At 63.1% G+C, this 56,602-nt stretch carries 52 protein-coding genes, 1 tRNA gene and 2 pseudogenes; 27 read left to right on the top strand and 28 right to left on the bottom strand.

The annotated features are described in order from the left end of the window. Positions 1-408 precede the first annotated feature (408 nt). A complete protein-coding gene (locus tag J5Y21_RS07090; RefSeq protein ID WP_210574008.1) occupies positions 409-1,098 on the top strand; it encodes an HTH domain-containing protein in 690 nt (229 codons plus the stop codon). Here J5Y21_RS07090 and J5Y21_RS07085 read toward each other — a convergent pair. Beyond that, the gene (locus J5Y21_RS07085) at positions 1,095-2,441 is read right to left on the bottom strand and encodes a sodium/glutamate symporter (protein WP_210574007.1); all 1,347 of its coding nucleotides are present in this window, start codon (positions 2,439-2,441) and stop codon (positions 1,095-1,097) included. The genes J5Y21_RS07090 and J5Y21_RS07085 overlap by 4 nt on opposite strands. Positions 2,442-2,513: 72 nt before the next feature. On the opposite strand from J5Y21_RS07085, the gene J5Y21_RS07080 reads away from it, so the two are divergent. Beyond that, a complete protein-coding gene (locus J5Y21_RS07080; protein WP_210574006.1) occupies positions 2,514-3,284 on the top strand; it encodes a hypothetical protein in 771 nt (256 codons plus the stop codon). Here the strand turns inward: J5Y21_RS07080 and J5Y21_RS07075 are convergent. Then, entirely contained in the window at positions 3,281-4,060 is a 780-nt protein-coding gene (locus J5Y21_RS07075) for a nitrilase-related carbon-nitrogen hydrolase (RefSeq protein ID WP_210574005.1), read from the bottom strand. The two genes, J5Y21_RS07080 and J5Y21_RS07075, sit on opposite strands and share 4 nt — an antisense overlap. Before the next feature lie 92 nt (positions 4,061-4,152). Between J5Y21_RS07075 and J5Y21_RS07070 the strand changes: the two genes are divergently transcribed. From J5Y21_RS07070 to J5Y21_RS07060, 3 genes are all read left to right on the top strand, one after another. After that, positions 4,153-4,410 (top strand): hypothetical protein, encoded by a 258-nt coding sequence (locus J5Y21_RS07070; protein WP_210574004.1) that lies wholly within the window; start codon positions 4,153-4,155, stop codon positions 4,408-4,410. Then, the gene (locus tag J5Y21_RS07065; protein WP_210574003.1) at positions 4,410-5,585 is read left to right on the top strand and encodes an alpha/beta hydrolase; all 1,176 of its coding nucleotides are present in this window, start codon (positions 4,410-4,412) and stop codon (positions 5,583-5,585) included. The genes J5Y21_RS07070 and J5Y21_RS07065 overlap by 1 nt, the downstream gene beginning before the upstream one ends. A 119-nt stretch (positions 5,586-5,704) precedes the next feature. Next, positions 5,705-7,462 (top strand): pyruvate dehydrogenase, encoded by a 1,758-nt coding sequence (locus tag J5Y21_RS07060; RefSeq protein ID WP_210574002.1) that lies wholly within the window; start codon positions 5,705-5,707, stop codon positions 7,460-7,462. Here J5Y21_RS07060 and J5Y21_RS07055 read toward each other — a convergent pair. From J5Y21_RS07055 to J5Y21_RS07020, 8 genes are all read right to left on the bottom strand, one after another. Continuing rightward, complete coding sequence (locus J5Y21_RS07055) at positions 7,459-9,819, bottom strand: hypothetical protein (protein WP_210574001.1); 2,361 nt, start codon at positions 9,817-9,819, stop codon at positions 7,459-7,461. The genes J5Y21_RS07060 and J5Y21_RS07055 overlap by 4 nt on opposite strands. Position 9,820: 1 nt before the next feature. Then, positions 9,821-11,317, bottom strand: coding sequence for a YPDG domain-containing protein (locus tag J5Y21_RS07050; RefSeq protein ID WP_210574000.1), 1,497 nt, complete (start codon positions 11,315-11,317; stop codon positions 9,821-9,823). Between the two features lie 99 nt (positions 11,318-11,416). Then, positions 11,417-11,806, bottom strand: a complete 390-nt coding sequence (locus tag J5Y21_RS07045; protein WP_210573998.1) for a helix-turn-helix transcriptional regulator — start codon at positions 11,804-11,806, stop codon at positions 11,417-11,419. Positions 11,807-11,821: 15 nt separating this feature from the next. Beyond that, positions 11,822-13,036 (bottom strand): molecular chaperone DnaJ, encoded by a 1,215-nt coding sequence (gene dnaJ, locus J5Y21_RS07040; protein WP_210573996.1) that lies wholly within the window; start codon positions 13,034-13,036, stop codon positions 11,822-11,824. Positions 13,037-13,191: 155 nt separating this feature from the next. Continuing rightward, complete coding sequence (gene grpE / locus J5Y21_RS07035; RefSeq protein WP_210573994.1) at positions 13,192-13,878, bottom strand: nucleotide exchange factor GrpE; 687 nt, start codon at positions 13,876-13,878, stop codon at positions 13,192-13,194. 14 nt (positions 13,879-13,892) lie between these two features. Next, positions 13,893-15,746 (bottom strand): molecular chaperone DnaK, encoded by a 1,854-nt coding sequence (gene dnaK / locus J5Y21_RS07030; RefSeq protein WP_210573993.1) that lies wholly within the window; start codon positions 15,744-15,746, stop codon positions 13,893-13,895. Positions 15,747-16,188: 442 nt separating this feature from the next. Then, entirely contained in the window at positions 16,189-17,019 is an 831-nt protein-coding gene (locus J5Y21_RS07025; RefSeq protein ID WP_210573992.1) for a hypothetical protein, read from the bottom strand. Between the two features lie 141 nt (positions 17,020-17,160). Then, entirely contained in the window at positions 17,161-18,006 is an 846-nt protein-coding gene (locus tag J5Y21_RS07020; protein WP_210573991.1) for a hypothetical protein, read from the bottom strand. Between the two features lie 286 nt (positions 18,007-18,292). Between J5Y21_RS07020 and J5Y21_RS07015 the strand changes: the two genes are divergently transcribed. The 3 genes from J5Y21_RS07015 (at position 18,293) to J5Y21_RS07005 (ending at position 21,339) form a co-directional block, all read left to right on the top strand. Next, positions 18,293-19,681, top strand: a complete 1,389-nt coding sequence (locus tag J5Y21_RS07015; protein WP_210574060.1) for an AI-2E family transporter — start codon at positions 18,293-18,295, stop codon at positions 19,679-19,681. A gap of 72 nt (positions 19,682-19,753) precedes the next feature. Further along, positions 19,754-20,284: a type 1 glutamine amidotransferase domain-containing protein gene (locus tag J5Y21_RS07010; RefSeq protein ID WP_210573990.1), complete on the top strand. Its 531-nt coding sequence runs from the start codon at positions 19,754-19,756 to the stop codon at positions 20,282-20,284. Then, a complete protein-coding gene (locus tag J5Y21_RS07005; RefSeq protein WP_210573989.1) occupies positions 20,281-21,339 on the top strand; it encodes a biotin/lipoate A/B protein ligase family protein in 1,059 nt (352 codons plus the stop codon). The genes J5Y21_RS07010 and J5Y21_RS07005 overlap by 4 nt, the downstream gene beginning before the upstream one ends. Before the next feature lie 187 nt (positions 21,340-21,526). Here J5Y21_RS07005 and J5Y21_RS07000 read toward each other — a convergent pair whose 3' ends face one another. The 8 genes from J5Y21_RS07000 to J5Y21_RS06965 all read right to left on the bottom strand — a co-directional run bounded on the left by J5Y21_RS07000 (position 21,527) and on the right by J5Y21_RS06965 (position 28,952). Continuing rightward, entirely contained in the window at positions 21,527-22,204 is a 678-nt protein-coding gene (locus J5Y21_RS07000; RefSeq protein ID WP_210573988.1) for a GPP34 family phosphoprotein, read from the bottom strand. Between the two features lie 71 nt (positions 22,205-22,275). Continuing rightward, positions 22,276-23,226 (bottom strand): sulfite exporter TauE/SafE family protein, encoded by a 951-nt coding sequence (locus J5Y21_RS06995; protein ID WP_210573986.1) that lies wholly within the window; start codon positions 23,224-23,226, stop codon positions 22,276-22,278. An 11-nt stretch (positions 23,227-23,237) separates the two neighbouring features. Then, complete coding sequence (locus tag J5Y21_RS06990; protein ID WP_210573984.1) at positions 23,238-23,933, bottom strand: CbiX/SirB N-terminal domain-containing protein; 696 nt, start codon at positions 23,931-23,933, stop codon at positions 23,238-23,240. Positions 23,934-23,937: 4 nt separating this feature from the next. Then, positions 23,938-25,263 (bottom strand): GTP-binding protein, encoded by a 1,326-nt coding sequence (locus tag J5Y21_RS06985; protein ID WP_210573982.1) that lies wholly within the window; start codon positions 25,261-25,263, stop codon positions 23,938-23,940. Beyond that, positions 25,263-26,177 (bottom strand): sulfate adenylyltransferase subunit CysD, encoded by a 915-nt coding sequence (gene cysD / locus J5Y21_RS06980; RefSeq protein ID WP_210573979.1) that lies wholly within the window; start codon positions 26,175-26,177, stop codon positions 25,263-25,265. Before cysD ends, J5Y21_RS06985 begins: the two co-directional genes overlap by 1 nt. Before the next feature lie 41 nt (positions 26,178-26,218). Next, positions 26,219-26,998, bottom strand: coding sequence for a phosphoadenylyl-sulfate reductase (locus J5Y21_RS06975; RefSeq protein WP_210573977.1), 780 nt, complete (start codon positions 26,996-26,998; stop codon positions 26,219-26,221). Further along, positions 26,998-27,255: a hypothetical protein gene (locus J5Y21_RS06970; protein ID WP_210573974.1), complete on the bottom strand. Its 258-nt coding sequence runs from the start codon at positions 27,253-27,255 to the stop codon at positions 26,998-27,000. The genes J5Y21_RS06975 and J5Y21_RS06970 overlap by 1 nt, the downstream gene beginning before the upstream one ends. Continuing rightward, positions 27,252-28,952: a nitrite/sulfite reductase gene (locus J5Y21_RS06965; protein WP_210573973.1), complete on the bottom strand. Its 1,701-nt coding sequence runs from the start codon at positions 28,950-28,952 to the stop codon at positions 27,252-27,254. The genes J5Y21_RS06970 and J5Y21_RS06965 overlap by 4 nt, the downstream gene beginning before the upstream one ends. A gap of 297 nt (positions 28,953-29,249) precedes the next feature. Here J5Y21_RS06965 and J5Y21_RS06960 point away from each other — a divergent pair, with 297 nt between their 5' ends. From J5Y21_RS06960 to J5Y21_RS06910, 11 genes are all read left to right on the top strand, one after another. Next, positions 29,250-29,852 (top strand): hypothetical protein, encoded by a 603-nt coding sequence (locus J5Y21_RS06960; RefSeq protein ID WP_210573972.1) that lies wholly within the window; start codon positions 29,250-29,252, stop codon positions 29,850-29,852. 140 nt (positions 29,853-29,992) lie between these two features. After that, positions 29,993-31,336 carry a Na/Pi symporter gene (locus tag J5Y21_RS06955; protein ID WP_210573971.1) on the top strand — a complete coding sequence of 448 codons (1,344 nt, stop codon included), beginning with the start codon at positions 29,993-29,995 and terminating at the stop codon, positions 31,334-31,336. 13 nt (positions 31,337-31,349) lie between these two features. Next, positions 31,350-31,775, top strand: a complete 426-nt coding sequence (locus J5Y21_RS06950) for a hypothetical protein (RefSeq protein WP_210573970.1) — start codon at positions 31,350-31,352, stop codon at positions 31,773-31,775. Then, a complete protein-coding gene (locus J5Y21_RS06945; RefSeq protein ID WP_210573969.1) occupies positions 31,768-32,700 on the top strand; it encodes a substrate-binding domain-containing protein in 933 nt (310 codons plus the stop codon). The genes J5Y21_RS06950 and J5Y21_RS06945 overlap by 8 nt, the downstream gene beginning before the upstream one ends. A gap of 325 nt (positions 32,701-33,025) precedes the next feature. Continuing rightward, complete coding sequence (locus J5Y21_RS11695) at positions 33,026-34,093, top strand: histidine kinase (RefSeq protein ID WP_210573968.1); 1,068 nt, start codon at positions 33,026-33,028, stop codon at positions 34,091-34,093. After that, positions 34,090-34,752: a response regulator transcription factor gene (locus J5Y21_RS06935; RefSeq protein WP_210573967.1), complete on the top strand. Its 663-nt coding sequence runs from the start codon at positions 34,090-34,092 to the stop codon at positions 34,750-34,752. The genes J5Y21_RS11695 and J5Y21_RS06935 overlap by 4 nt, the downstream gene beginning before the upstream one ends. An 87-nt stretch (positions 34,753-34,839) precedes the next feature. Continuing rightward, complete coding sequence (locus J5Y21_RS06930; RefSeq protein ID WP_210573966.1) at positions 34,840-35,715, top strand: ATP-binding cassette domain-containing protein; 876 nt, start codon at positions 34,840-34,842, stop codon at positions 35,713-35,715. Next, positions 35,712-36,407: a hypothetical protein gene (locus tag J5Y21_RS06925; protein WP_210573964.1), complete on the top strand. Its 696-nt coding sequence runs from the start codon at positions 35,712-35,714 to the stop codon at positions 36,405-36,407. The genes J5Y21_RS06930 and J5Y21_RS06925 overlap by 4 nt, the downstream gene beginning before the upstream one ends. Before the next feature lie 2 nt (positions 36,408-36,409). Then, positions 36,410-37,666: a DUF418 domain-containing protein gene (locus J5Y21_RS06920; RefSeq protein WP_210573962.1), complete on the top strand. Its 1,257-nt coding sequence runs from the start codon at positions 36,410-36,412 to the stop codon at positions 37,664-37,666. Between the two features lie 53 nt (positions 37,667-37,719). Then, positions 37,720-39,396: an ABC transporter ATP-binding protein gene (locus tag J5Y21_RS06915; protein ID WP_210573960.1), complete on the top strand. Its 1,677-nt coding sequence runs from the start codon at positions 37,720-37,722 to the stop codon at positions 39,394-39,396. Next, entirely contained in the window at positions 39,393-41,345 is a 1,953-nt protein-coding gene (locus J5Y21_RS06910) for an ABC transporter ATP-binding protein (protein ID WP_210573958.1), read from the top strand. The genes J5Y21_RS06915 and J5Y21_RS06910 overlap by 4 nt, the downstream gene beginning before the upstream one ends. A gap of 151 nt (positions 41,346-41,496) precedes the next feature. On the opposite strand, the pseudogene J5Y21_RS06905 reads toward J5Y21_RS06910, so the two are convergent. Both J5Y21_RS06905 and J5Y21_RS11790 read right to left on the bottom strand, forming a co-directional pair. Beyond that, positions 41,497-41,625, bottom strand: a pseudogene (locus tag J5Y21_RS06905) (IS3 family transposase); the annotation flags it as partial. A 140-nt stretch (positions 41,626-41,765) separates the two neighbouring features. Beyond that, complete coding sequence (locus J5Y21_RS11790) at positions 41,766-41,897, bottom strand: hypothetical protein (RefSeq protein WP_282597872.1); 132 nt, start codon at positions 41,895-41,897, stop codon at positions 41,766-41,768. 207 nt (positions 41,898-42,104) lie between these two features. On the opposite strand from J5Y21_RS11790, the gene J5Y21_RS06900 reads away from it, so the two are divergent. Continuing rightward, complete coding sequence (locus tag J5Y21_RS06900) at positions 42,105-43,175, top strand: HNH endonuclease signature motif containing protein (RefSeq protein ID WP_349236963.1); 1,071 nt, start codon at positions 42,105-42,107, stop codon at positions 43,173-43,175. 124 nt (positions 43,176-43,299) lie between these two features. On the opposite strand, the gene J5Y21_RS06895 is transcribed toward J5Y21_RS06900, so the two are convergent. After that, a complete protein-coding gene (locus J5Y21_RS06895) occupies positions 43,300-44,352 on the bottom strand; it encodes a hypothetical protein (RefSeq protein ID WP_210573954.1) in 1,053 nt (350 codons plus the stop codon). A 72-nt stretch (positions 44,353-44,424) separates the two neighbouring features. Between J5Y21_RS06895 and J5Y21_RS06890 the strand changes: the two genes are divergently transcribed. Further along, positions 44,425-45,036, top strand: a complete 612-nt coding sequence (locus J5Y21_RS06890) for a DUF1707 domain-containing protein (RefSeq protein WP_210573952.1) — start codon at positions 44,425-44,427, stop codon at positions 45,034-45,036. Between the two features lie 27 nt (positions 45,037-45,063). Further along, positions 45,064-46,344 (top strand): pyridoxal phosphate-dependent aminotransferase, encoded by a 1,281-nt coding sequence (locus J5Y21_RS06885; protein ID WP_210573950.1) that lies wholly within the window; start codon positions 45,064-45,066, stop codon positions 46,342-46,344. A 113-nt stretch (positions 46,345-46,457) separates the two neighbouring features. Here J5Y21_RS06885 and J5Y21_RS06880 read toward each other — a convergent pair whose 3' ends face one another. The 4 genes from J5Y21_RS06880 to dcd all read right to left on the bottom strand — a co-directional run bounded on the left by J5Y21_RS06880 (position 46,458) and on the right by dcd (position 50,036). Further along, on the bottom strand, positions 46,458-47,354 hold the full coding sequence (locus J5Y21_RS06880; RefSeq protein ID WP_210573948.1) for an NAD(P)/FAD-dependent oxidoreductase: 897 nt from the start codon (positions 47,352-47,354) through the stop codon (positions 46,458-46,460). 247 nt (positions 47,355-47,601) lie between these two features. Next, positions 47,602-48,930 (bottom strand): UDP-glucose/GDP-mannose dehydrogenase family protein, encoded by a 1,329-nt coding sequence (locus J5Y21_RS06875; protein WP_210573946.1) that lies wholly within the window; start codon positions 48,928-48,930, stop codon positions 47,602-47,604. 116 nt (positions 48,931-49,046) lie between these two features. Further along, complete coding sequence (locus J5Y21_RS06870) at positions 49,047-49,355, bottom strand: hypothetical protein (RefSeq protein WP_210573944.1); 309 nt, start codon at positions 49,353-49,355, stop codon at positions 49,047-49,049. A 117-nt stretch (positions 49,356-49,472) separates the two neighbouring features. Further along, on the bottom strand, positions 49,473-50,036 hold the full coding sequence (dcd, locus tag J5Y21_RS06865) for a dCTP deaminase (RefSeq protein WP_210573942.1): 564 nt from the start codon (positions 50,034-50,036) through the stop codon (positions 49,473-49,475). Between the two features lie 102 nt (positions 50,037-50,138). Between dcd and J5Y21_RS06860 the strand changes: the two genes are divergently transcribed. Further along, a tRNA-Gly gene (locus tag J5Y21_RS06860) sits at positions 50,139-50,212 on the top strand. Between the two features lie 97 nt (positions 50,213-50,309). On the opposite strand, the pseudogene J5Y21_RS11690 reads toward J5Y21_RS06860, so the two are convergent. Further along, a pseudogene (locus J5Y21_RS11690) lies at positions 50,310-50,501 on the bottom strand (IS481 family transposase); the annotation flags it as partial. 169 nt (positions 50,502-50,670) lie between these two features. Here J5Y21_RS11690 and J5Y21_RS06855 point away from each other — a divergent pair. Then, entirely contained in the window at positions 50,671-51,762 is a 1,092-nt protein-coding gene (locus J5Y21_RS06855) for an alpha/beta fold hydrolase (protein ID WP_349236962.1), read from the top strand. Positions 51,763-51,772: 10 nt separating this feature from the next. Continuing rightward, positions 51,773-52,507, top strand: coding sequence for an alpha/beta fold hydrolase (locus tag J5Y21_RS06850; protein ID WP_349236961.1), 735 nt, complete (start codon positions 51,773-51,775; stop codon positions 52,505-52,507). Here the strand turns inward: J5Y21_RS06850 and J5Y21_RS06845 are convergent. Next, positions 52,504-54,189 (bottom strand): VanW family protein, encoded by a 1,686-nt coding sequence (locus J5Y21_RS06845; RefSeq protein WP_349236964.1) that lies wholly within the window; start codon positions 54,187-54,189, stop codon positions 52,504-52,506. The genes J5Y21_RS06850 and J5Y21_RS06845 overlap by 4 nt on opposite strands. Before the next feature lie 54 nt (positions 54,190-54,243). Continuing rightward, positions 54,244-55,371, bottom strand: coding sequence for a glycoside hydrolase family 3 protein (locus J5Y21_RS06840; protein WP_210573936.1), 1,128 nt, complete (start codon positions 55,369-55,371; stop codon positions 54,244-54,246). A 73-nt stretch (positions 55,372-55,444) separates the two neighbouring features. Between J5Y21_RS06840 and J5Y21_RS06835 the strand changes: the two genes are divergently transcribed. Beyond that, positions 55,445-55,660, top strand: coding sequence for a DUF2613 domain-containing protein (locus J5Y21_RS06835; RefSeq protein ID WP_210573934.1), 216 nt, complete (start codon positions 55,445-55,447; stop codon positions 55,658-55,660). After that, on the top strand, positions 55,661-56,602 hold a 942-nt coding region (locus tag J5Y21_RS06830), incomplete at its 3' end, for an alpha-(1->3)-arabinofuranosyltransferase family protein (RefSeq protein WP_210573931.1).

The raw sequence follows: 56,602 nt of genomic DNA, 5'->3' as shown, positions 1-56,602 counted from the left end.
CTCCACGAATAACAGCTGGCACTCGAGGGACCTCCATATATATTGCTCCCGACGATTGCGGGCACTGCCGCCCTCAATAGCACTTACAGGGCCATTGCCCTGCGAAAAGGAAGCTCTCAATTGCGGACAACTTCCTGGCATCGCAAGACAATATCCGTCACCCCGGCATCTCGGCGGCGAGACTGTCCTCAATGCACACAATCAAAACTGCACGTCATATGCGCCACGACACGCAACGCGGGCGTTTGTGTCCGCAATAGCCTTCAGCGCATCTTCCACCTACAGAGTCCCCAACTGGAAAAGAGTGCCCACTGGAAAAGAGCGCCCACTGGCAGAGACTGACCGTCTAGTCGACGGGGAGTCGCAATATAAGTCGCGGACGGAATAGCTGGTGGCTAGCCGTGGGCATTGCTCACTGAAGTAGACACTCGCGCCGAGCGCACATGGCCTGTTCTTCCTAAATTCAGAATCGCACCAGAAAAACACGGTGCGCAGCTGATTGTCGGCGAGCTACGTCAACCGCATCGGCGGGAATCAGTACCAAAAAGCGACGAGGAGAAAAACAGCATGCACGGCGATCTCATTCCGGAACTACCTCCCCATCCATCTGAGGCCGCGATTGAGGAAACGGAAAAATACCAGCGCAAAGAGAAAGTCGCTCATTTCTTACGCGGAGCGGAACTGATTCGGCTGTTGCAGATTGGGCGGCCGATGGAGGGAGGGGAGTTGGCGGGAAGGGTTGGCGTCGATAAGCGGACGCTGCGGAGGTATATCGCGCATTTGCGTGACCTCGGCTTCAACATCACCTCGAAGCCCGGCGCCAACGGCGGCTACACCATGGAGCATTGCGACACGGTTCCTCCGCTGACGTTCACCGACGACGAATTGGAGGTGATCATGCTGGCGCTAAGCTCCACCGGCTACCCGGGGGACGAGCTGACGGAGCGTTCGGGACAGTTGACGCAGCGAATCAGACGGCTGCTGCCTCCGCATCAAAGCGCAACACTGTCATCTGCGGGAGACCAGCGCTTCTTTCAGCTGATGAAGTTCTGGGGAGCGTACAACAGGGAGCAGAAAGCCGAGGCAACCGGCAGCTAGCTGCTCGTGGCTCCGGCGGATTTCTTGACGGGAACCCACTTGAGGGCGAAGCTCATCACCAGAATGCCGACGGCGACGACGGTGGCGACCCAGCCGAATGGGCCGGTGAAGGAGGCGAGGACGGCAATGGGCCCGAGGATGTTCATGCCGATCTCGAAGGGGCCGAAACCGACATACGCCACGCCGTATTCGTTGAGGGTGCCGGACTTGAGCTTGGGGTCGACCATCTTGAGCAGGGCGATACCGGTGGCGACGGCGGCGGTGGCCCAACCCCAGCCGAAGATACCGCGCTCAATCCACTGTTCACCGAAGTAAAGCGGCGCCATGACGAGCAGATAGAAGAGACAGAAGATGATGCCGAGAACGAAGAGCAGGATGAGCGCCTGCCAGTAGGCGGCCAGCGCGGCGGGCGCGATGGAGGCGATGCCGAAGGCGATCATGTAGTCGGTGGCGGCACCGGAGATGGCGGTGACGGTGTCCTTGTCCAGGTAGTTCGGCTTCTTGAACAGTCGCAGCAGGCCACGGCCGATGAAGCCGATGACGAAGGACAGGGCGAACAGCGGGATGGAAACGTTCTCCCACCTGTTGGAGATCAGCGTGTTCACCATGTAGGCGAGGAGCACGGTGAACACAATGAAACCGCTGTGGAGAGCAAGGGGCTCAATCGACGACGGGTTGGTCGTGGCTTTACCAATGGAGGGACGCTCAGCCTCGTCCTCGATATAGCCAGATCGCAGCTCCTTCGGCAGATCTCCCTGCAGCTCGGTGGTCTTGCCCTTTCGGATGCCCCAGTTGGAGACGATGACACCGCCGATGATGGCTACGAGGGTGCCCACGGTCGCGGCGGTGAAGCCGAGGGCGGAAGCGGCGGCGGCGCCGGCGGTGTCCTTGAGGGCGGAACCGGCGGCGGCGGCGGTACCGAAGCCGCCGACGAAGCCGACGGGCAGCATCATGCCGAACCAGTCCTCGGTACCGAATACCGGCTTGAACAGGTAGACCCCGGCAAGCACGAACAGGCCCCACTGGAACATGAACATCGTGGTGGAAAAGGCCCACATATTGCGCGCGCCCTTGGCCACGGACCCGCCGAGGTCCATGGAATACGCCATGGAGGCAAACACCACGGCGATGAGAATAGTGGTGTAGTCGCCGATCTGGTCGGAGAACGACGCGACTTTCAACACCTCAGGCCCGAGGATCAACCCGATGAGACCAGCGGTAATGGGTGCTGGGAGCAGGAGTTGCTGCAGCACACGGACACGCTGGCGGAGAATGTTGCCGATGATGAGGAGGACGGAGATCCACCCAACGTCGACAAGCAAGTCATAGACTGTGAATTCCATGAGCCGAACCTTTCGCGTGGGAGCTATCGCGGTTAGCTTAGCGTGCAGGCGCGACACATTACCCTTTGAAGCATGGACGAGCTTGTGAGTTTTTCGGAGACCGAGCGCAGTGAGCTGGAGTTACAGCTTTCAAGGAGCACAGAGGAAGCAGGCACGCTTATCGACGCCCTGCTCAACCCCTCCCTGTCCTCCACCACGGCTTTAGACCGCCGCCGTTTGGGCCTGCCGCCGGAGTCCTACGAGGAGCTGGTGAACCCGCTGGGTGAGGCGCTACTCAAGGCACTGTGGGACCGTCCGCACGACATCGAGCCGATCTGGGAGAAGATGACGCGCGGGCTATACGCGATGGCGGATGCCGCACGCGAGGCCGACCTGCAGGGCATTCCCGCGGCAACAGCGGCGCAGGTCATTGGGGTGGAGGAGCTGCGCGGGAACGGGACGGACATGCTCGCCATCTACCTGGAGGCGCCGATGCAGGTGGAATACCTTCCGGGCCAGTCGCTTCCGGTGCTGGTGCCCGGCGCATACGGGGAGCGTGGCGAGTGGCACGACCTTGCACCGGCACTGCCGTCCAATCAGTTCGGTCAACTGGTGTTCTATGTGCCCAACTGGTGGCGGCGGCCGGCGATCGGCGAGTACTGGACGTGCGGGAACGCGCGGGGCGAGCAGATGGTGCTGCCCGGACACAGCGTCATCAATGCGACGGGAAGCCGGCTGGCGGAGGTGAGGGCGGCGGTGTTTGGGGGCGTCGATAAGCGAATTGAGCTTGTTGTCGATGTCCGTGATCCTGCCCTGGAATCCTTGGCGAGCGCGGTGGATTGGCTGGCGTTGCGGCGCGTTTAAAGGATCGGGACGGCGGCGCGGCGGCGGCGTGCCTCGGCAGGGTCGATGTCGACGACGATGACCTCCTCGTCGAATCCGCCCTGCGCGAGGACGGTCCCATTGGGCGCGACGGCGAGGGAATGACCGACGCCGAGCGGGTCTGAATTATTTCGGGCCCCGGCGGAACCTTCCGGATTCGCCTGATCCGGAGCGATGATGAACACCCCTGCATCGAGCGCGCGGGCACGCGAAAGCGCGATCCATTCTTCGACCTTATTTTCACCTCCCGCCCAGCTCGTGGGCACGACGACGATCTCGGCCCCACGGCGCGCGAGCTGTTGGAAATGGTCGGGAAAACGGATGTCGAAGCAGATCGCGGCACCCACCGTCGCGCCCTCGTGGGTGAAGGTGACGAGCTCGGTTCCGGGCTCGACGTTGTCCGACTCGCGGTAGTTGGCGGTGTCGAAAGTGTGAATCTTGTCGTAGCCTTCGTGCAGCTCAGGACCAGTGATCAACGCGGTATTGCGCACGCGCCCGTCGCTTGCGGGCCGGAACATGCCCGCGACGATGGTGACGCCCAGCCCCTCCGCGAGCGTGCGCAGCCCGGTCGCGAATGCGCCGTTGAAGTCCTCGGCCTGCTTGTGAAGCGGGCCGGATTCGAATGCTTGCGAAGACGCCTCGGGGCACACGATGAGCGTCGCTCCTTTGTTCGCGGCGTCGCGGATACGTTCGCTCAGCGCGGCGAGGTTGTCAGCGACGCGTTCTGAAGCGGTGAATTGCACGAGTCCAATACGCATGGGAACCAAGGGTATGTGGATAAGTTTTCAAATTCCACAGGTTCATTTGGCCACCGTTGTGCATCAGTGCTGGTTGTCGTTGTGTTAAGGGCATGAACCACACAACGAATTTCGTTCAAGCACCGACCACCGACCTCCCGACGCTGCCCACCTGGACCGACCCTGAGCTCACCGATTTAGCAACCCCTAGCCTGACCAGCGCCGCGCTCGCCGCCGCTCACAGCGCGTTAACCGACGGCGTGGACACCCGCACCGAGAGCGTGCGCACCCACGTCGAGGATTTAGCCGCATTCGTCACTGCCATCCGCGGGGTCGACGCCGATCACGCCTGCGCATTCAAGGCGGAATAATGCTGGTCACATCAGAACTTTCGGCCAGCTCAGACGCGTTGCGGCGGGCAGCGGGAACCGTGCGTTCGCGTATCGACGACACCGCTGCCACCCGCACCTCCATCTCCAACGCCGGTCTCGCCGGCGAGGCCGCGGACGCGGGCTTGGACAAGCTCGCCGACCTCGGACGCGCGTTGAGCAATCCCGCCGACACAATGGAGAAAATCGCGGAAATTCTCGAAGAAGCCGCTGTCGCCCAGCACATGGTCGACGTGAGCAAAGAGTCCCTGGCCGCGACATTCGTGCCGCCGCATCTTCGCGTCGCCCACGAAAGCACGCTGGCCGCGTTGTCCGTATTGGAGCGCCTCCTCGATAAATCCTGCTCCGCCTCGATCTCCCAAGAATGCAAGCTCGAACACGAACAGGACTTAGACCGCCTCGTATTCCACCCGGACGAACCGTTGTCCCAGATCAGCGCACGGCTTCTGGAAACCGCGCCCGCCTCAGTGCAAGACGTAGTCGCAAATGCCGACGGGATCGTTCTCGAGGGCGGGCCCGATGGGTACAGCGTCATGATCGGCGTGGAGTACGACGAAAACGGCGAACCGATCCCGCCGCAGTCGGTGACCACGGTGGTCTCCGGCGTGGGTTCGGGCGAGCCCGAGAAATTCGCCCTGGCCATGGAAGAGGCCCAAGCCGTCGCGGAAGCCACCGGCGGTGCCGTGGTGGTCTGGCAAGGCTACTCCGCTCCCCCGACACTGATTGAAGGCATGTCGCGCATTCCCGCCAGCGCCGGCGCGGACGATCTGGCGGCGTTTCAGTACGCCATGGAGGAGCGCTTCCCGGACTCACGGAAAGTCGTGGTGGGCCACTCCTACGGTTCGGTGGTGGCCGCCCGCGCCGCCGAAGAATACGGGCTGTTCGCCGACGAGCTCTATATCGTCGGCTCGCCCGGCGTCAGTGCCTCCCACGTCGACGACCTCACCTTATTCACCGATGACCCGAAGGTCACCGTCGCGGATTCGCCGACCGACCCGATCCTTTTGCTGCGCTCCCCGTTCAGTGCCCTGCACGGCACCGACCCGGGCACCGCACGCTTCGGCGCCGAACGCGTACCCGGGATCCGCGGCGGCCACACCGACTACTACGAAGACGAAGCATTCCTGCGGGCGCTCGGGGAATCGGCGCGGGGATAACACGCGTTTCAGGACGCGAAGCCGGAGCATTCTACAGCACACAACAGCCGTCGGGGCGGAAAATGGAAAAAGCGTACACTAGGGTGCCGTAAATCTAAACGCATAAATGGAGGAAAAAATTGGCTAAGGATTTCGCGCACCAGATCGTGGAAACGCTAGAGCGCAACGGCGTCAAGCGCATTTACGGCCTCGTCGGCGACTCCCTGAACCCGGTGTCCGACGCAGTGGCTGATTCGAATATCGAGTGGGTTCACGTCCGCAACGAGGAGGCCGCCGCCTTCGCCGCCGGCGCCGAGTCCCTCGTGACGGGTGAGCTCGCTGTCTGCGCCGCATCGTGCGGCCCGGGCAACACCCACTTGATTCAGGGTCTTTATGATTCGCACCGCAACGGCGGGAAGGTGCTGGCCATCGCCTCGCACATCCCGAGCCAGGAAATCGGCTCCAACTTCTTCCAGGAGACGCACCCGGAGCAGATCTTCGCTGAGTGCTCCGGCTACTGCGAGATGGCTAACTCGGCGGAGCAGGGTGCACGCATCCTGCACCACGCTATCCAGTCGACGATGGCGGGCAAGGGCGTGTCCGTCTTCGTCATGCCGGGCGATATTGCCAGCCAGGATGCCGCTGATGTGCCGCTGCTCGAGTCCACCATCGCGCGTGGCGACGACAAGCGCGTTTTCCCGGATGCCGGTGAGGCTGCTCGTCTGGTTCAGGCAATCAACGAGGCAGATACCGTCACGCTGTTCTGCGGCGTGGGTGCAGCTAATGCGCGCGAGGAAATCCTGCAGCTCGCTGAGAAGATCAAGTCCCCGATCGGCCACTCCTTCGGCGGCAAGATGCACATCCAGTACGACAACCCCTTCGACGTGGGCATGAACGGCCTGCTCGGCTACGGTGCCTGCTACGAGGCATCGCACGAGGCCGACCTGCTCATCTTGTTGGGCACGGACTTCCCGTACAACGATTGGCTGCCCACCGACAATGTCGCGCAGGTGGATATCAAGGGCGAGAACATCGGCCGCCGCGCCAAGGTCAAATACCCGGTCGTCGGCGATGTCAAGAGCGTCATCGAGAACATCCTTCCGCACGTCGACGAGAAGAAGGACCGCTCGTTCCTGGACAAGATGCTCAAGGAGCACGCGCACCTGCTCGAGACGGTGATCGAGAACTTCGGCACCAGGACGAAGACGAAGGCCACCCCGATCCACCCGGAGTACGCCGCAGAGCTTATCGACGAGCTGGCCGACGACGACGCCATCTTCACCGTCGACACCGGCATGTGCAATGTCTGGGCTGCCCGCTACATCACCCCGAACGGCAAGAAGGACGAGCTGGCGTCCTTCCGCCATGGCACCATGGCTAATGCCGTCCCGCAGGCAATCGGTGCGCAGGCGGCGGACCGTGACCGCCAGGTGATCACCTTCTCCGGCGACGGCGGCGTGTCCATGCTGCTCAGCGAGCTGATCACCGTGCAGCAGCACAATCTTCCGGTGAAGATGATGGTGTTCAACAACTCCAGCCTCGGCATGGTCAAGCTGGAGATGATGGTCGCCGGCCTGAAGGAATTCCAGACGGACCACGCCCAGGTGAACTACGCCAATATCGCCGAGGCAGTGGGTATCAAGTCCTTCCGCGTGGAAAAGCCGACGGATCTGGAAAAGACCATCAAGGAGGCCTTCGCCTACGACGGCCCCGTCTTGGTCGAGATGGTCACTGACCCGGACGCTCTGTCCCTGCCGCCGAACTTCGACTGGACCATGATCAAGGGCTTCACCGAGTCCGCGGTCAAGACGGTGCTCGACGGTGGCATCGGCAACATGGTCGAGCTGGCCCGCTCGAACCTCCGCAACATCAAGGGCGCCGCGGCGATCGAGTTCTAGCGTCGCGCGCCCGGCATCGCGGGCAGGGCCACGATTCCGACCAGGCCCGCGATCGCCGCGATCAGAGCGAGGACCGCGAAGACGATACCGGCGGTACTCGACCCCTCTGAGATATTCGCTCCCGGGGTCGTGCCAGCACGCCCGCTGGTATTGTCACCGTTGTTTCCGTCCTCCAGATCAGTACCCTTGCTCGTCGGCGTGAGCACGCTGCGGGCGAGGGTTTTCTGCTGCGCGGATGCCTTCGGGTCAGCGAGCACCTGCTTGAGCACCTCTTCGGCCTCAGCGGCGGTGTAGTCGAGAACGGGCACGGTGAGGGTCTCGCTGTACTGCTGCTCCCCCGACTCATTGACCACACGGAACGACACCGGCAGGGAGGAACCGCGGAAATCCGCGGGCAGGTTCACGGGGATGGAGACGGTGCGCTTGGGGGACGCAGACGCGGCGTCGTCAAGCGGAATGCCTTTGACCGTGAATTTCTTGCGCCATGTCTTGCCGCCGGCGTAGCTGACTTCGAGCGTGAACGTGTGGTCCTCCCGGCCGAGGTTGCTGATCTCGCCGGTCAGGACGTTATTGTCGCGGTAGGTGGCCACGCCGTTGATGTGGTCGCGGCTGTCCACGAGGCGGAAACCGGCCTTGCCGTTGTTCTTGTTGGCGGCCAGCGCCTGGAGCTCGCGAATCGTTGGCACGTGCTCCGTATGCTTCGACTCAGGAGCCACCGCCCCTGTCGCGCGCCCGATCACTCCGTCGTAGAACTGCAGGTTATCCCAGTCGGGCGGGACGGTGTAGTCGCCGAGGTAGCACGGCTGGCCGGTGCATGCGGCGGGCAGCTCGTCGCTCGAGTGCGACTCTTCGAAGGAGTACCCGAAATGGGAGAACTGGTAGAGGTAGTTCATCGTGGACACGTAATTGGGCAAGTAATTCTGCCCCTCCGGGTCCGCGATCGACGCCACGCCGGTGTGGCTGAGCCCGAGATTGTGACCGAGCTCGTGGAGGATCGTGTTGCGCAGATGCTCGTCGTTGGTCATGTCCTTCGGTTTGGACACGAAGAACGCGCCGCCAGGTGTGGAACCGGCGCCCGAAGAATCGTCGCCAGGCATGATCTGATCGCCGATGATGCCGAGACGGAACACGGACTTTCGGCCGCCGAGCAGGCGGGTGCGGTCCGCCGCGAGTGCGCTTCCCACGTCGCCGTTTTCCGCGTAGTACTGCGAATATGACTCCGTCGGGCCGCCCTTGAGCTGCGTCGGGTCCGTGGTGAAGTTGTTGTACCAGGTACCTGCGTCGATGTGAAGGTTGTAGCCGCGCGCCTTGAAGAGCTCCACCAAATCATTCAGCGACTTGCGCGAGGGCCGGTACTCGTTCTTATTCGCCGTCGCGCACCCGACGAATTCGTTGAAACCACGCACGGAGCGTGCATACGCATCATCCGAGCATCCGGCCGTCGCAGCTTCCGGTTGCATCCAGTTGAGCTGCAGGAATAGATCCGGCTTCTCAGGGGTCGCACCCCAGCGAGCGAGCTCGAGCTGCTCTGCGGAGCCGGCGGGGGTGAACGCGCTGCGCTCCCACTCATCGGGAATGCCGTCGCGGTCGCGGTCGATGGCCTTCGGCGCAGCTTGCGCGCTCACCGTGATCGAGCCTGTGAACGTCTCGCCCGGTTTCAGCGGACGGAACCAGCGACCTCCCTGCAAGCGCGCGCTTCCCTCGCCGGCTTTCGCTTTCGTGCCCTGTTCGCCGTACTTCGCGTCGGACCACGTGCCATTTCCGCCGGAGAATCCGGTGGCTTGCGGGTCGCCGCCGAAGTCGACGGTGACGTCGTACTGCGGGTTCGTCGTCCGCGCGACGATCGGCTGCACGCCAGCGGTCGCGTCGAATGTCGTCGACGAGTACATTCCGGCGTGCGTCAGATCGACCTGCATCGCCTGGATCTGCGACGTCGTATTTTTCATCGTCGCTTCGAGCGTCGCCCGCGCACCATCGAAACGGTAGGTGCGCACGAGCTCGATGCCAGTTCGCTTATCGACGTTACGCAGCTCCACCACTTCCGCATTTCCCTCCCTGCGGGTCGTGGCCGTCGATGCGTCGGTAAACGATGGCTCATCGCCGAGGTAAATGCGGCTATCCAGGCGCGTCCGCAGAATTCCGCCGTCTGCGAGCGGGTCTTGGAACGTCAACGTCGCGCGTCCTGTGCCCGATTTATCCACCTTCGCGCTCAGAACTTCCGGGCTACCTGCCTGCACATTCTGCCCTGAATCCTGGGTGCCCGCCGCTGGTTCAGCGGATGCGGAATGAGGCACCACGACTGCCTGCGTGATCAAACTAGCGCTGGTCGCAAGCGCTACTGCGGTAATTCGACGCATGTCACCACCCCTTCGGCAGGTAGGGGCGCAGCTGCTCCGGCAGGTAATCCTGCAGGACGCGTGCCGCTCCGGTGAACATTCCAATGATGCCGGTCACCACGGCGAGAATCCCGATGATGGCCGCCGTGCATTCCTTCGCGGAGCTGGTGCTCGATGCTTTCACCGCGCACATGCGGTCGCCGTCGTTGCCGGTCACATCGAGCGGAATCTTCACGGTGCTCACCGATCCGTCCGGGTAGGTCACCTGCACCACCGGGTCGACTGGTTCGGTGCCGCCGGTCGCACCCGTGAAGGTGAGCTCGCCTGTCTGCTCGTTCACCTCTGCATCCTTGAGAGAGCCGGCTTCAACCAGCGTGAAGCGCGTTCCTTCGGGGAGTTCCCCCGGGATGCTCGGGGTCACCGAGAGCATGTCGCCGTCTCCGGTCGCAGCGCTGACCTCCGGGAAGCTCACGCGGCGTTCGCCCGATTCCGCCTTGCCGTCTTTCAGGCTCACCTCGGCCGTGAATTTGGACTGGGAGCCGTCGGCGTACAACGCGGCCGTCGTGAAGCTAAGCGGCTGGTGCTCGCCCTCCTTCGGCGCAGTGACCGACAGATCGCCGGACGCCGCGTCGACCGACACAGTCCACCCGTTCAAATCTTCCGCAGGCGTGTGTGGGTAGAACAGCACGTCCTTCGGAAGATCACCTGCAACCTGGCGCACCGTGATGGTGCCGCCGGGCACGACCTCGCGGCCCGCCTCGTAGTGCGGCGTGAACATGTCTTCCTGCAGCTTATTCTTCAGCTGGAAGGTCGCGGTGAACGTGCCCTTGCTGCCGTCTGGGTAGGTGGCTATGACACCCACCGAGACCGTCTCCCCCGGCTTCGCCGTCGCCGGGGAAGTCAGCGTGACGCGGCCGAGTTCATCGACTTCCGCCACATCTGCGCTTTTCTCGTCCACGGCGAACGTGGTGCCCTTCGGCAACGGCTGGTTTTCGTAGCGGACACCGTCGACCACACGCGTGGCTGTCGGCGCCAAGGACGTGCCTTTGTCGCCGATCCGCGCGAAGCTCTTCGGGTACTTGATCGAGTACTCGCCCGAAATGAACTCCTCATTGACCAGCGGAGCATCCTCGGACTGGCCGACTGGGTCACGCTCCACCACCGTCACCGGGACCGTCGACGTGTGGGTCGGGTAGGTGTACACCACGTTCACGACTGTGCCCGGCTCGAAATCGAATTGGTACACACAATTATTGATGCTGGCCTGGTCAGTGCAGCGGTGGAGGGAGGTGCCGGCGGGGGCAGACGTGCCGTCGATAAGCGTTGCGTCTGTGGCGAGGACGAACTCGATGCCCGTCGGATCGTATTCACTCGTTGCCTGCGCTAAGCCCCCCTGCGGGACCTTGTCCGAACTCTTCGGCAGCGCCTCCTGCGCCGCGACCGTACTTGGAAGGCTAAGAGCGAGGGCCGCGGCGGTGGCGATCAGCCCGCGGCGGCGGAAGGAAACGTGACTCGGCACAGCGCGGGCCCTTTCGATGCGGCATTCAATTCAAGCGGTGGATATCCCACCGAGGAATTGTGCCAGAAACCCACGCTGCGCGGGTAATTCGCTCCTGATTCAACCGCGTTCGCGGCGCGCGGTGCGCGACCACGTCACCACCGCCGTCGAACGCGGCACATGGACGAGCTCCCCGCCGCGCCGCGGTGCGCGAGCGACCCGTTCACGGAGCCGCGCATTCTCGTCTTCGAGATCGTCGATGCGTTCGGCCATCTCAATGATCGTCTTGATGCCGGCCAAATTCACGCCTTCTTCCTGCGAAAGGCGCTGAATCGTGCGCAACCGCGAGATATCGCGCTGCGAATAGCGGCGCCCGCCTCCCGACGTGCGCATCGGGCTGACCAAGCCCATCCGGTCGTATGTGCGCAGGGTCTGCGCGTGCATGCCGGTGAGCTCAGCGGCGACAGAGATGACGTAGTACTCGTCGACAGCGTCGTCTTTCTTATTCATCTACGCATCACCTCCCTACTGGGACCCAGACCAGCCGGCGCGCGGGTTGAAACCGGAGTCCTTCTCCGCCTGGGCGTAGGTGCGCAGCGCGCTCGTCGCCGTGGCGTCCAGGTTCTTCGGCACCTCCACCTCGACGGTGACCATGAGGTCGCCCGCAGTGCCCGACTTGCGCGACACACCGCGTCCCTTCACGCGCAAAGTCCGGCCGTTCGGCGTGCCCGCGGGGACCTTCACCTTCACCGGGCTGTCCAACGTCGGCACCGTGACAGCGCCGCCGAGGGCCAGCTCCGCGAAGCTCACCGGCACCGTCACTTCCAGGTCATCGCCGTTGCGGGTGAACACCTTGTCCGGCGTCACCGTCACATTCACGAACAGATCGCCCGCCGGCGTGCCGTTCGGGCCCGCCTCACCCTGGCCGGCCAGGCGCACCTTCTGCCCGTCAATCACGCCGGCGGGAATCCGCACAGTGATCGACCGGGTGCGCCGGACCGTGCCGCTGCCCGAGCAGGTCTGGCACGGATCCTCAATGATCTGGCCGGTGCCGCCGCAGCGGGTGCACGGCCGGGACATTCCGAACGCGCCCTTCTGCTCGCTGACAAAGCCGGAGCCACCGCAATCCGGGCACGTCGTGGTCTTGCCCGTCGCCGAACCAGAGCCGTGGCAATCGGTGCACGGTGCCTCGCCGGTCAACTCGACCGGGATCGTCGTGCCCTTGACCGCTTCACGGAAGTCGAGCGTTATTTGCGTTTCGACGTCGGCCCCCCGCGTCGGCCGAGCACTCCTGCTAGTGCCGCCGCCGCGGTTAAAGAGGCCACCGAAGATGTCACCAAGACCGCCTTCCGCAGAAAATCCTCCGCCTTGTCCAAACGACTGTCCGAATCCTGCGTCGCCGAATCCGCCGGTCCCGAAGTCCGACGTGGTCGTCGTCGTGCGAAACCCGCCCGGAAACCCGGAACCTCCTTTCCCCCCGAAGCGCATGAAGCCTCCGGAGTTCATCATCGACTTGAATTCGTCGTATTCCTTGCGCTTCGTCTCGTCGCCGAGGACGTCGTACGCCTCCGCCACCTTCTTGAAACGCTCTTCGGCCTGCTTATCGCCCGGGTGGGAATCCGGGTGATTCTCGCGCGCCAGCTTGCGGTACGCCTTCTTGATCTCAGCCGCGCTTGCCGACGACGACAGCCCCAGGTCGCCGTAATAGTCCTTATTCGCCCATTCCTGCTGCATAGCCATGTGCGCCTCCTCCTTCCATTCCTATTCTGTTGTGTTCTGCGTCTATTTTCACTGCTAAAAACGTTTATCTATGTAAAACGCGGCCGAGGCGGGAATCGTCGACGTCGCTGATGTCTAAGCTTCCCTCCCCGGCCGCGGTAATGCGCTACTGAGTTTTACTCAGCGCTACCTTCCGGTGCGTCCCCGCCATCTTCCGGGTCCGCGATGATCACCATCGCGTTGCGAATCAGACGGTCACCAACGCGGTAGCCCTTCCGCAGGACAGTGCCGATCACCTTCTCGTCGCCCTGCGACAGGTCCTGCACCGCCTCGTGGATCTCCGGGTCGAAAGCCTCGCCCTCCTCGCCGAAGGCCTGGGTCTTCTGACGCTGCAAGACTGCCTGCAGATTGTCGGAAAACGCCTTCAGCGGGCCGTCGGCCAGGTCGCCGTGCTGGCGGGCGAGCTCCAAATCGTCGATAAGCGGGAGCAGCTCCGTGATCACCTTGGCCTTGGCGTCATTGGCGATCTGCGTGCGTTCGCGCTCCGTGCGACGACGGTAATTCGCGTACTCGGCCGAGACACGCTGGAGGTCCTCCGTGCGCTCAGCGAGCTGAAGCTCCACATCGGAGACCGCCCCGTTGCCATCGGCGTCCGGGTTGACCTCGCGCTCCACGTCATCCAACGCGTCGGCGAGCTCAGCGTCGAGCACCTCTTCGTTCGACAACGGGTCATCCCCAGCCAGCGCCTCAGATTCCGCAGCCTCCTGGGCCAAGGTCTCCGACTGGTCCGGGCTGATGTACTCGTCGTCCGTGGCCTCGGGCGCGCCCGGGTTATCGGGCATCTGCTCGTTCGGGTTGGTCATCGGTGTGCCGCTCCTTACTTGTTGTCGGAGTCGTTGGAGTCGTTCTCGTCTTCCTCGACGACCTCTGCGTCCACGACATTGTCGTCAGCCTCAGCCGTTGCGTCAGCCTGCGTTGCGCCGGCGTTCGCATCAGCCTCGTAGATGGCCTTGCCCATCTCCTGCGACTCAGTGGTCAGCTTCTCGACGGCAGCCTTGATCGCATCTAGATCGTCGCCCTTCAGAGCCTCGTCGACCTCGTCGGCAGCAGCGGTGACCTTGGTCTTGATGTCCTCGGAGACCTTGTCGGAGTTCTCGTCCAGGAACTTACGGGTCTGGTATGCCATGGACTCCGCATTGTTGCGGGTCTCCTGCTCCTCGCGGCGAGCCTTGTCCTCGTCAGCGTGAGCCTCGGCGTCCTTGACCATGCGGTCGATCTCCTCCTGGGAGAGGCCGGAGCCCTCCTGGATCTTGATCGTGTTCTCCTTGCCGGTGCCCTTGTCCTTCGCGGTCACGTGAACGATGCCGTTGGCGTCGATGTCGAAGGTGACCTCGATCTGCGGGACACCGCGCGGTGCCGGAGCAATGCCGCCGAGCTCGAAGGAGCCGAGCAGCTTATTCGCTGTTGCCATCTCGCGCTCGCCCTGGAAGACCTGGATCTGCACGCTCGGCTGGTTGTCCTCAGCCGTGGTGAAGGTCTCCGAACGCTTCGTCGGGATCGTGGTGTTGCGCTCGATCAGCTTGGTCATCACACCACCCTTGGTCTCAATACCCAGGGACAGCGGAGTGACATCGAGCAGCAGGACGTCCTTGACATCACCGCGCAGAACACCAGCCTGCAGAGCAGCACCCAGAGCCACGACCTCGTCCGGGTTCACGGACTTGTTCGGGTCCTTGCCAGTGAGCTCCTTCACCAGGTCGGAGACAGCCGGCATACGAGTGGAACCACCGACGAGCACAACCTGGTCGATATCGCCGACGGACATGCCAGCATCCTTGATGACCTGGTTGAACGGCTCCTTGGTGCGGTCCAGCAGATCAGAGGTGATCTTCTGGAACTCGGTGCGGGTCAGGTTTTCGTCCAAGAACAGCGGGTTCTTCTCGGAGTCCACCGTGATGTACGGCAGGTTGATGGACGCCTGCTGTGCGGACGACAGCTCAATCTTGGCCTTCTCCGCGGACTCGCGCAGACGCTGGAGCGCCATCTTGTCCTTGGTCAGGTCAATGCCGTGCTGGGACTTGAACTTATCTGCCAGCCAGTCGACGATGCGCTGATCCCAATCGTCGCCGCCCAGCTCGTTGTCACCGGCGGTGGCCAGCACCTCGACGACACCGTCGCCGATCTCGAGCAGGGACACATCGAAAGTGCCGCCACCCAAGTCGAAGACGAGAATGGTCTGCTCCTTATCGGCCTTCTCCAGACCGTAAGCCAGTGCAGCCGCCGTCGGCTCGTTGACGATACGCAGGACGTTCAGACCTGCGATCTGGCCGGCCTCCTTCGTGGCCTGGCGCTGCGCGTCCTCGAAGTACGCCGGAACAGTAATGACTGCATCGGTGACCTCATCGCCGAGGTACGCCTCCGCGTCGCGCTTCAGCTTCATCAGCGTGCGCGCGGAAATCTCCTGCGGGGTGTACTTCTTATCGTCGATATCAACATTCCAGTCGTTCTCGCCCATGTGGCGCTTGACAGAGCGGATCGTGCGGTCAACGTTGGTCACCGCCTGGTTCTTAGCGGACTGGCCGACCAGGATCTCGCCGTTCTTGGCGAAAGCCACGACCGACGGAGTGGTGCGCGCACCCTCCGCGTTAGCGATGACGACCGGCTCGCCGCCCTCGAGCACGGAAACAACAGAGTTCGTGGTGCCAAGGTCAATACCTACTGCGCGTCCCATTGTGTGAATGTCCTCCTGAGAATTCGGTTTATCGAGTGTTTTCGCTTCGTTGAGTCGAGCCCGTTTCGCAGGTTGACTGCCATTCGCTCAACTTCTGGTAGCAACTGTACCACCGACGGGCGACATACTGTCACAAGGTTGAGCTTGGCTCACTCAATCCTTACAACTCACGCACATTCAAAGTTGTTCCACCTTCACTCAACTTTCTTTATTTGCGCTGGTGGAGAGCACGTGGCCGGGCCTCATTCTCGTTGTTAACCCCAAATGCGAGTTACCCCAGGACAGCACTTTGGCACCGAAAACACCGACCTGGGGAAGCTAAGTTTTGGGGTTCACATCCTGCCCGGGCCCCCACCCCAAGCACACCGAAACAGCAGAAAACCCCGGGACCAAGGCTTCCGCGATGCGGAGCCCGGAACCGGGGTGAAGCAGAATCAGCCGATTATTTAGCGAAGTACTGGTCCACGATCGGACGCAGCGAGAAGCCAAGGAAACCGGTCAGCAGGAGAAGGCCAGCGAAGGCTGCACCAATGGCGATGCCCAGACCCTTCAGGGACATGGAGGAACCCGCCGGGACGGAGCTGGACTCACTCTTGCCGTCGGTGCAGGCCTTGAGGGACTTGTTGTACGCGGCAACCGGGGCGGCGACCTTCAGGACGTCATCCTGCACAACCTGCTTGGCGGTTTCAGCAATCTGGTCCGTGCCGCCCTGCAGGATCAAGGCCCAGACTGTGGCACCGGCGACGTTCTTGAGGTCCAGGCCGAAGACCGCCGCACGGTCCTCCGCCTCTTCCTGGGGGAGAGTGAGCGTGGTGTCGGTGATCTTGTCGGTCTTCGACGCCTTCATCAGTCCGACATACAGCCAGTAAGAGTCACCTTCGTAGGTAGCGAGACGACGCTGGGCCTGCGCGACAGTACCCTTCGTGAACAGTCCGCCCTCAGCCTTGGCGTCCGGATCCTCTACCTCGGCGGCGTACTCGCGGACGAGCTTGATGTCCGCGTTGCGCTCTTCCTGGGTGTACGGCTCGATTCTGGTGCCGGTCGTCTCAGTCTTCTTCTCCAGGTCAGTGAAAACCTGGTCAGCCATTTCGGTGTAGAGGTTCTTGTACGCCTCGTTGATGCGCGACTTGTCGTTCTCCGTGTAGGAGATGGTGCACTTTTCAGTCTCAGCGTTGTAGTCGACGGTATAAGCATCAGCGGTGGGGACGGAGACAGCGCCGGCGGTGACGGCAGCAGTGGTGGCAACGGTCAGCGCAATGCGACGGAACTTCATGGCGGGGCGGCCTTTCGGTAAAGGGCTGGAAGTGTTGTTTTTAAAATTACAACACGCGCTAAGCGGTTACCCACCTAGTGCACATATTTCATCCAGCTTTTATTCAGCCACCCCCGATGGCAGCCCCACCCCGGGCACGAACTAGCGGATCACGCCGGCGTTCTTCCAGAAGTTAGTGAAGAAGTCGTTGACCAGGGGGCCGACAGCGACGGCGATCAGGCCGAGCAGGGCCAGACCACCAAGCACACCGCCGGCGACGACACCGACGAACTGGTCGGTATCCAGGCTGGAACCTTCCTTGATCTTGCCGGTCGAAGACTGCCTCTTCTCGCAGGACTCGAGGGCCTTTTCGTAGCTCTTAATGGTCGGCTGAATACGGGGACCGAGCTTGTTCAGGGCCTCGCCAGCCATGTCAGCTGCGTCGCTGATCTTGAGGCTGCCACTGATGATGCCCCACAGACCCGGCGCGACAAGGTCACCAGTCTTGACCGCGCCAGCCCCCTTCATCTCGCCGGCTTCCGCAGGAGTGATCTTCAGGGTCCGATCCTCGAGAATCGGCTTGCGCGACTGGCGCAGGTAGGTGCCGGCCATGTGGTACGGGCCAGAGTTCTTGCTGATATCCAACGTCGCGAGCTTGCGCTGCGCATCACCGACGTCTTTTCCGTTGTACTTCGTGCCCAGGTGCCAGGCCAGCGGGTCCTTGTCCGGGTTTTCCTTCGCCCACGGGTACCAGACATCCGCGGAGGCACGGTCCTTCAGACGGTCAGCAGAAAGGTCCGCCATCGTTTCAAAAAGCAACTGGTATGCACCGTTGATGTTCTCCTGCTCCTTGGCAGTGAATTCAAGCGTGCACATCCCTTCGCTGCTCCCGGCTTCTTCGTGGGTCTGGTAGGTGTTCTCCCACGCATTCGCGGGCACGGCGACGCTCGCGCTGACCGCGGCGGTAAGGGCAACAGTGACAGTTGCACGACGCAGGAAACGAGACATGGCGGACAGTTCCTTTCGGTAGCAAACCTTTATTTGAAAAGCATGCTACGCAACGGACATTGTTTTTTCAGGGAAATCAAAAATTTCTGCCCAGAATCTTCAACCTGGCCTCCCGCAGCCGCACTGCGCGCAACCCGTGCTCCCCGCGGAACCGCATAATGGCTGCTTAGCAGTGTTGTGTTTCGCGCCATCTCTGGCAGAATGCTTGTTCGTGACTGAACATAAATCAGCGCGCAACGCGCAGACAGACGGGACGAGCGACTTCGCCAACACTCTCCTCGATTCAGTGGAGACGCCCGCGACGGAGCCGACGACAGCGCAAGTAGCGCAGGAGCTTTCCGACGAGCCCATCGACCGCGGCCGCGTCCTAGCCTCCGACGGGCGAGCTGCAGCCGCCTGGGCGCTGCGCTTCATCGTGGTCGTCATCGCCACGGCGATCCTGTTCAAGCTGATCGGCTCAGTCTGGGTGGGTGTCCTGCCGACCCTGCTGGCGCTGATCTTCTGCACTGTCCTGTGGCCGCCGGTGCGTTGGCTACGCAACCACAAAGTGCCTTCGGCACTAGCGGTCTTTTTGGTGCTGTTCGGCTTCTTCGGCATCATCGGCGGCATCTTCGCCGCGATGGCCCCGACTATCAAGACCCAGTCGGTGGAGCTCTACCACCAGGCTGAGCAGGGCATCAGGCAGATCTTGGATTGGTTGGAAAATTCCGCGCCGTTCGACGTGGACACCACTCAGATCGAGCAAGCGATCAACCAGGCGGGCGAATTCGTCCGCGGCCAGGCCTCCAATATCGCTTCTGGTGTGGTGACGGGCATCGGCGCGGCGGCGTCGATCGGTACGACGCTCGCACTGATGCTGGTCCTGTCCTTCTTCTTCCTCAAGGACGGCGACAGCTTCCTGCCGTGGCTGCGCAAGTACACCGGCGTGAAGGTCGGCTGGCATCTGACTGAGGTGCTCATGCGCTCCTGGAACACCCTGGCAGGCTTCATCCGCACGCAGGCGATCGTGTCCCTGGTGGACGCCGTCTTCATCGGTCTCGGCCTGCTCATTCTCGGTGTGCCGCTCGCACCCGTGCTGGCTGTGATCACGTTCTTCGGCGGCTTCATCCCGATTATCGGTGCATTCACCGCTGGCGCCCTCGCCGTGATCATCGCGCTGGTGTCCGGCGGCCTGACCAAGGCGCTGCTGGTGCTCGGCCTGGTCATCCTGGTCCAGCAGATCGAGGGCAATGTTCTCCAGCCGATCCTGCAGTCCCGTTCGATGGGCCTGCACGCCGCGATCGTCCTGCTCGCCGTTGCCGTCGGTGGCACCCTCTTCGGCATTGTCGGTGCTTTCCTCGCGGTTCCGGTCGCTGCGGTCGCCGCTGTGTGGCTGCGCTACTGGGCAGAGATGGTCTCCCTGCGCACCGGCGAGATCACGGCCGACGATATTCAGATCGCCACGCAGCAGAGTCAGACTTTGGATTCACGCGAGGCGTACCTCGCCGTGCGCGACCGCATGCGCTCCCTCGGCCGCCGCAAGGGCCAGGCCCAGCTCGACGAGGAAGCAGGCAAGCTCGGCTCCACGAAGGTCCCGCGTGTCACGCGCGTGGGCAAGGACAGCCAGGAGGACACGTCCGCGCCGGGCGAGTCCCGCGCTATCGACGAGGAAGACCTCGAGAAGAAGCAGGATTGACCCACCAGGACCAGTTAGCCCTGAGCGAACGCCAGCCCCCCGGCTGGCGTTTTTTCTTTACCCTGGGGCGTCATGAGCAACCAAGCACTTGAGAACAAGAAGATCGCGATCCTGGCCACCGACGGTTTCGAGGATTCTGAGCTGACGAGCCCGCGCGACGCCGTCGCCGAGGCAGGCGCCACCACCGTCGTCATCTCCACGGAAAGCGGCGAGATCGAGGGCAAGAAGGGCGAGAAGGTCACCGTCGACCAGGCGACGGCGGAGGCCAACGCCGCAGATTTCGACGCTCTGATTCTCCCCGGCGGCACCAGCAACGCCGACCACATCCGCACCGACGAGGCGGCAGTCGCGTTCGTGCGCGAGCTCACCCAGGCAGGCAAGCCGGTCGGCGTGATCTGCCACGGCGGCTGGATCCTCACCGACGCAGATGCCCTCAAGGGTGTCACCATGACGTCCTACCCCTCCCTCAAGACTGACCTGTCCAATGCGGGTGCGACGTGGGTGGACGAAGAGGTGCGCGTCGATAAGCGAATTGTTTCTTCGCGCACCCCGGACGACCTGCCGGCATTCAACGCCGCGATCGTCGAGGAGTTCGCGAAGTGAAGCACCATTTTGAAGTAAAGGTCTCCGGCGGAAAGCTCGTCGTCGCGGATATCACCGACGACGGCGCGACGATCACCGACGCCAAGATTTCGGGCGATTTCTTCCTCGAGCCGGAGGAGGCGTACGACGCGATCAACGGCGCACTCGTCGGCGCGTCCGTCACGGAATCAGCCGACGACCTGCAGAAGCGTATCGACGACGCGTTAGCACCCCTCCCCGATGTCTCCCTCCACGGATTCTCCACCCGGGATGTCGCTATCACCTCGCGACGCGCGCTTCTCGACGCCAAAGACCTCACCGACTACGACTGGACCGTCATCCACTCCCCCGTCCTGCCGACCCCGGTGAATGTCGCTTTGGACCAGTACCTCCTCGACGAAGTCGCCGCCGGCCGCAAGGGCCCGATCCTGCGCTTCTGGGAGTGGGAGGACAAAGCCGTCGTCTTCGGCTCCTACCAGTCCTTCCAGAATGAGCTGGACCCGGAGGGCATTGAGAAGCACGGCATCGTGCCCGTGCGCCGCATCTCCGGCGGCGGCGCCATGTTCATGGAGGGCGGCAACTGCGTCACCTACTCCATGTACCTGCCCGACGATGTCGTCGCCGGCCTGAGCTACGTGGACAGCTACCAGTACCTGGACACCTGGGTGCTCGCCGGCCTGCAGTCACTCGGCGTGAATGCCTGGTACGTGCCCATCAACGACATCACTTCCGACGGCGGCAAGATCGGCGGTGCCGCCCAGAAGCGCGTCCAGGGCGCGATCCTGCACCACACGACCATGAGCTACGACATCAACGCCGACAAGATGATGGAAGTCCTGCGCGTGGGCAAGGTCAAGCTCGCCGACAAGGGCGTACGCTCCGCCAAGAAGCGCGTCGACCCGCTCCGCCGCCAGACCGGCGTCTCCCGCCAGGAGGTCATCGAGGCGCTGATGAACACCTTCGTCTCCCGCTACCCGGCCGAAGTCGGCGAGCTGTCCGACGCGGACATCGCCGCCGCCGAGAAGCTTGTCGACGAGAAGTTCAGCACCGACGCCTGGACCCACCGCGTGCCGTAGCAGGCGCCGCCCCCGGTCCCAGTCCCGGCGGCTCCCCCCTCCAAAACCACGAACGGTAACAATCAAACGGTAACAATGCTCCAAACACGCTACGTATGACCGCCAAAACGGACATACCGGAGAAAGTTACCTTTGGATTGTTACCGTTCGCGTTTCAAGCGCAGGGCCCCAGCTCCGATCCCGGCCGCTAGCTGGACGCAGCCTCTTCCTCGACGGCCGCGGCCCGCGCGACCGCGGCGAGGACAATATTGATCTCCTTGGCGTGGTCGAAGGTCGCGCCCTCGAGCACTGCCCGGTCGATATCGCGCACGCGGACGCGCACGTCGTTGAAGGGCACGCCCTGGATCTCGTCGAGGAAGATGCGGCGCAGCTCACCGGTGTTCTTCAGCAGCAGGATCACCATGGCTTCTTCGGGGCGCGGCTCCGCATGGCCGTGGAAGATATCGCGGTAACGGTCGCGCATGGCTGCCTCGATGGTCTCGTCCTTTTCCGGGAAGCGGGTCCACTTCAGGCCGAGGAAGCTAGCACGCTCCTGGTCGAGCACGCCTTCCTCGATGAGGCGCTGCGCAAGAGCCTCCTTGTCGGCGAACTTACGGGAATTCAGCGCCGAGTAGACGGTCTGGCCACCCTTGGCCTCCAGTCGGGACACGCCGTGAGCCAAAGCCGGGTGAGATGCCGCCCGCTTCACTGCGCCAGCCGCGGCGACCGCGGTGGGAGATTTGCCGTCCTCGATCGTGGCCAAACCAGTGGCGACAAGATCACACAGCAGCGCACCGTTGAGGGCGACGCGCTGGTGGCTCACTCCGATCTCAAAACGGTCAGACTTGTTCGAGAGCAGGAGAAACAGTGCTTCACTAACGAGCATGGCGAGTGTCTTTCAGCTAGCGGATGAATGTGGCCTAGTTTAGCCCCCACCCGCTGGCTTCCGCGCTTCAGCTAGCGCCGGGCAGTGACCGAGGTGGACTGTGGCGCAGTCGCTGTGCCGCCGGATGGACTGGCCCCCTCCTTTTCGGCGGCGGCACGGGAATTTTCCCGGGCGCGCTTCCAGCCGCGGATGGCCAAGGCGACACCGACCACGATGACGACGACACGGACGGCAATCAGAACGGAGGCGCCGGCGCCGAGGGCCTTGAACACGACCGGCAGGTTGAGCGTGACGATCAAGGTGCCCACGACGCCGCCGAGCAGGATCGGGTTGAGGCGGGTGACCAGCCATGCGGCCAGCGGTGCGGCGATGACTCCACCGATGAGCAGGGCGACAACTGCAGCTAGGTTGGCCACGAGGTCTTCCCACATCCCGATGGCAAAGCCGGCGGTCGCGGCGGTGGTGACGAAGAACTCGGCGGTGGTCACGGTACCGACAATGCGACGCGGCTCGCTACGGCCGGCGGACAGCAGGGTCGAGGTCGTCACCGGACCCCAACCGCCACCGCCAGTGGCGTCGACGAAGCCGCCGAAGATACCCAGCACCCCGAGGAACGGCTTCGAGTGCGGTTTTTCAGCGACTTTGCGGCGCACAATGCCGCGGGAGAAACGCCACACCAGGTTGATGCCGATCGCGGCGAGAATGAGGGACATGATCGGCTTGGCGGCTTCCGTCGACAGGTTCGACAGGACGGTCGCGCCGGCGAACGCACCGATTGCACCCGGTATGCCGATCGCGGCGACCACCCGCCAATCCACGTTGCCGAACCGCCAGTGGCTGAAGCCCGACACCAGCGTCGTTCCCAGCTCAGCGGTGTGCACCACGGCGGACGCCTGCGCAGGGCCGAGGCTGGCGAGCATGATCAGCATGGTGGTGGAGGTGACGCCGAATCCCATGCCGAGGCCGCCGTCGACAAGCTGGCCCGCGAGACCAGCGACTGCGATGAGAATGAGTGTGACCATGCGATTCATGCTTAGACCTTTGCGTGCGAGAGGGATTGCGCCGCCAGGTAGCGCGCGGCGACGATGTGCGCGAGATCCGCGCCTAGCGGTGCGGAGATGGTCCCGGGCCACATTCGGCACACCCGGTCCAGCAGCAACCCCCTCGTGACAAATAGCGGTAATACATGGGCGTTTTCATCCGCGACGGCCGCAATTCCGTCCGCGCCGACGAGCTCGCCGTGACCAGTCGCAGGAACGGTAGTCACAGAAATGCCAGTGAGCTTTTCGACGTCCCGTCCCAGCTCAATCGTCTTCCCCGCCGCCTTTTCATTGGAGGTGCCGACGGGGTAGAGGATGATGTGGGAGGCGCGGGGGGCGTCGATAAGCGCGCGTGCCGCGAGCACAGCCGCGACGTCGCGTCCTTGGCCGAGCCCCTCGGCGACGGTGAGGTCGAGGCCCGTGTCCGCGGTGGCGTGAGCGATCGCCTCGGGCACGTCGTGGGTCGCGTGGAATGCCGTGGTGAACAGCGTGGGCACGACCACGGCGCGGGTGTGTCCGCGCTCGGCGAGCGAGCGTGCGGCCGCGGTGAGGTCGGGGGTGTCGAACTCGAGGTGAGCGTCGATTCCCGTCACCCCCAGCTGGCGCGCCGCCGCCTGAGTGAGCTCGCCGACTCCCGGCTTGGCGCCTGGGTGGCGCGAGCCGTGCGAGAGCGTGATCAGTGCCGTCATGCTGTTACCTCAATCGCGTTCCTACGAGTCCCGCGGCGAGCGTGTTTCCGCTGGCCTGGTCGATGAGCAGGAAATTGCCCACGGCTCCGCGCGCGGCGTACTCCTCGACGGGCAGCTCCTGCGCCGTCTGGACGGTCACGTGCGCGATGTCGTTGAGGCCGAAGGATTCCGGCGCCGTCTCGTCGGAGTTGGTCTCCGGAGTGCCGTCGATGTCCAGGACGCGATCGACGCTGGCCACGCGTGCGCGCACGAGCGAGGTGCCGTAGCGCAGCTTCACAGCCTTGCCTGCCGTGACGTCCTTATCCGTGAGTCCCACGACCGTGCCGTGGAATTCGCGGACGAACTCCGGGTACGCGTTTTCCCCTTGTGCGGCACCGCACAGCAGGTCGCCGCGCGCGAGGTCGATGTCGTCGGCGAGACGCAGCGCGATCGAGTCACCCGCGTCCGCGGTGGTCGTGCCGTCGAGACCGTCAGCGTTATCGATGTGCGTGACCGTGGTGGCTTTACCGTTCGGCGCGGTGACGGTGTCACCGACGCTGATCGCACCGGCATTGACGGTCCCCGCGTACGCGCGGTAGTCGGTGGCGTGTTCGCGCAGGACGTACTGGATATTGAAGCGGAACGGCAGGTCCAGCGCGCGGCCGGAGTGCACCGGGATGGTCTCCAGCAACTCCAGCACGCTCGGGCCTTCGTACCACGGAGTCTCGCTGGAGCGCTCCGCGACGTTGTCGCCCTTCAGCGCCGAGATCGGCACAGCGTGCGGCTCAGCGATGCCGAGTGCGGCGGCGCGCTCCTCGAATTCGGTGCGGATGCCCTCGAAGACATCCTCCGAGTAGTCCACCAGGTCGATCTTGTTCACGGCCAGAATCACCGTTTTCACGCCGAGCAGGCTCGCCACGGTGAGGTGGCGGACGGTCTGGGGCTTGATGCCGTTGCGGGCGTCGACAAGCAAAACCACGACCTGCGAGGTCGACATGCCCGTGACCGTGTTGCGCGTGTACTGCTCGTGGCCCGGGGTGTCCGCGAGGATGAACGTGCGCTTGTCGGTGGCGAAGTAGCGGTAGGCGACGTCGATGGTGATGCCCTGCTCGCGCTCGGCGCGCAGGCCGTCGACCAGCAGCGACAGGTCGAGGCCCTCGAAACCGCGGTCGGCAGACGTGCGCTCGACGCTGGCCATCTGGTCAGCCAGCACCGACTTCGTGTCGTGCAGCAGGCGACCGACGAAAGTGGACTTGCCGTCGTCGACGGAGCCGGCGGTGCACAGGCGCAGCGTGGCGCGGTCCGCGAGCACGTCGCTCGCGGCGGGAGAAGAGATCGTGGGTGCGCTCATCAGAAGTAGCCCTCCTTCTTGCGGTCCTCCATGGCGGACTCGGACAGACGGTCGTCGGCGCGGGTGGCACCGCGCTCGGTCAAGGTGGAGGTGGCCAGCTCGGCGAGCACCTCGTCGATGGTGGTGGCGTCGGATTCGACAGCGCCGGTGCAGGACATGTCGCCCACGGTGCGGTAGCGCACGCGGCGGGTCTCGATCTTTTCGCCCTCGCGCGGACCGCCCCAGTCACCGGCGGTCAGCCACATGCCGTCGCGGTTGAATACCTCGCGGTCGTGCGCGAAGTAGATGGCGGGCAGTTCGATATTGCGGGCGCCGATGTACTCCCACACATCCGACTCAGTCCAGTTTGAGATGGGGAACACGCGGACATTCTCGCCCGGTAGCTTCTCGCCGTTGTACAGGTCCCACAGCTCGGGGCGCTGGCGGCGCGGGTCCCAGCCGCCGAAAGAATCGCGGACAGAGAAGACACGCTCCTTGGCGCGGGCACGCTCCTCGTCGCGGCGGGCGCCGCCCAAAACGGCGTCGTAGCCGACCTCAGCGATGGTCTCCACCAGCGGGACGGTCTGCAGCGGGTTGCGGGTACCGTCGGGGCGCTCCACAAGGTCACCGCGGTCAATCCAGTCCTGGACGTGGGCGACGCGCAGGCGTGCGCCAGTCTTTTCCACCAGGTCATCGCGGAAGGAGATGACCTCCGGGAAATTGTGCCCCGTGTCCACGTGCAAAAGCTCGATCGGCGGCGTGGCCGGCGCAAAAGCGCGGCGGACCAGCTCGTAGACCACACACGAGTCCTTGCCGGAGGAGAAAAGCAGGCCGATCTTGTCGAACTGGCCCGCTACCTCGCGGATGATGTGAATGGACTCGTTCTCTAAGTCCCGCAGGTGCGGGGAGAGTACCTGTTCCTTGGTCGTCGTCATGTCAGTCGTAGCCTCTGTCTTTTTCTTTAGCTCTGTCTCGCTCATTCGTGGAGCCCGCATTCCGTCTTGGAGCTGAACGCCCACCGCCCGGCGCGGGGGTCTTCGCCCTCGGCGACCGGCATCGTGCAGGTGGAGCAGCCGATCGACGGGTAGCCCTGCTTAGTCAGGGGGTGAATGATGAGCTCCTTGCGGTCGATATAGTCGTCGGTGTCATCCAGCGACCACGTGATCAGCGGGGAGATCTTCAGCCGTCCCGTCGCATCGAGCGACAGCGCGGGGGCTTCAGCGCGCGTCGGGCCGTCGGCACGGCGCAGGCCAGTCACCCAACCGGCGTACGGCGACAAACTCACAGCCAGCGGCTCGACCTTGCGCATGCGGCAGCACGCCGTCGGGTTCGTGCGGTACAGCGCGCGGCCATAAATACGGTTCTGCTCCTCGCGCGACAGGATCGCTTTCGCGCGCACGAGCTTCTGGTCCGGGTAGCGCTCCTCCACCTTGTCGGCCACCTCGAGGGTCTCGTCGAAGTGGTACTCGGTGTCGAGGAAGAGGAAATCAGCCTCGGGCAGAAAATCCTTCGCAAGTTCCGCTAGCACCGTGTTCTCCATGCTCAGCGTCACTGCGAGCTTCCCTGGGGCGTATGTGTGGGCCCATTCGAGAATCTCTTGCGCGGAGGCGTTGTAGAGGTCGTCGGCCCAGTCGTCGACAAGCTTCGCGTTGGTGGCCGCAATGTCCGCATCCAGCGGCTCCGTCTCCTTCGGCCCCTCCGGACTGATCTCGGGGTCGCGCACATTCGCGCTCGGCCGATTCAAAAAGTCGACCATTATTTCTCCTTCCTCAACACCGCATCGTGCCCGTGGTGCGCGAGCGAAACCTGGAGGGCTTCCTCCGTGGATTTCGTCGGCGCAGGGGCGTGTTCCGGGGCGTCTTGCCCGTAGAACTTCACCTCGAAGATACGGAGGCATTCGGTGCATTTCCACGCGAAATCACTCGTTTCGTCAGGAAACAGCCCCTCGCCCGCGCAATACGGGCAGTGTGCTGGAAAATTACGGTTCGCGTTCGGTTCGCGCCGAAATCTCACTTCAGGTCCTCCTCGTCGGCGCGCAGCACCCAGTCGCGGAAAATCTCGCCCTCATTTCGCTTATCGACGAAATTTCCCACCACCCTGCTCACGTATTCCCCCAATTCGGACGAGAGCACCTTGTGACCGCGGATCTTGCGGCCGAAATTAGCCTCCTGGTTGCCGTCGGGAGTCTCGCGCGTCACCGTTCCGCCCAGGTGAACCTGGAAACCTTCGACCTTATTGCCGTTGCCGTCATCGACCATCTGGCCCTTGAAGCCCATGTCGGAGACCTGCGTTCGCGCGCACGAATTCGGGCAGCCGTTCAGCGTGATGGTGATGGGGGAATCGATGTCGCCGAAGCGGTCCTCGAGCTCGTCGACAAGCTCAATGCCCCTCGCCTTCGTGGTGGTATGCGCGAGCTTGCAGTACTCCAGGCCCGTGCACGTGAGCATGCCGCGGCGGAATTCACTGGGCTTCGAGTACAGCCCCATCTCCTGCAGGTCATCCGCTAGTTCTTCTGCTTTTTCTGGATCAACATCCAGAAAAAGGATCTCCTTGAACGGCGTCAGCCGCAGACGCGACAGCCCGTACGATTCCGCCAGGTCGGCGATCGCGATGAGCTGCTCGCCGGTGAGGTGCCCCATCGTCGGCTTCACACCCAGGTAGACCTTTCCGTCCCTTTGCTCGTGCACGCCCACGTGATCGCGGTCGATGACATTCATCGGCGCGCGCGGGCCGTCGGGAAGCTTGTAGCCCAAGTACTCGTCCTCGAGCACCTGACGGAACTTATCGACGCCCCACTGCGCCACCAAGAACTTGAGCCTCGCCCGATTCCGCAGCCGGCGATAACCGTAATCCCTGAAGATGCGCACCACCGCAGCCCAGACTTCCGGCACCTCATCCAACGTGACGAACACGCCGAGGGACTTCGCCAGCATCGGGTTCGTCGATAAGCCGCCCCCGACGAAAAGCTCGAAACCGGGCCCCAACTCCGGGTGCTCCACGCCGATGAACGCGACGTCGTTGATCTCGTGGATCACGTCCTGACGCGCGTTGCCCGAGATCGCCGACTTGAATTTGCGCGGCAGATTCTGGAATTCCTCGCGCAGCACATACTCGTTCTTGATCTTTTCGATCGCCGGCGTCGCGTCGATGATCTCGTCCTTTGCCACGCCCGCCACCGGCGAACCCATGATCACGCGCGGCACATCGCCGCATGCGTCCCACGTGTTCAGCCCAACGGACTCGAGCTTCTCCCAGATCGCCGGCACATCCTCGATGCCGACCCAGTGCAGCTGGATATTCTGGCGGTCCGTCAAGTCCGCCGTGGAGCGGCAGTAATCGCGGGAGATCTCCCCCACCGCGCGCGCCTGTTCCGTGGAGCACTGGCCGCCGTCGAAACGCACGCGCGCCATGAAGAACTCGTCCTGCAGTTCAAGATTGTCCTTGCCCGTGTGCTCGCCACCCAGGTTCTGCTTGCGCTGCGTGTACAGACCCAGCCACTTGAAACGCGGGTACAGATCCTCGTTCGGAATCGACGCGAACCCCTCCTTCGAGTACGTGTCGATCACCCGCTGCTTCACCTCCAACACCGGCTCAACCTGCTTCAACTCCTCGTCGTGGTTGAGCGGAGCTGTTCCATCGACCTTCCACTGCCCTTCCGGCTTCGGCTTTCGGGCCGGGCGCTTGCGCGCAGTCGTCGTAGCGGCTGTCATGCTGCCTCCTCCTGGTCGTTCTCACGGCACCGCATAAAGCCCCTTGGACGGAGCTTGCCCGCGAACCGCTCTGTCTACCCGGCACCGTGGCCGTGATCGCTGTGATGAACGCTACACATACCACTCGGTCTAAACCAGTGGTTCTTTATATTTTTTGGCCCTAGGCTGCGCGTTGCCCTGAATGTAAATCTCTTTTCAGCCTTGACTCGCAGCTGGTCGTGATTAGTGTTACAGACTAATTGGTCTGCTTCTTTCGGACCGCTTCGAACCAACCGAACTTGCTTGAAGGAGAGCGCGATGACGCATGATCACGCTGCTGGCCCCGCCGCTCACCGTGTCGCCGTCATCGGCCACGGCCCCGCAGCCACCTCGACCTCGGACCTTCTCATCTGCATGGGCGACTATTTCGTCGACCTCTTCAGCCCGGCCCCCGCCCCGACATGCCTGATCCGTTTCGGCTCCACGCACCGCGCCCCGGCCGAAGGCACCACCCTTGTCCCCCGCCTTCGCCTTTTTGGAAACGTCCAGGTCGGCTCGGCTGACACCGCCGTCACCGTCGGCGAACTGACTCAGTATTACGACACCGTGGTCGTTGCCGCCGACACCGCCAGCCTCGTCATTGTGGGAAACAGCCCGGAAGCGACATCCTCCTATGAATTCCTGCGAGCTCACAGCAGCTTGCCGCTCAGCCGCACTCCAGTGGTGACCGAACCGGCCGCCGTGGACGCACCCGGCGCAATCGTCACGCTTCTCGAGTCCCGCTCCATCCCCTTCACCACCTGGACCGGCTGGCACCGTCCAGCATGGGCGTCCCGCGCCTTCGCGGCCGACACAGTGGTCACCGTCGCGCGGTGGCGGACCCTCATTGCGTGCGGGCGCGCGGTCCCGGCCGTTCCGTGACTTTTGCCCACAAACAGCGGGCAACAACGGCGTCCATCAATTCTTTCGTGGCCCGTTAAACGTCCGTTAACCCACTGGCAACAACCTGTGAGTAACCTTCGACGCGCCTATGTTTCCCGAGACATAAGAAGAGAGAACTCATGAGCGATAAGGGACTTCCACGCAATATCGCCGGTGAGCACGACCTGTCCGATGAGGCAGATGTGCGCGTTGTCGACCGTGAAGTGGTCGATTCTGAACCGATCGATGTTGAGAACAAGGCCGGCAAGGCCGGCAAGAATGACTCCGACGTAGACCTCGACGATGATGCCCAAGAGAGTGACCCCCTGAGCTTCCTCCCCTTGGAGGGCACCGCGAAGCAGGTCGTCAACTGGATCGCCGTTTTCCTCGGCATCTGGCTGCTGCTCAACGGTGTGGGCATGATCGGCGACGGCTTCAAGATGGCTGCTGGCGATCAGGCCAAGGAACTGTTCTCCTTCGCCGAGAACCCGTTTGTGGGCCTGGCCATCGGTATCGTCACCACGGCGATCATCCAGTCGTCTTCCACCACGACTTCTATCGTGGTGGGCATGATCGCCGGCGGCCTGCCGCTGGATATCGCCATTCCGATGCTCTTCGGCGCCAATATGGGCACCTCGGTCACCTCGACCCTGGTGGCCTTGGGCTTGGCGGGCAACCGGAAGCAGTTCCACAACGGTTTCTCCATGGCGACGGTCCACGACTTCTTCAACCTGATCGCCATCTGCATCTTCTTCACGCTGGAGATGCTCACCGGCTTCCTGGGCAAGACCGCTACGACCATTGCGCCGTCCCTGTCGGGCTCGGGTTCCGGTGTCATCTCGGGTGTCTTCGAATCGCTCGGCGACTTCATCGACATGATCACCGAGCCGCTCGTCGAGCTGGCTAGCAGCCTCGTCGAGCCGCTTGGCGACGTCTGGGGCGGCATCATCCTCGCCATCGTCGGCGTCGCTTTGGTCCTGCTGTCCATCAGCTTCATCGGCAAGATCCTCAACGCCCTGCTGGTGGGCAAGGCGCAGGACATCCTCTACGCCGCCCTGGGCAAAAACGCTTTCTTCGGCGTTCTTTCCGGTGCGCTGATCACCACCCTGGTCCAGTCCTCGTCCACCACCACCGCCCTGACGGTTCCGCTTGCCGCGTCCGGCAAGTTCAAGGTCCGCACTCTGTTCCCGTTCGTGGTCGGTGCGAATATCGGTACCACCGTCACCGGCCTGATCGCGGCGTTCTCCGCGTCTGGCACTGAGGCCGATGCCGCGATGGCCGGTGCGCTGGTGCACACCCTGTTCAACCTGTTCTCCGCCATCCTCATTCTGAGCATTCCGTTCCTGCGCGACCTGCCGCCGAAGTGCTCTGACTGGCTGGCGTCCCTGGCTGAGAAGAACAAACTGTACGTCTTCCTCTATATCGGTGGCGTCTTCTTCGCCATCCCGCTGCTCGCAGTGTTCATTTCCAACACCTTGATGTAAGGAGCCCCCTCTCATGACGAACCCGAACGAGACCCCTGACCTGTCCCCAATGGCCCAGGATCTCATCAGGAGCGAGGCTCCGGATGAGGCTCTGGAGGCGCTGCTCGCTGAGCTCGAGGAAACCGCTGACGAGCTGCGCGTCGAGCTCAACGCCCGCGGCCGCAACAAGGCGAGCTTGGCCGCCGACCACGAGGCAGCTGCCAGCGAAACAGTGATCGAACCGACCGAGGGCGGCGATACGACCGTCGTCGCGGCGGAAGGCACTAAGCCCGCCCGCAAGCACAAGAAGATCAACCCCAACGTCACGCCAGAGCAGCAGGCGGAGCTGGACGAGAATTTCGCGAAGTACTGGACGAATTCGAAGGGTTCGTGGAAGAACCTCTTCCGCCTGCTCCGCGAGTTCCGTGCCGAGATGCAGGAGGGCAAGCAGAATGGCTAAGACACGTAAGGCACTAGTCGCGTCCGCGCTGGCGGCGGTCACGGTTTTCGCATCCGCCTGCTCGTCAGATAACACGCCGGGCGAGGACGCGATCCAGGTGACGGGTTCGGCAACGGTTGAGCCGATCACGTCCTACATGGCGAACCGCTACGATTTCGATGTCAATGTCGAGGCGATCGGTTCGACGGACGGTTTCGAGAAGTTCTGCAACGGCGAGGCGGACATCAACGACGCGTCGGTGACGATTTCGGACGATTACCAGAAGCAGTGCGGCGACAACGACGTCGAATTCATCGAGCTGCCGATCGGTTTGGACGCGATCACGATCGTCAAGCACCGCGACAACGATTTCGCGGCGGACCTCACCACGCAGCAGCTGCACGATATCTGGTCGAAGGATTCCCCGGTGTCCAAGTGGTCGGACATCGACCCGTCGTGGCCGGATGAGGAGATCAAGCTGTACGGCCGCCCGGAGGGTTCGGGCACGCTCGACGTGTTCAAGGACCTTGTCCTGGACGGCGACGAGATCCGCGACGATTACGAGGCCACGGACGACGTCGAGGAGCTGTCCGCGTGGGTCGCCGAAGATCCGAACGCGCTGTCGTTCATGGGCATCGGCAACTACCTCGCCACCGAGGACGAGCACCAGAAGTTCATCGACAACGTCAATGTCGACGGCATCGCCCCGAGTTCGGAGGAGACGAAGAGCGGCAATTACCCGCTGTCGCGTCCGCTGTTCATTTACGTGAACAAGGCCTCGACGGAGCGGGAGGACGTGGATAAGTTCGTCACGACGTACCTCGAGCATTCGGAGGCCGTCATGCCGCGCGTGTTCTTCTACCAGCTGCCGGAGGAGGATTACGGCAACGCGCAGAAGCGTTACGCCGACCGCACGACCGGCCCGGACGATCGCTGGCAGGGCTAAACGCACGCTTATCGACGCCCCCATCCCCCCGCTGTAGGCTGTCTCCGTCGCCGTCTACAGCGAGGGGATTTTCATGAATTGGGAGCGGGCGGTACAGACCTGCGTGGGCCGCGGCCACTCCCACCCGCCGCAGGATCGATCTCGTCCGCCTCACGGAGGTCCTTGCTGGGGATTGCGCGGGCGCTGCCGACTATTCCGTCGGGGACCTATTGTTGTCCCCATGGTTCGAGCAGCAGGAAGCACACGCGCGGGGGATTCGCGGCGCATCTTTGCATGGCTTGCAATTGCCCTGATTACGGTATTTTTCTGTTTCGACTGGATTACGGTGCAGTCGCACGGTGACGCGGTGCCCGCCCCAGCGGTCGCGGCGGGCACGGTTCTCCTCGTCGTGTGCGGGGTGGGGTGCGTGCTGTATCGGGATCGGCCGCTGTGGTCGGTGATTGCAGTCGCTGGATGCGCCACGCTGTCGTTGGCTATTCCCTCTCTGAGCGTGCCTTTGTATTGGACAGTACCGGTCTGTCTGGCGGCATTCGTGACCTCGTATCGTTTGCCGCCGCGACTCCGGCCGTGGACTGCGGCGTGGATTCTCGGCATCACGGCGGCAGAGCAGCTCATGCACTGGCACGAGGCGCTGGACCTCAACGCGCTTCCTGCCACCCGCTCTCTGCTCAGTGCCGTGGCATCTATTGTCGTCGCGTGGCTCGTGCTGGGGTTTTTCTTCCTTCTCGGTACCCAAATTCGCCAGCGCCGCGACCGCATTGACGAGCTCAAACAGCGGATCGAGTTCGCCCACGTCCGTGAGCGGACCCAAATCGCTCGGGAAATGCACGACATTGTCGCTCATTCACTCGCGGGCATCACCGCGCTTGCCGACGGCGCCCGGTACGCTGCCGCCTCCAACCCCGCCGAAGCACAAGAAGCACTCGAAACAATCAGCGAGGAATCCCGCACTGCCCTCTCCCAAATGCGCGGCTTGCTTAGCGTGTTACGCGAGGAGGATTCTAGCCACCCCGCGGGCGCGACGCCCGGACGGCGCGATTTCGAAGACTTGTTCGCCGATGCCCGGGCCCGGGGGCTCGACCTCGCAGTGGACGGCTTCGACACGCTTCCGGAGGATCTGCCTGCCCTCACTCAGTTCACCCTCTACCGCATTTGCCAAGAGATGGTGACGAACATGCTGCGCCATGCGTCGGAGCAAACAGGCTCAATCGTTTTTTCGACGAATGCGAAAGAGGTGGTGGTCGTGGCTGCGAACCCGGCGTCGATAAGCAAGCAAGAAAGCGACGGGTTCGGGTTGGTCGGCATCCGCGAGCGGGTAGCCGCGCACGGCGGCAGGGTGCGTATTGCTGATTCGGACGGATCGTTCGTCCTTGAAGTGGAGGTTCCGCGATGATCACCGTTGCGCTTGTCGACGATCAACCCCTTGTTCGCGCCGGTTTTTCCATGCTGGTCAACTCCCAGCCCGACATGGAAGTGGTGTGGCAGGCCAACGATGGAACGGGTGTGCTCGGGCAGAGCACCGCCGACATCGTGCTGCTGGACATCCGAATGCCTGGCACCGACGGCATCACCGCCTGCAGCTCGTTACTGGAGGAACAGCCCCATACCCGAGTGATCATGTTGACCACCTTCGACGACCGCGATCTCGTTCTCGGTGCCCTCGAAGCTGGCGCGTCCGGCTTCTTGCTCAAAGACGCCGACCCTGACGAGCTGCTCGAAGCGATCCGAACCGTTCACGGCGGCGACGCGGTGCTCGCCCCCAAGGTGACCAAGTACGTCATCGGAGCGGCGCACGCACCTGAGCAGCAAGAGGCCATGCGCAATGAGACGATGCTCGAGCAGCTAACACCCCGCGAGGTCGAAATTCTCCGGCTTGTTGCGCTCGGCTACTCCAACGAGGAGATCGCCGCAGCGGAGACGCTCTCTCCCGCCACCGTGAAAACGCACGTGCACCGCATCCTGTTCAAAACGGATTCACGCGACCGCGTGCACGCTGTTCTCTTCGCCTTCCGCGCTGGTGTGGTGGGCACGAGCGAATTGCTCGGCCACTAGGCATGCCGCGTACACCCTGAGGTGTACGCCCGGATATACACCCGCAGACCGACGTTTTCCCCGCTCGGCAGCGCGAATATCGAAACCATGATCAACGTTCAAAGTTTGACAAAACGGTATTCGCGCTCGACGGCTGTCGACGCTCTCAGTTTCACCGCCCCCGATGGCGCAGTCACAGGCTTCCTCGGCCCGAATGGGTCCGGGAAGTCCACGACATTGCGCATGGTCGTCGGGCTTGAATCGCCCGACGAGGGCACAGCGCTTATCGACGGCACCCCTTTCCGCTCCCTCCCCCATCCCGCCCGATCCGTCGGTGCACTACTCAACCCGGAATGGATCGCGCCGCACATGACGGGCCGCGCTCACCTGAAAATGGTGGCCGACTACGCGGGTGTTCCCGCGTCCCTCGCCGACGAGTCCTTGGAGGCGTTCGGCCTCACCAACGCGGCGACCCGGAAGGTGAAAAATTACTCCCTCGGCATGCGCCAACGCCTTGGAGTCGCCTCCGCCTTGATCGGGGACCCAGCGAACGTCATCCTCGACGAGCCAGTCAACGGACTCGACCCCCAGGGCGTGGCCTGGATGCGCGGACGTATCCGGCAGATGGCAGCCGACGGCCGGGCAGTCGTAGTTTCCTCGCACCTGATGAGCGAAATGCAGCTGACTGCCGACCGTCTCGTCGTCATCGACAACGGATCCCTCGTCGGCGAAGGAGATCTCGACGACTTCCTCGGATCACACCGCGTTGAAGCGCTCTGCAGCGACCCGGCGCGGCTCGCACAAGCCACGGGAGGCCAGATTGTCGGCGAGACCGTCATCGTCGACAACGCCACGCCGCGCGATGTCGGCGAGACCGCCCAACGCGCGGGCGTGACCGTGTACTCGCTCCAAGAAACGAGACGCAGCCTGGAAGATGTCTTCCTCGATTCCACCAACCACCGCGCAAAGGAGACGAACCGATGAACACACTGAAAGCTACATGCCGCGAGATCTTTTCCCGCCCTTCCACCGGCCTTCTTCTCGCATTCATTGCTGCGGCACTGATCGCCGGGCCGATCATGGTTGCCGCGCTGCTCGGCCCAAACGGCACAAACACCATTGACCCGGCAATGCTGCTTATCCCGGCGAGCTTCATGCTTCCTGTCGCTCTCGCCGCCGGTGCGTTTCCCGCCGGTGGCGCACATTCGCGAGGCACGATCGGGTATGCCTACCTCGCTTCGAACCACCGTGGCAAAGAACTCGCATGCCGCGTGGGAGTGGCCGCCCTCGCGTGCACTCTGACCGCGTTCATCGCGTCGGGCATCGGAATCGGCGGCTCGCACATGTTCGTCGACGGGATCGCCGCAATGGGAGCAGAGAGCACGTCGATGGTCCTGGCCCAAGCAAAGCTCTGGATCGTCTACCCGCTACTCGCGGCGCTGTCCGCAGTGGCTCTCGGTTCCGGCACAGCCTCCTTTTTCGTGTGGGTCGTCGAGTCGTGGATCGTGGAGACCGCTCTCGGGGCAGTCAACCAGCCGTGGGCGAACGCGATTCTCAACATTCTGCCTGGCGGAGCGGTCACTAACGGTACTACAGGTGCGATCACGCTCGTGATCTGGGTTGCTGCTCTCGCTGCGGTGGCCTACGCCACCGCGCATCGACGGGCGGTGAAGTAAGAATGGCTGGAGCATTCACCGCTTCCCGTCGACGTTTCATCGCCCCTGACCTGGCTCGGGGGCTCGCCCTCGTCGGTATCGCGATGGCCAATATGGTCACGGACTGGGATCCGGCGGAAGGAGTCGACCACGCCGCAGGCCTCGGCGGCTACAACGGTGCCGGGACCGTGCTCGAAAAGACGCTGGTCTTTTTCGAGACGCTTTTCGTGCACGTGCGCGGGCTGCCCATGTTCGCCACCTTGCTCGGTGTCGGAGTGGGCATGATCTTTGCCAGCCTGGCCCGGCGCGGGTACCCATTGCGGGCACGCCGCAAGGTACTGGCACGCCGCTACGGATTCCTGTTTCTCTTTGGGCTCATCCACAAGACTCTGTTTTTCACCAACGACATCATGACCGCCTACGGCATCGCGGCATTGCTGCTGTGTCTTGTCATTGGATGGAGTGACCGCGCACTCTATATTCTCGCGGGCGCGGTGTTCACCGTCCAAGCAGTGGCCCGCACCCCCGGCATTATCGCCGCGTTCGGCGCATCGCAGGAACCTGTCGGCGGAGAACCCGCCCGGATCACCGATCTCGGTGAGCGCATGTCGAACGGCATCTCCATTGTCATGATGTACCCCGCGCTTGCCGCGATTGAGATGATGTCTTTCTTGCCACTCGTCATCGTCGGCTTCATCTGGGGCCGCCGAAAAGTCTTCGGCGATCTGCCTGCGAACCGCACGATGTTTCGCGCATGGGCGCTCCTTGCAGCAGTGCTCATTCCTGCCATCGGGATCCCGTGGGGCTTCGCGGAGATCGGCGTTCTCGGCCCCGGCTGGGCAGCCGGTCTCACCGATGCGAACGAATTGCTCGGGCTGCTCACGGGGCCCGGCATTCTCGCCGCGATCGCCCTTGCGTGCCAGCCTCTGCAGGCGCGTATCGACGCCGGGGGCGCGCTTCCTCCCGCCCTCGAACCGTTCATCGCGCTCGGAAAGAGATCCATGAGCGGCTACCTGGGGCAAACGATCCTGTTCATGCTGACCACACAGCCCGCGTTCTGGTGGGTCACGCGGGATGCCACCATTGCGGGCAAGCTCGGGTGGGCGCTGCTCGTCTGGCTGGCTACGGTCGCTGGTGCGTGGGCCTTGGAGAAGGCAGGCAAACCTGGCCCTTTCGAGTGGCTCCATCGCCGCCTGTCCTACGGCAAGAACGGCCTGCCGGACCACTACGAGCAAGTCTGCTCCACGCCTGTTCGCCGAGGTAGCAGCACCGGACGGTGAAATTCTCACCGCAAGGTTTAGTATTGCCCCTGTCTAAAAGAGAGGGGCAACTCGTGGATCTCATCCGCCTGACCGGGAGGTTCAGCAGGCCGTACGCGGGGTTGATCGCCGCGGTGGTCGTGCTGCAACTTCTGTCGACTCTGGCCACCTTGTACCTGCCGGATTTGAACGCGGACATCATCAATAACGGTGTCGCGCAGGCCGATGTGGCATATATCCGGCGCACCGGCCTGGTCATGCTGGCTGTCTCGATGGTGCAGGTCGCCGCGGCTGTGGCTGCGGTGTGGTTCGCCTCAGCGGCGGCAATGCGCACCGGCCGCGATATCCGCCGGGCCGTCTACGACAATGTCAGCCGCTTCACCTCCGAAGACATGTCGCACTTCGGCGCGGCGACGCTGACCACCCGAGCGACGAACGACGTGCAGCAGGTGCAGATGACCACCCTGCTGTTCTTCAATTTCATGGTTACCGCCCCGATCATGGCGGTCGGTGGCGTGATCATGGCGCTGCGCCAGGACGCGGGCATGTCGTGGCTGGTCATCGTGGCTGTTGCGGTGCTCGCCATCGTCGTCGCGGTCATCGCGGCGCTGCTCATGCCGCTGTTCCGGAAAATGCAGCAAAAACTCGACGCCATTAACGGGCTGCTGCGCGAGCAGATCGCCGGTATCCGCGTCGTCCGCGCCTTCGGCCGCGAGGATTTCGAGACGAAGCGCTTCACCGACGCCAACACCGCGTTGACGAAGCTGAGCCTGAATATCGGCCGGGTCTTCGTCACCATGTTCCCCGTCATCATGCTGATCCTGAACCTCGCCACCGCGGCGGTCCTCTGGTTCGGCGGCCACCGTGTGGATCAGGGGCTCGTCGAGGTCGGTTCGCTCACCGCATTCATGCAGTACCTCATGCAGATCCTCATGGCGGTGATGATGGGCGTGTTCATGCTCATGATGCTGCCGCGCGCCATTGTCTGCGGCCGCCGTATCGCGGAGGTGCTGCACTACGAGCACACCGTCCCGCCAGCACAACAGGCGGACGCACCCGCGGTAGAACCCGGTGTCGTCGAATTCCGCGGCGTCACCTACCGCTACCCCGGCGCCGAAGAACCCGTGCTCAAAGATGTCGACTTAACAGCGCGGCCCGGCACCGTCACGGCGGTCACCGGCTCGACAGGCTCAGGGAAGTCGACGCTCATGGGGCTCATCCCGCAGCTCTACTACCCCACCTCCGGCCAGGTGAGCGTGGGCGGCAAGGTGGGCATGGTCCCGCAGAAGCCGTGGCTCTACCGCGGCACCGTCGCCTCCAACCTCCGCGTGGGCAAACCGGACGCCACCGACGACGAGATGTGGGAAGCCCTGCGCACCGCCCAGGCGCACTTCGTCGATGACCTGGACATGCCGATCGCCCAGGGCGGCACCAATGTCTCAGGCGGGCAGCGCCAGCGGTTGTGCATCGCGCGCATGCTCATCGCCGCACCCGATATCTACCTGTTCGACGACTCGTTTTCCGCCCTCGACGCCGTCACCGAAACGAAGCTCCAGAACGCCATGACCAGCTACACCGACGGAAAAACCGTGCTGGTGGTGGCGCAGAGGGTGGCGTCGATAAGCGGTGCGGACCAGATTCTCGTGATGGAAGCCGGCGAAATCGTCGCACGCGGAACCCACGACGAACTGCTGCGCACCAGCACGACCTACCGCGAGATCGACGCGAGCCAGAAGCAGGTGACCGCATGAACGAGCAGCTTACCGACGACCAACTCGCCGCCTACGAAGAATCCATGGCCGGCGACGACTACTCCAACAAAGCCCCCCGCAAAGCCAAACACTTCTGGCCGTCCGCGAAACGCCTGCTCGGACTGCTCGCGCCATACAAAATCGCGCTGACCTTTGTCTTCCTCATGAACGCCGCGTCCGTCGTCCTAGCGGTGTGGGCGCCGCGCGTGATGGGGCACGCGATGGACGTGATTTTCTCCGGCGTCATCTCCCGGCAGCTGCCGGAGGGCACGACGAAGGAACAGGCCGTCGAGGGCCTGCGCGCCGCCGGCCAGGACCGCTTCGCCGACATGGCTGAGGCGATGGACTTGAACCCCGGCCAGGGCATCGACTTCGACCGGCTCCGCGACCTCATCGTCACGGTGCTCGCGCTCTACCTGTTCGCGTCCCTGCTGATGTGGGCGCAAGGCGCGATCCTGAATCGGTTGACCATGCGCGCCGTGTTCGATCTGCGAGAACGCGTCGAAGCGAAGATCAACCGCCTGCCGCTGTCCTATTTCGACTCCCGGCAGCGCGGCGACGTCATGAGCCGCACCACCAACGACGTCGACAACATCCAGCAAGCCCTCCAGCAATCCCTCGCATCGCTGTTCAACGCGCTGCTGACGGTGGTGGGCATCGTCGTCATGATGGTCGCCATCTCCTGGCAGCTCGCCCTCGTCGCGCTGCTCGCGATCCCGCTGACCGGCGCCGTCATCGGGCTGGTGGGCACGCGCTCGCAAAAGCAATTCGTCACCCAGTGGAAAGCCACCGGCGATTTGAACGGCCACGTCGAAGAAGCCTTCTCCGGTCACGACGTCACCACCATCTTCGGCCGCAGCGCACAGATTCGCCGCGAATTCGACGAGCGCAACGAAGAGCTCGCCGCCGCCGCGCAAAAAGCCCAGTTCCTGGCCAACTCGATGCACCCGATCATGCAGTTCATCGGGTCCCTGTCGTACGTGGCCGTCGCGGTTCTCGGCGGCCTCAAAGTCGCCTCCGGCCAGCTCACCCTCGGCGACGCCACCGCCTTCATCCAGTACTCCCGCCAAATGAACCAGCCGCTCGGCGAGATCGCAGGGATGATGCAGATGCTCCAGTCCGGCGTCGCCTCCGCCGAGCGCGTCTTCGAACTACTCGATGCCGAGGAGGAGGAAGAGGATAAGGGGGCTGGGGCGTCGTCGATAAGCGAGAAAACGCGCGGCCTCGTCGAATTCGACCACGTCGACTTCTCGTATGCCCCCGACTCCCCGCTCATCGAGGACCTCAGCCTGCGCGTCGAGCCCGGACAGACCGCCGCCATCGTCGGACCGACCGGTGCCGGCAAGACCACACTGGTCAACCTCATCATGCGGTTCTACGACGTCGACGCCGGCGCCATCCGCCTCGACGGCACCGACATCCGCGACCTCACCCGCGCCGAGCTGCGCTCCCGCATCGGCATGGTGCTCCAGGATGCCGTTCTGTTCAAAGGCACCATCATGGAGAACATCCGCTACGGGCGCCTCGACGCCACCGACGACGAGGTCATCGCCGCCGCGCAAGCCACCTACGTCGACCGCTTCGTGCGCACCCTCCCCGACGGGTACGACACCGAAATCGACCAAGACAGCGGCTCCATTTCCGCCGGCGAACGCCAGCTCATCACCATCGCCCGCGCGTTCCTGTCGCAGCCCGGCCTGCTCATCCTCGACGAAGCCACCAGCTCCGTGGACACCCGCACCGAAGTCCTCGTCCAAGACGCCATGAACGCGCTGCGCACCAACCGCACCAGCTTCGTCATCGCGCACCGCTTATCGACGATCCGCGACGCCGACCTCATCATCGTCATGCAGCACGGCACAATCGCCGAGCAAGGAACCCACGAGGAACTCCTTGCCCGCCGCGGCACCTATTTCGAGCTGAATCTATCGCAGTTCAGCGCAGAATGACCCGTTTCTGCCGGCGCCGTTCACCCCTTTTCGGCTATTTTTCGCCGTTTTGCGCCCCGTGTGGCCTGCGTGTTTGGGCGTTGTCTACGGAAGTAGACCCGCTACACCCGCAAAAACTGAACTAGCCCCCGAGGTTTGGACTGGTTTAATTCTAGGCGGTGAGGGCTTCACGGGTCTGATTCCGATTTTGCATCGGAGTCAGACCCTTTAGTCGTTGTTGGATGCGTTCGGTGTTGTACCACTGGATGTACTCGTCGATTGCTTGGTTGAACTCCTCGACGGTGTACTGATATTCGCTCAGCGAACTTCGTGCTCTCAATGAAAACTGCTCCCCCTTAGCCGGGTAACTGATTTCTCAGTCCAACTAATGGGGAGCAGTTCACATTTCGCGGGCGGGGAGCTTTTTCGTCTCAGCTGTTCTTAGCGACGGAACAGCATGTTGACGTAGTTGTACAGGAACTGATCCACGCGGCTGAACGCGATGGAGGAACCACGGTAAGCGACGTAATCGAAGATGTTGTCAAACCACCAGTACATGAGAGATCCTTTCATTTAGTGAGGAAACAGCGCCTCAATTGTTAGCCAGATTCCACCGCCTTTCAACTCCAAAGCGCAATTGAGAACAAACACGCTTATCGACGCCGCCCTCCCAGTTTTTACCCCTTTTTCACGCCCCGTGACCTGCCTGTTTGGGCGATGTCTACTGAAGTAGACATCGTTTCGTAGACGATGGGTTGCGCGCGGTTTAACGTTTGTGCTGTGAACGATTTTGACGCGTTTCTAACAACACTCAGCAGTCCCATGGACATCCTGGCCGGTTTCGACCGCCAGGCTGCTCAGGCTGCCGGCGTCAAACCCACCACCTATATCGAATGGGAAAAAGCCCACGAGACCTACTTCGGCACAACCCGCTCCACCCGCAAGCAAGCCCACGCAGTACGCATCGCCCGTGAGACGGGGAAGTCACTCGACCAGATCCTGTTCATCGAACAGCAAGTGCGTTCGTTGGGTACGGAGAAGGAGAAGTGGAAGATCCGCCTGGCGTTGCTGTCTGTGCGTGGGAACTACGAGACGTTGAAACGCCGCGCGAAAGACATCGTCCCTGAGCCGGATACACCTGCTCCTGAGTCGGCGGTGCGGTTCGGTAAGGAGCGGAAAGGCAAGCGCACCTTCAGTGCTACTGGTGATGCGAGTGATATCGCTGCCCTTGAGTACGCGCTGCGCCAAAAACTCGACGCTAACCGTCCTGAGGGCCCGCAGATGTACGAGGCATTCCACGACCTGCTGCACAACGATGGTGCTGTCGCTGACGCTGTTCCACGCCCGCTGGTGCAAATCCCGCTGGCGGATTACATCTCGATCCTCGGCGGCCAGGGCGATGACACCATCCTTGGGTTGTCGGATGGCACCACGATGACCGGTGCGGAGTATCTGGCCCACCATCACTCCAAGGACCTTGAGGTGGCGCTGTTCCACCCGCAGGCAGGTCCGGTGAACCTGTACAACACGAAGCGGTTCGCGAATAAGAAGCAGCGTGATCTTGCCCGGGCAACACTGACCACGTGTCCTGTACCGGATTGTCGGCATGCTGCTGATAACTGCGAGGTCCACCACATCGAACCGTGGGCCCGAGGTGGACAGACGAACATGAACAACCTGTCGGTGTTGTGCAGGTATCACAACCGCACCAACGACGATGACCCCGACAGACACAACAGAGGCCGAATACAGGTGCGCGATGGGACACCGACATGGGTTTCACCGCGCGGAACACCAGTACCGAACAGGACACACCAATACGGTGCGATGCACCTGCTGTTCGGGAAATAGCGAAAAGGCCGCAGACACAGTCTGACCACGCTCATCGCGTGAATCAGGCATGTCCACGGCCACTTCCGCACGCCCAAAACAAAGACCGGGCCCCACAACGGGACCCGGTCTTTGGCGCGGCGTTTTAGTACATGCTCATGTAGCCACCCGGCTGCTCCGGGTGCTGGTACGGCTGGCCGGCGGGATTGCCTGCCGGCCCCGTCGCCTGGCCTGCCTTCCCGTATTCACTGATCCAGCGGTAAATAAACACGATGCCCAGGACCTCGACTGGCATGGCTACGATTCCCCCGACGCCAAGCGTGAAGAAAACGAGAGCCATACATGCGATTCCCAGAAGGAACAAGGCACCGAAAACGCGCCAGTATTGAGCTTTCACGTCATGCCACGCGGCCCCGAACGCACCGATTGCGGAAGTCTTTCCGTCGATCGCATAGAGCGGGACCATCACCAGGATCGGCATGAGGAAGATCATCCCGAGCAAGAAAACGAAGGAAAGGATGCCCCCGAGTACCGGAACTTGATTTGCCAAGAGACCTGCAACGAAGATGTAAGCGATTAGAACGACCATCACTAGGGCATAAGCTGCAAGACCCTGTCCCCACGGCACATTCTTGAATATGTTGCTCCACGTCGGCTTGACACCTCGGGTGTCCTGCAACGCGGTCTTGTACAAGACGACGCCAACCGCGAACGAGAAAGCGTAAAGCAGGATGCAAAAGATGACCATGGATATCAACGCGCTTTTACTGAGGTCTCCGGTATCGGGATCCGCGCCTGCCACGATCTGCGGAAGAATGAGGACGAGAGCGCCGACGATAGCGATGATCATCGGGAGGAACTGCAAGCCCAAGTAGACGTGCCACTGGCTGGTGAAGAAGCGCTTGAAGCCGAAGGCGACTGCCTCAGCGGGAGGCAGCTCTGCTGGCGGAATGTGAAGCGGGCGACCGGACTCGGACTGGGATTCCGGGTTCACGTAGCCGGAAGTCGGCGGATACGGGTTGCCTGGCCCCTGGTACGCATTACCTGGCCCCTGGTACGCATTGCCTGGCCCCTGCCCCTGGCCGTAGTGCTGGCCGTACGCCTGTCCGGCGTTTTGGCCGGCACCGTAGCCACCGGGTTGGCCGGAGGGGTTACTGCCGTACTGTGGATAGCTGTTGGGATCATTGGGATTGGTCATGGGCTATATAATATTTGAGGCCAAATGATTGTCTAGGCGAATCGGCGCATTGGACGGATTAGTATTGAAATCGTGACGTATCAGCCCCCGCATAATCCGCAGAAGCGCAGCAGTGATCTTGTCCGTTTGTCGGATTTGGATCGCTCGGACGCCGTGGCACGGCTGAGTTATGCGCTCGGCGAGGGCCGGTTGGACAGCGACGAGTTCAACCGTCGCTGCGAAAAGGTAGAGCAGGCGACGACGCGGCAGGATTTGGTGCCGCTGTTCAGTGATCTGCCGGAGCATCAACGCCAGGAGGTCGCCGAGCAGACGTTCACGCGTAGCGAGATTGAACGCGCCCGCGCGAACGGGAAGAACACTCGCCTGGGCATTTTCCTCTTGGGGTCGTTGGCTTCTTTCGCGGGAACGGTGGGGCTTTCGACCGCGACGGGGGCGGGGGCATGGGCGTTGCTGTTGTTGATCATCCCGACGCTATTCACGCTTCTCTACATCATGAAGGCTGGGCCGGACAGCTGGTACGCACCGAGTCCGCGGCAGCTTGACCGCCAAAGGTTCCGGGAGTTGCAGCAGGCGAACCGATTGGAGTTGGAGCGTCGGAAGGTGGAGCGCACTTTGCAGCGCGACCAGCTGACGGGCGATGCGATGAATTTGGCGCAGCGCGCGTTAAACCGTTTCACTAAATAGGCGCCGGATTTTTGGGACAATTGCCGTATGAGCAAAGAGAAGAAGTCCGGCAAGCAAGAAAAGCAGCAGCGTGCGCCGCTCAAGGCACACCGCCACTTCGATCAGGCGGAGAAGATCAAGGGTGTGTCGTACGATCTCCGCGGCCCTGTCGCGACGGCGGCGGAGGAGATGGAGCGCGACGGCCACACCATTTTGAAGCTCAATACTGGTAACCCGGCGGTCTTCGGTTTCGAGGCACCGGATGTGATCATGCGGGACATGATCGCGGCGTTGCCGACATCGCAGGGGTACACGACGTCGAAGGGCATCATTCCGGCGCGGCGTGCCATCGTCACGCGTTACGAGGAGATCGACGGCTTCCCGGACTTCGACATCGACGACGTGTATTTGGGCAACGGCGTGTCCGAGCTCATCACGATGACGACACAAGCTCTGCTTAACGACGGCGACGAGGTCCTCATCCCCTCCCCCGACTATCCCCTCTGGACTGCTGCGACGACGCTCGCGGGCGGTAAGGCTGTCCATTATCTTTGCGACGAAGAGGATGGTTGGAACCCGTCGATCGAGGACATCCGCTCGAAGGTCACGGACCGCACGAAGGCGATCGTGGTGATCAACCCGAATAACCCGACGGGCGCGGTCTATTCGAAGAAGGTCCTGGAGGATATCGCCGACGTCGCGCGCGAGCACGAGCTCATGGTGCTCTCCGACGAGATCTACGATCGCGTGCTTTACGACGGCGCCGTGCACCACTCCATGGCCGCCATCGCCCCCGACCTAGTCACTCTGACGTTCAATGGTCTTTCCAAGGCCTACCGCGTGTGCGGTTACCGCGCCGGCTGGCTGGTGATTACTGGTCCGCGCCGCCGCGCCACCGGCTTCATCGAGGGGCTCGACCTGCTTGCCGGCACGCGTCTGTGCTCGAATGTGCCGGGCCAGCACGCCATCCAGGTCGCTCTCGGCGGACGCCAGTCCATTTACGGCCTGACCGGCGAAGGCGGCCGCTTGAAGAAGCAGCGCGATATCGCTGTGAAGAAGCTCCGCGAGATCCCCGGTGTCTCCGTCGTCGAGCCGAAGGGCGCGATGTACGCGTTCCCGAAGCTGGACATGGACATGTACCAGATCCACGACGACGAGCAATTCATGCTCGACCTACTCAAGAGCGAGAAGATCCTCATGGTCGGCGGCTCCGGTTTCAACTACCCGACACCGGACCACTTCCGCGTGGTCACCCTGCCGTGGGCGTCGCAGCTGGAAAATGCGCTCGAGCGCTTGGGCAACTTCCTGTCCGATTACCACCAGCACTGATCAAGCGCAGCGCATGGTGCACTCGCTTATCGACGGCACCGCCCCCCCAGCTCCAGCAAGTGTGGGTCTTCCGGATTGGTCTGAATGATGGCTTTCATTCCACACCACCGTACTTAAATCCAATCATCCTCGACGAGGAAGCCGTTGACCGTGATAGCAGCAGCGTTGGCCTGGCCCATGGCCATCGCCACCTGTGCACCTGGATTGACCACGTTGCCTACGGCCCAAATGCGCGGGTGGCTGGTGGCACCGGTGAGATCAGCCTCGATCAGGCTGCCGCCCATCGCCGGTGGCGGGCTATGGCGCTTGAGATTGAGGTCAGCGAGGAACTCATCGTGGGGGCGGGGAATGGGCATGTAAAACAGTGCATCGACGGCATGCTCGTCGCTTTCCAGCAGGACTTTTCCGTCTTGGAAGGCGGTGACGGGGCCGTCGATAAGCGCAATGCCCCGCCGAGTCAGGTCCGCGCGCTGCTCGTCGGTGAATTCCATTCCATTGGTGAAGAAGGTGATGTCCTTCGACCACTGGCGCAGAACCGCGGCATGGTGGAAGGAGAACTCGCCGATGCAGAGCACGCCGAGCTTCTTGTCCGCCACCTCGTATCCGTGGCAGTAGGGGCAGTGGAGGACCGTATCTCCCCAGTTTTCTTGCAGGCCCGGGATAGCTGGGTGCTCGTCGTCCACGCCGCTGGCGACGATGATAGAGCGGGCAGCGATGGTCTCACCGTTGCTCAACGTGGCGGTGAGCGTGCGGTCATTATCGGTGACGGAATCCACGGTGGCGTTCACGATCTGCGCGCCATAGCTGCGCAGCTGCTCCTTGCCGCGCTCTTGAAACTCAAGGGGTGGCGTGCCCTCGAGGGCAATGACTCCATGAATTTCATGGGCGAAACGGTTGCGGGGAGTGGCGGAATCAACAATGAGCACGCTTCGGCGGGCGCGGACCATGACTAGGGCTGCCTGCAGGCCGGCCGCGCCACCGCCGATGATGAGGGTATCTACTGTCTGCATGGCCCCGAGTAAACCAGAGGAGGGTTTAAACGGCAATGGTTTTCAGTAGTTTGTGGCAGGCGTCTTGCCCAACCCTGACTTGGCCAAGTTAGTGCCGAAGGGTTGGGGTGTGGTGGGAATTCGTCAACATGAGGCATCGGCCAGAATCGGGAATCCGGCCGTCGAAGGAAGGCGCCTTGTGTATCCTTTGGGTGTCGTTGAGCCTTTAAGGAGCAAGAAAGTAGCATGACCCACCCCCCGGCCAGCGCTAGAGTGAACGCCCCAGCGCCCACATCTCCCATCCGGCCTCCTGCCAGGAGGCGACGGGGAGGACATTGCGGGCGTCGATAAGCTTCTTCTCTGCGACGAGCTGTCCGGCGTGGTCGGGGTCGAGCTGCTTGAATTCGTCCCACTCGGTAGCGAGAATCACAAGCTCGGCATCGGTGAGCGCATCGTCGAGGGAGGCCGCGTAGTCCAGCGTCGGGAAGACCTTGCGGGCATTGTCCATGCCCTGCGGGTCGTAGACACGCACCGCAGCACCAGCCAGGTTGAGCTGGCCGGCCACCGCGAGCGCCGGCGAATCACGCACATCGTCAGAATTCGGCTTGAACGCCGCGCCCAGCACCGTGATGCGGCGGCCGATGAGCGAGCCGAGGATCTCACGCGACAGGTCGATCACGCGCTGGCGGCGGCGCATGTTGATCGCGTCGACCTCGCGCAGGAAGGTCAGAGCTTGGTCCGCGCCGACCTCGCCGGCGCGCGCCATGAACGCGCGGATATCCTTCGGCAGGCAGCCGCCGCCGAAGCCGAGACCTGCGCCGAGGAATTTGCGGCCGATGCGGTCGTCGTGGCCGATGGCGTCGGCAAGCTGGGTGACGTCGGCTCCGACGATCTCGCACACCTCGGAGACCGCGTTGATGAACGAGATCTTCGTGGCCAAAAACGCGTTGGCGGAGACCTTGACCAGCTCCGCAGTCTGCAGGTCAGTGACGATGAACGGGGTGTCCTTGGCGAGCGGCGTCGCGTAGATCTCGCGGGCGACCTCCTCGGCCCGCGAATTCTCCCCGCGCGTGCCGAGCACGATGCGGTCCGGCTCAATCGTGTCCTTGACCGCGTAGCCTTCGCGCAGGAACTCCGGGTTCCACGCCACCTCGACGCTCGCGCCCTTGCCGGCCTGCTCGGCTACAGCGTCGGCGCGCTCCTGCAGCGCGCGTGCCGTGCCGACCGGGACCGTCGACTTACCGAGGATCACGTGCTCACCCTCGAGGTGCGGGACCAGCGAGTCGATCGCAGCCTCGACATAGGTGGTGTCCGCCGCATACGAACCGCGCTGCTGCGGAGTGCCCACGCCAATGAAGTGCACGTTCGCGAACGCCGCGGCTTCCTCGTAGTCAGTGGTGAAGCCCAAGCGACCGGACTCGATATTGCGTTTGAGCACTTCTGGCAGCCCCGGCTCGTAGAACGGAACGTCGCCGTTCTTCAACGCGTCGATTTTCGCCTGGTCAACGTCAATGCCGAGCACCTCGTGCCCCAGTTCCGCCATGCAGGCGGCGTGCGTTGCTCCAAGGTACCCGGTGCCAATCACAGTCATGCGCATACGGGACATTATGCAAGGTTCGCGCCCACCTTGACCCATATCGCGGTTAAGGTCAGCCGAATTGGGAATGAACAAAGCGGGCACGCAAACCGCGCGCCCGCTTTAGCTCCGGGAATCTAGTGAGCGTGGCCGCAACCGCAGCCCGCCGGCTCCTTGACCTCGTGCGGCTCGCACTCGCACTCGCCCTTTTCGTGGTGGTGCTCATGACCGTGCTCAGTGCAGTGCGCGTGGCCCTGGCCCTTCTTGCAGTCGCAGTCGCACTCGCTTGCTTCGCAGTCGCAGGTCATGTGGTGGCCGCACTCGCAGTGGCCCGACTCGCAACCACACTGCGCGTCGGTGGCGTGCACGTCTTTGAGGCCGAGTTCGTTCTTGTCGTCGTGGCCGCCGCAGCAGCCCTGGTTAGCAGCGTCGTTGGGGGTGGTCATGGGGAACTCCTGTCTCCTAAGTGAAAACGTTTTCCGTTAATGAAAACCTGTTGAAAACGAGCTTAATCACTCGAGCCTGCCCATGCCGAAAACGGGGTGAATCACCCCCGCGGGCTACTACCGGAAGTTCAGATACGCCTTCGACGGGGTCGGACCACGCTGCCCTTGATACTTGGAACCGACAGCAGATGAACCATAGGGATTCTCGGCGGGCGACGACATCTGGAACAGCGCAAGCTGCCCCACCTTCATCTCCGGCCAAAGGGTGATCGGCAGGTTGGCCACGTTGGACAGCTCGAGGGTGATGTGGCCAGTAAAGCCCGGGTCGATAAACCCTGCGGTGGAGTGCGTGACCAGGCCGAGGCGGCCCAGCGAACTCTTACCTTCCAGGCGTCCAGCGAGGTCGGCGGGCAGCGCGAAATTCTCGAGGGTGGCAGCGAGGACGAATTCACCGGGGTGAAGCACAAACGGCTCCCCTTCCGGAACTTCCACCTCGGTGGTCAGCTCCGGCATCTCCTTCTTCGGGTCGATGTGCGTGTACTTGGAGTTGTTGAACACGCGGAAGAAGCGGTCGATGCGCACGTCCACACTGGACGGCTGAACCAGGTCCGGGCTGAACGGATCGATGCTCAGACGGCCGGAGTCGATGGCGGAACGAATGTCACGGTCAGAAAGAAGCACGGCTTCATCTTACGGTGCCGCCTTCTGCCGCGGGCTGGCAGGGTTTTTCAGTCTCGGATACGGGCGGTGCTACGATGATCTGCGCTGCTTCCGAGCAGCGAAGCCGGCGTAGTTTAGTGGTAGAACATCAGCTTCCCAAGCTGAGAGTGCGAGTTCGATTCTCGTCGCCGGCTCCATTTGTCATCAGTCGGGACATCGTTGACAGATCAGTCGCGACATGGTGGACAAACCGGTGTCTTGGTTTTTATTTTTCCAAGGCGCCGGTTTTGGTTTTTAGGTCAGTGGGGGTTGGCCTTTTCGCCAGTAGGCTTTTTGGTAATTGCGGGATGTGTCGATGTAGTGCTCGGCGATGGGTTCGCCGGTTTCTTTTAGTGATGTTGTGATGTGGTTGTCGGTGATGATCATCAGGACTTCTTCACCGCTGTAGGCGCGTCCGATTCCTAGGCTGTAGAGCCTGCCGGCGTACGGCTTTGACGATGGCGAGGTTGCGGTTCGGGCTGTTCATTTGTCAACGATGTCCCGACTGATCCCCGCATCGGCACCAGACGCGCGGGGGTAGCGGAAGGTGTCAACGATGTCGCGACTGAGGTGTCAACCATCACCCCAGAATGTTTCGTCAGCCTAATTGTCAACCATGTCGCGACTGACCTGTCAACCATCAGGAATGATGTCCCAGGCACACCGTGTCAACTATGTCATGACTTCAGACATCGTCGCCGGCTCCATTTTTCGCCCGACGAATCTTCCCCTTGATACTGTTTTGGACATGAAACAGTTTTCCCGTCGTGCCGCGGCGGTACTCACCGCAGGTGCTTGCCTTTTGGCCGCGCCTGCCCCTTCTTCAGCTCAGTCCAGTGGCAGCCAGTTATCCAGCGCTTTGAGTAGCGAAGCAGCCGGCTCGAGCAGTGGTTCTTCAGGCACAGGTCCGCTGGGCTCGTCAGGGCTCGCCCCGGGTGGGTTGAGTCCTCAGGCAGCCACGGTGTTCAACGATCCTTCCTGCACCCCTGCACCGGAGCATTCCACGCCGGTGCTGTTTGTTCACGGAACCGCAGGGAATTCAGCCATGTGGCTCCCGACGGCGAAGGTTCTCCAAAAACGCGGGTATTGCGTTTTCGCGTGGGACTTCGGCAAGCTGCCACCTGCAAAGCAAGCAATGTTCCCTGGGTTTTACGGTTTGGCGGACGTGGACTCAAATGCACGGGAGCTCGCCGCCAACGTGGAGAAGGTGAAGTCGCTAACGGGGGCGGAGAAAGTCGACATCGTCGGGCACTCGCAAGGAGCGATGCTGGCCAAGAAGTACATCGCACAGCTTGGTGGCGCTGACAATGTCAGGCGCGTTGTCGGGGCGGGCGGATCCTTCCACGGGACGAGGGGCAGTGGTCTGATGGAGGGCGGAAACGCACGGGAATCGAGCAGTTCCGCGATCCAGTCTCCGTCCCAGCAGCATTGGGACTCGGAGCATATCCGCACTCTGAACACGTTCCCGGACACCGATCCCCGCGTGGTGTACACATCGCTCTATTCCTCGAGCGACGGTGTGGTCACCCCGTATACAAGCTCCATGCTCGAGTCGGTAAACGGGGCTGACGTTGCAAATATCGAGGTTCAGGCCGTGTGCGGCGGGACGGTCAACCACATTTTCATGCCTCAGAACCCGAAGATCACTGCGCTGGTCGCGTGGGGTCTTGAGCGCGATCGGGGCGACCACACGCCGAAGCACTGTTAGCGTAAGCGGTGTGAACCTGTTCAGGCCTGTTCTCAACGACCCCGATTTCACGCCGACACATCCAACCCCGGTGCTATACGTGCACGGGATCCACAGCCGGGCAAGCGGGTTCCGTCGCAGCGCGCGGCACCTGCGAGAGAACGGCTACTGGGTGTGGGGTTTCAACTACGGGAAGATGTTCCTGCCTGGGCTGTACGGGACGGGAAGGTTGGAGGATTCGCTGGATCAGCTGCGGGCGGACGTCGATAAGGTGCTCGCGGTAACGGGGGCGGACCAGGTCGATATTGTCGCGCATTCGCAGGGCGGGCTGCTGACGAAGCTATACATCGCCCAGGGCGGTGCGGACAAAGTGCGACGTGTGGTGGCGATGGGCGCGAATTTCCACGGCACGGATCTAGAAGGCGCGGCCCCGCGCGTGCTCCGGCGGTTTGACCGGCATCCGGGTCTGACGAAGCTGCTTCTCAGCCCGAGCGTGCCTCAGCAACTGGCGGGATCTCAGTGGATGCGCGAGAACGCTGATCCTCTGCCGGATACGGACCCGTCGGTGGTCTATACGGCGCTGTATTCCAGGCGCGACACGTTGGTCACGCCGAATACCGCGTCGACGCTCACCGCTGTCGACGGCGCTGACGTGGTCAACAGGGAGATTCCCGGCGCGCCGCTGCACCAGTTGATGATGCGCGACGCGGAGATCATCGAGCTCACCAAGTGGGGACTGGAGCGCGCGGCGAAAACCTCTGCTTAGCCACACTGCACGATCGGCTGCGGGTTGTACACCGTGGTCTGAGTTTCGCGGGAGAGTTCGTTGCCGGACAGGTCGCGGATGATGCGGGTGTCGGAGGTGGTGAAGCCCTGGGCACCGCCGGACGGGATGCACTCGCCGCCGGAAACGGTCTTGGGGCTCGGGGATGTATACGCCCAGCGTCCGCCGTTGACGGATTCGACTTCGCGGTCCTTGACGCCCTTGAGGCGGACGGTGATCTCGCCGCCGCCGAAGACGGTCTCGATCTTCACTGGGTGCGGGGTGTCGTTTTTGAAGGCGAGGTCGATGGCGCCTTCGTAGACGGTAGCTTCGCGGCCGGCCGGGTAGCGGGAGATGTAGTAGGAGTGCGGCGTGTGGTCGACGTCAGTCATGCCTGCGAAGTAGGAGGCGTTGTACAAGGTGGTGGCGAACTGCGAGATGCCGCCGCCGACGGCGTTGCCGGCACGCCCGTCAATGATGATGCCGGAGGACACGTACCCCTGGGCAGTGCCGCGGGGGCCGGTGTAGCCGTTGAGGGAGAAGGTCTCGCCGGGGCTGACGACAGCGCCGTTGACGGTGTCGGCGACGATCGAAATATTGGTGCCGGACGCGGAGCTGTACCCGGCGGTGGTGAATTCGCCGACGACGTCGTCGAAGGTGGCCTTGTTGGCCTGTTCGGTGGTGAACGTGGCGGGGGTGTCGCGGTAGGTGGCGTCCCAGGTGCGGGATTCGTCGCCAAGCACACGCTCGCCGAAGTTTTTCATGGTGTCGTCCCAGCGAATCTCGATGCCGTCGACGGACGGAGTCACTTCACCGGATGCGGAGATCGTGGCGTTCTTGCCTTCCTTGACGGTGTCCTTGAGCTGCTCGGCGAAGATGCCCTGGGCGGCTTCGGCGTTGACTTCAGGGACGATGCGGTGCTGCTCAGGGTCGTTGCGGAAGGTCACGATGTCGCCGATGTGCTCAGAGTCGATGACGGCATCGGTGTCGTCGCGGCCTTTCAAGGTCAGCGGTCCGCCGAGGGCGCGGGCGGCGGGGCCGTCGATGGCGTCTTTGACGAGTTTCTCGTTGATCGCGGGCTCGGTGACGGTGGGGTCGACCGAGACGCCGTCGGGGTTGAGCCAGTTGGAGGTCATGGCGCGTTTGAGCTCGTCAGCGGGGACGTCTTGACCGGGCTTAGGGTCCTTGACGTCGGTCTTGCCGTCTTTGATGGCCACCTCACCGTCGGTGGGTTCGACGGTGAGGTCTGTGGCGACGCGCTCGACGGTGGGCGCCAAGGCTGCTTCGTCGGCGGTGGAGACGATGTCGACTTCTCTGGTGCGGAACAGGCCCATCAGGCGCGAGATGGGGTTGGGGGATTCGGTGCCGGCGGCGTCGATGGTGGCTTGCCAGTCGGGTCCGAGGCCGGCGCTGGCGGGGACGAATTCGGTTTTCTCGTCGCCGGCGGTGACGGTGACGGGGTCGTCGTTGACATCGCCAAGCTCTAAGCTCAGCTTATCGACGGCCGCCGCAGGTGCCATCCCCCCGACTTCCACCCCACCGACGGCGGTGCCGCGGGGAACATTTCCCCGGTTGAACGCGAGATCTGCCAGGTAGAGCCCCAGCAGGAGGACGACGAGTCCGACGAAGAACCCGGCGGCGACTTTCACGCCGCGGCCGCTACCTGTCCCACGTTGGGCTTGCACACTACTCACGGGCATTAAGAGTAATGGACAACTGGGAAAAGGGAGGAATGCGGGCTAGCGGGGACCGTCGATAAGCTGCTGCTGGACTCTGCGCGCGGCGTCGTCGATGCGCGCGGGCGGGATCTCCCCTGCTTCGACGGCGGCGACGGTGCCGTCGATGGCCTCGCGCAGCCCGGCGCCGGAGGACCACAGAGCTTGGTCGGCGCCAGCGGCGATGGCGTGGCGGACGGCCTCAGGAGTGGGCATGAGGTCAGTGATGGCGCGCATGCCGGAGAGATCGTCGGTGACGACGACACCGTCGAAGGGCTGGCCACCGGGGTAGTTCCCTTCGCGCAGCATGGCGTACGCGTTGGGGTTGAGCGAGGACGGCGAGCGCCCATCGCCGACGCCGGGCACGACCATGTGCCCGACCATGACGGAGGCGTGCGGGAATTTCGGCAGAACGGCGGCGTACGGCGCGAGATCAAAGGAGTTCAGGTCCTGGATCGGCGGAGTGTGGGCCAGCGTCTGGTGGGTGTCGCCGCTGGCGCGCCCGTGGCCGGGGAAATGCTTGAAGGTGGGGGTGACGCCAGCGTCGACAAGCCCTTGTGCGAACAGCACGGCGACTTCCGCGACGCGTTCGGGCGATGAGCCGAAGGCGCGGTCGCCGACGACGTCGAGGCCGGCCGCGTCGACATCGAGAAGCGGAGCGTAGTCGACGTTGATGCCGTATTCCGCGAGGGTACGGCCGACGTCGTAGCCTTTGCCGCGGATCACTTCGGGCGGTTCTTGCGCGAGCTCGCGCGGCGTCGGGAACGAGCCGAGGACATCGGAGTGCCGTTGCACGCGGCCGCCTTCGAAGTCGATTCCGACGGAAAACGGTCGGTCGAATTCCTCCCGCAAAGCGTTGATATTGCGGCCTTTTTCGGTGAGCAGCCCCGGGTCGGACCAGCTCGGCAGGAACAGTCCGCCTGCGCCTTGCTCGAGCGCGGCGCGTGCTTCGTCGTAGTTTGTCACGCCGACGACCATCAGCGATGCGACGCGTTCGCGCAGGTCATCGGGCAAAGCGGGCGGCGGGGTCTCGGTGACGGTGCGCGTCTCGGTCACTTCGACGGTGACCGGTTCCGCCGCCTCGCGGGGTCCCGCGCACGCGACGCACAACACGCACGTCAGCGCGCCGACGGCCACAGCGACAGCACGCATCGCGGGCACCCCCCTTCTTTTTGCTTATCGACGTCTCCTTCCAGATCCTATCCCCCTGGTACCCTCAATTCCCATGACCTCCGTAATCCGCTCCCGCCGCTCCGGCCAGTCCTGGTCCCGCCGCACCCTCGGCCCCGTGCTGGCCAGCTCGGTGACCGGCATCGTGCTCGGTGTCGTGGGCGTGGTGGGCATCGCGTCGTTCTCCGGGCAGAACCAGGTCCCGTCGGGCAATGCCGTGCCCGCCGATGAGGCTGTGCTCGGCGGACCGGAGTACGGCTCCCGGCAGTAAATGCCCGCGCTGCGCACCCCTTTTCGGCAACATCTGCTCGGCTGGGTCGCACTGACGCTTCTGGCGTTTTTGCAGGCACCAGGGCGCACAGCCGCGGACACCAAATTCGACCTCACCGCCGACCCCGGCGCGTTCCTGGCCGCGGCGACGCACGCCTACACCGACCGCTTCACCCTCGGGCAGATCCAGAACCAGGCCTACGGCTACCTCTTTCCCCACGGCGCATTCTTCTGGCTGACGGAACCGCTGCCGGACTGGGTCGCGCAGCGCATCTGGTGGGCGATCGTCATGGGGATCGCCTTCTCCGGGACGGTGGTGCTGGGAAGGAGGATGGGGTTAAAGGGGGCGTCGATAAGCGTTGCTGCTTTTCTGTACGCGCTGAGCCCGCGCGTGCTGACGACGCTGACCGCGATCTCTTCTGAAGCCTGGCCCGTGGCCCTGGTGCCGTGGACGATCGCTCCGCTGCTCGCGCCGCGGCTGCGTCGGAGCGATGTCGCGGCGGCCGTGATTCCTGTCGCGCTGATGGGCGCGGTGAACGCGACTGCGACGATGATGGCGTGCCTGCCTGCGTTTCTGCTGCTGCTCTACCGCGCGGCGTGGAAACCCCTCGCCGGCTGGCTGCTCGGCGTCGCGCTCGTGTCCGCGTGGTGGATCGGCCCGCTGCTCGTGCTTGGCCGGTACTCGCCGCCGTTCACCGACTTCATCGAATCCGCGTACGTGACCACGCGCTGGACGAATCTCGCGGAGGTGCTGCGCGGCACGACATCGTGGGCGCCGTTCGTGGACACCGAGCGCACCGCCGGGCACCTGCTCGTCGCGGAACCCGTGTTCGTGCTGCTCACGCTCGCCGTCGCCGCATTCGGGCTCGCGGGCCTTGCGCTGCGAGACATGCCGTGGCGCGGATACCTCGTCGTGCTGCTGTGCTGTGGCGTCGGGCTGCTC

Origin of the sequence: Corynebacterium sp. Marseille-P3884, assembly GCF_017942225.1 — a bacterium.
Classification (GTDB): Bacteria; Actinomycetota; Actinomycetes; order Mycobacteriales; family Mycobacteriaceae; genus Corynebacterium.
This window is presented reverse-complemented; position numbering and strand designations above follow the sequence as displayed.

Excerpts from the sequence above, each read along its gene's own strand:
- J5Y21_RS07085 (WP_210574007.1), bottom strand. The coding sequence starts at position 2,441 with ATGGAATTCACAGTCTATGACTTGCTTGTCGACGTTGGGTGGATCTCC.
- J5Y21_RS07080 (WP_210574006.1), top strand. The coding sequence starts at position 2,514 with ATGGACGAGCTTGTGAGTTTTTCGGAGACCGAGCGCAGTGAGCTGGAG.
- J5Y21_RS07075 (WP_210574005.1), bottom strand. The coding sequence starts at position 4,060 with ATGCGTATTGGACTCGTGCAATTCACCGCTTCAGAACGCGTCGCTGAC.
- J5Y21_RS07070 (WP_210574004.1), top strand. The coding sequence starts at position 4,153 with ATGAACCACACAACGAATTTCGTTCAAGCACCGACCACCGACCTCCCG.
- J5Y21_RS07065 (WP_210574003.1), top strand. The coding sequence starts at position 4,410 with ATGCTGGTCACATCAGAACTTTCGGCCAGCTCAGACGCGTTGCGGCGG.
- J5Y21_RS07055 (WP_210574001.1), bottom strand. The coding sequence starts at position 9,819 with ATGCGTCGAATTACCGCAGTAGCGCTTGCGACCAGCGCTAGTTTGATC.
- J5Y21_RS07045 (WP_210573998.1), bottom strand. The coding sequence starts at position 11,806 with ATGAATAAGAAAGACGACGCTGTCGACGAGTACTACGTCATCTCTGTC.
- dnaJ (WP_210573996.1), bottom strand. The coding sequence starts at position 13,036 with ATGGCTATGCAGCAGGAATGGGCGAATAAGGACTATTACGGCGACCTG.
- grpE (WP_210573994.1), bottom strand. The coding sequence starts at position 13,878 with ATGACCAACCCGAACGAGCAGATGCCCGATAACCCGGGCGCGCCCGAG.
- dnaK (WP_210573993.1), bottom strand. The coding sequence starts at position 15,746 with ATGGGACGCGCAGTAGGTATTGACCTTGGCACCACGAACTCTGTTGTT.
- J5Y21_RS07025 (WP_210573992.1), bottom strand. The coding sequence starts at position 17,019 with ATGAAGTTCCGTCGCATTGCGCTGACCGTTGCCACCACTGCTGCCGTC.
- J5Y21_RS07020 (WP_210573991.1), bottom strand. The coding sequence starts at position 18,006 with ATGTCTCGTTTCCTGCGTCGTGCAACTGTCACTGTTGCCCTTACCGCC.
- J5Y21_RS07010 (WP_210573990.1), top strand. The coding sequence starts at position 19,754 with ATGAGCAACCAAGCACTTGAGAACAAGAAGATCGCGATCCTGGCCACC.
- J5Y21_RS07000 (WP_210573988.1), bottom strand. The coding sequence starts at position 22,204 with ATGCTCGTTAGTGAAGCACTGTTTCTCCTGCTCTCGAACAAGTCTGAC.
- J5Y21_RS06995 (WP_210573986.1), bottom strand. The coding sequence starts at position 23,226 with ATGGTCACACTCATTCTCATCGCAGTCGCTGGTCTCGCGGGCCAGCTT.
- J5Y21_RS06990 (WP_210573984.1), bottom strand. The coding sequence starts at position 23,933 with ATGACGGCACTGATCACGCTCTCGCACGGCTCGCGCCACCCAGGCGCC.
- J5Y21_RS06985 (WP_210573982.1), bottom strand. The coding sequence starts at position 25,263 with ATGAGCGCACCCACGATCTCTTCTCCCGCCGCGAGCGACGTGCTCGCG.
- cysD (WP_210573979.1), bottom strand. The coding sequence starts at position 26,177 with ATGACGACGACCAAGGAACAGGTACTCTCCCCGCACCTGCGGGACTTA.
- J5Y21_RS06975 (WP_210573977.1), bottom strand. The coding sequence starts at position 26,998 with ATGGTCGACTTTTTGAATCGGCCGAGCGCGAATGTGCGCGACCCCGAG.
- J5Y21_RS06965 (WP_210573973.1), bottom strand. The coding sequence starts at position 28,952 with ATGACAGCCGCTACGACGACTGCGCGCAAGCGCCCGGCCCGAAAGCCG.
- J5Y21_RS06960 (WP_210573972.1), top strand. The coding sequence starts at position 29,250 with ATGACGCATGATCACGCTGCTGGCCCCGCCGCTCACCGTGTCGCCGTC.
- J5Y21_RS06955 (WP_210573971.1), top strand. The coding sequence starts at position 29,993 with ATGAGCGATAAGGGACTTCCACGCAATATCGCCGGTGAGCACGACCTG.
- J5Y21_RS06950 (WP_210573970.1), top strand. The coding sequence starts at position 31,350 with ATGACGAACCCGAACGAGACCCCTGACCTGTCCCCAATGGCCCAGGAT.
- J5Y21_RS06945 (WP_210573969.1), top strand. The coding sequence starts at position 31,768 with ATGGCTAAGACACGTAAGGCACTAGTCGCGTCCGCGCTGGCGGCGGTC.
- J5Y21_RS06935 (WP_210573967.1), top strand. The coding sequence starts at position 34,090 with ATGATCACCGTTGCGCTTGTCGACGATCAACCCCTTGTTCGCGCCGGT.
- J5Y21_RS06930 (WP_210573966.1), top strand. The coding sequence starts at position 34,840 with ATGATCAACGTTCAAAGTTTGACAAAACGGTATTCGCGCTCGACGGCT.
- J5Y21_RS06925 (WP_210573964.1), top strand. The coding sequence starts at position 35,712 with ATGAACACACTGAAAGCTACATGCCGCGAGATCTTTTCCCGCCCTTCC.
- J5Y21_RS06920 (WP_210573962.1), top strand. The coding sequence starts at position 36,410 with ATGGCTGGAGCATTCACCGCTTCCCGTCGACGTTTCATCGCCCCTGAC.
- J5Y21_RS06910 (WP_210573958.1), top strand. The coding sequence starts at position 39,393 with ATGAACGAGCAGCTTACCGACGACCAACTCGCCGCCTACGAAGAATCC.
- J5Y21_RS11790 (WP_282597872.1), bottom strand. The coding sequence starts at position 41,897 with ATGAAAGGATCTCTCATGTACTGGTGGTTTGACAACATCTTCGATTAC.
- J5Y21_RS06895 (WP_210573954.1), bottom strand. The coding sequence starts at position 44,352 with ATGACCAATCCCAATGATCCCAACAGCTATCCACAGTACGGCAGTAAC.
- J5Y21_RS06885 (WP_210573950.1), top strand. The coding sequence starts at position 45,064 with ATGAGCAAAGAGAAGAAGTCCGGCAAGCAAGAAAAGCAGCAGCGTGCG.
- J5Y21_RS06880 (WP_210573948.1), bottom strand. The coding sequence starts at position 47,354 with ATGCAGACAGTAGATACCCTCATCATCGGCGGTGGCGCGGCCGGCCTG.
- J5Y21_RS06875 (WP_210573946.1), bottom strand. The coding sequence starts at position 48,930 with ATGCGCATGACTGTGATTGGCACCGGGTACCTTGGAGCAACGCACGCC.
- J5Y21_RS06870 (WP_210573944.1), bottom strand. The coding sequence starts at position 49,355 with ATGACCACCCCCAACGACGCTGCTAACCAGGGCTGCTGCGGCGGCCAC.
- J5Y21_RS06855 (WP_349236962.1), top strand. The coding sequence starts at position 50,671 with ATGTCGCGACTGACCTGTCAACCATCAGGAATGATGTCCCAGGCACAC.
- J5Y21_RS06840 (WP_210573936.1), bottom strand. The coding sequence starts at position 55,371 with ATGCGTGCTGTCGCTGTGGCCGTCGGCGCGCTGACGTGCGTGTTGTGC.
- J5Y21_RS06835 (WP_210573934.1), top strand. The coding sequence starts at position 55,445 with ATGACCTCCGTAATCCGCTCCCGCCGCTCCGGCCAGTCCTGGTCCCGC.